46 protein-coding genes and 2 pseudogenes (2 of these 48 only partly in view) are annotated in these 57671 nt (G+C 38.4%); 37 read left to right on the forward strand and 11 right to left on the reverse strand.

The window, feature by feature from the left end:
* The 5 genes from NSQ84_RS08775 to NSQ84_RS08795 all read left to right on the forward strand — a co-directional run.
* Positions 1 to 856 carry the 3' portion of an ABC transporter ATP-binding protein gene (locus NSQ84_RS08775; protein ID WP_130157310.1) on the forward strand. Its footprint begins 20 nt before the window's first position, so the window shows 856 of its 876 coding nt (coding positions 21–876); the start codon falls outside the window, past its left edge; its stop codon occupies positions 854 to 856.
* A 13-nt stretch (positions 857 to 869) separates the two neighbouring features.
* A complete protein-coding gene (locus NSQ84_RS08780) occupies positions 870 to 1667 on the forward strand; it encodes an ABC transporter permease subunit (protein ID WP_327874043.1) in 798 nt (265 codons plus the stop codon).
* A 20-nt stretch (positions 1668 to 1687) separates the two neighbouring features.
* Entirely contained in the window at positions 1688 to 2341 is a 654-nt protein-coding gene (locus NSQ84_RS08785; protein WP_339212680.1) for a TetR/AcrR family transcriptional regulator, read from the forward strand.
* 729 nt (positions 2342 to 3070) lie between these two features.
* Positions 3071 to 4030, forward strand: coding sequence for a bile acid:sodium symporter family protein (locus NSQ84_RS08790; RefSeq protein WP_063389485.1), 960 nt, complete (start codon positions 3071 to 3073; stop codon positions 4028 to 4030).
* A gap of 1688 nt (positions 4031 to 5718) precedes the next feature.
* Positions 5719 to 6030, forward strand: a complete 312-nt coding sequence (locus NSQ84_RS08795; protein WP_327873793.1) for a nuclease-related domain-containing protein — start codon at positions 5719 to 5721, stop codon at positions 6028 to 6030.
* A 596-nt stretch (positions 6031 to 6626) separates the two neighbouring features.
* On the opposite strand, the gene NSQ84_RS08800 is transcribed toward NSQ84_RS08795, so the two are convergent.
* Positions 6627 to 6779 carry a hypothetical protein gene (locus NSQ84_RS08800; protein ID WP_158640213.1) on the reverse strand — a complete coding sequence of 51 codons (153 nt, stop codon included), beginning with the start codon at positions 6777 to 6779 and terminating at the stop codon, positions 6627 to 6629.
* A 38-nt stretch (positions 6780 to 6817) separates the two neighbouring features.
* Between NSQ84_RS08800 and NSQ84_RS08805 the strand changes: the two genes are divergently transcribed.
* The 11 genes from NSQ84_RS08805 (at position 6818) to NSQ84_RS08855 (ending at position 21419) form a co-directional block, all read left to right on the forward strand.
* Positions 6818 to 8392: a Vga family ABC-F type ribosomal protection protein gene (locus NSQ84_RS08805; RefSeq protein ID WP_117017485.1), complete on the forward strand. Its 1575-nt coding sequence runs from the start codon at positions 6818 to 6820 to the stop codon at positions 8390 to 8392.
* A gap of 903 nt (positions 8393 to 9295) precedes the next feature.
* Positions 9296 to 10216 (forward strand): putative RNA methyltransferase, encoded by a 921-nt coding sequence (locus NSQ84_RS08810; RefSeq protein ID WP_327873906.1) that lies wholly within the window; start codon positions 9296 to 9298, stop codon positions 10214 to 10216.
* Positions 10197 to 11660, forward strand: a complete 1464-nt coding sequence (gene abc-f, locus NSQ84_RS08815; protein ID WP_327873905.1) for an ABC-F type ribosomal protection protein — start codon at positions 10197 to 10199, stop codon at positions 11658 to 11660. The genes NSQ84_RS08810 and abc-f overlap by 20 nt, the downstream gene beginning before the upstream one ends.
* A 1222-nt stretch (positions 11661 to 12882) precedes the next feature.
* Complete coding sequence (locus tag NSQ84_RS08820) at positions 12883 to 13530, forward strand: TetR/AcrR family transcriptional regulator (RefSeq protein ID WP_063389479.1); 648 nt, start codon at positions 12883 to 12885, stop codon at positions 13528 to 13530.
* Between the two features lie 96 nt (positions 13531 to 13626).
* Positions 13627 to 14769: an acyl-CoA dehydrogenase gene (locus NSQ84_RS08825; RefSeq protein ID WP_327873904.1), complete on the forward strand. Its 1143-nt coding sequence runs from the start codon at positions 13627 to 13629 to the stop codon at positions 14767 to 14769.
* Between the two features lie 54 nt (positions 14770 to 14823).
* Positions 14824 to 16476, forward strand: a complete 1653-nt coding sequence (locus NSQ84_RS08830; RefSeq protein ID WP_311067297.1) for an AMP-binding protein — start codon at positions 14824 to 14826, stop codon at positions 16474 to 16476.
* A 10-nt stretch (positions 16477 to 16486) separates the two neighbouring features.
* Entirely contained in the window at positions 16487 to 17842 is a 1356-nt protein-coding gene (locus NSQ84_RS08835; RefSeq protein WP_327873903.1) for an acetyl-CoA carboxylase biotin carboxylase subunit, read from the forward strand.
* Positions 17843 to 17926: 84 nt separating this feature from the next.
* A complete protein-coding gene (locus tag NSQ84_RS08840; RefSeq protein ID WP_130157294.1) occupies positions 17927 to 18139 on the forward strand; it encodes an acetyl-CoA carboxylase biotin carboxyl carrier protein subunit in 213 nt (70 codons plus the stop codon).
* Positions 18140 to 18151: 12 nt separating this feature from the next.
* Positions 18152 to 19060, forward strand: coding sequence for a hydroxymethylglutaryl-CoA lyase (locus tag NSQ84_RS08845; protein WP_063389475.1), 909 nt, complete (start codon positions 18152 to 18154; stop codon positions 19058 to 19060).
* Between the two features lie 17 nt (positions 19061 to 19077).
* Positions 19078 to 19857 carry an enoyl-CoA hydratase gene (locus NSQ84_RS08850; RefSeq protein WP_327873902.1) on the forward strand — a complete coding sequence of 260 codons (780 nt, stop codon included), beginning with the start codon at positions 19078 to 19080 and terminating at the stop codon, positions 19855 to 19857.
* A 14-nt stretch (positions 19858 to 19871) separates the two neighbouring features.
* Positions 19872 to 21419: an acyl-CoA carboxylase subunit beta gene (locus NSQ84_RS08855; protein WP_327873901.1), complete on the forward strand. Its 1548-nt coding sequence runs from the start codon at positions 19872 to 19874 to the stop codon at positions 21417 to 21419.
* A gap of 909 nt (positions 21420 to 22328) precedes the next feature.
* On the opposite strand, the gene NSQ84_RS08860 is transcribed toward NSQ84_RS08855, so the two are convergent.
* Both NSQ84_RS08860 and modB read right to left on the reverse strand, forming a co-directional pair.
* Positions 22329 to 22979, reverse strand: coding sequence for an ATP-binding cassette domain-containing protein (locus NSQ84_RS08860; protein WP_327873900.1), 651 nt, complete (start codon positions 22977 to 22979; stop codon positions 22329 to 22331).
* A 39-nt stretch (positions 22980 to 23018) separates the two neighbouring features.
* Complete coding sequence (gene modB / locus NSQ84_RS08865) at positions 23019 to 23693, reverse strand: molybdate ABC transporter permease subunit (protein ID WP_063389471.1); 675 nt, start codon at positions 23691 to 23693, stop codon at positions 23019 to 23021.
* A gap of 303 nt (positions 23694 to 23996) precedes the next feature.
* Between modB and NSQ84_RS08870 the strand changes: the two genes are divergently transcribed.
* The 4 genes from NSQ84_RS08870 (at position 23997) to NSQ84_RS08885 (ending at position 27494) form a co-directional block, all read left to right on the forward strand.
* Positions 23997 to 24944 carry a helix-turn-helix transcriptional regulator gene (locus tag NSQ84_RS08870; RefSeq protein WP_327873899.1) on the forward strand — a complete coding sequence of 316 codons (948 nt, stop codon included), beginning with the start codon at positions 23997 to 23999 and terminating at the stop codon, positions 24942 to 24944.
* 208 nt (positions 24945 to 25152) lie between these two features.
* On the forward strand, positions 25153 to 25632 hold the full coding sequence (gene tsaA / locus NSQ84_RS08875) for a tRNA (N6-threonylcarbamoyladenosine(37)-N6)-methyltransferase TrmO (protein WP_339212688.1): 480 nt from the start codon (positions 25153 to 25155) through the stop codon (positions 25630 to 25632).
* A 227-nt stretch (positions 25633 to 25859) separates the two neighbouring features.
* On the forward strand, positions 25860 to 26654 hold the full coding sequence (gene modA, locus NSQ84_RS08880) for a molybdate ABC transporter substrate-binding protein (protein WP_261308786.1): 795 nt from the start codon (positions 25860 to 25862) through the stop codon (positions 26652 to 26654).
* Positions 26655 to 26981: 327 nt separating this feature from the next.
* Positions 26982 to 27494: a rubrerythrin gene (locus tag NSQ84_RS08885; protein WP_094245830.1), complete on the forward strand. Its 513-nt coding sequence runs from the start codon at positions 26982 to 26984 to the stop codon at positions 27492 to 27494.
* A gap of 327 nt (positions 27495 to 27821) precedes the next feature.
* On the opposite strand, the gene NSQ84_RS08890 is transcribed toward NSQ84_RS08885, so the two are convergent.
* Complete coding sequence (locus NSQ84_RS08890; protein ID WP_339212691.1) at positions 27822 to 28679, reverse strand: oxidoreductase; 858 nt, start codon at positions 28677 to 28679, stop codon at positions 27822 to 27824.
* A gap of 266 nt (positions 28680 to 28945) precedes the next feature.
* A complete protein-coding gene (locus NSQ84_RS08895; RefSeq protein ID WP_339212694.1) occupies positions 28946 to 29857 on the reverse strand; it encodes a DUF5655 domain-containing protein in 912 nt (303 codons plus the stop codon).
* Positions 29858 to 31543: 1686 nt separating this feature from the next.
* Here NSQ84_RS08895 and NSQ84_RS08900 point away from each other — a divergent pair.
* The 8 genes and pseudogenes from NSQ84_RS08900 (at position 31544) to arsC (ending at position 38873) form a co-directional block, all read left to right on the forward strand.
* Positions 31544 to 32887: an LLM class flavin-dependent oxidoreductase gene (locus NSQ84_RS08900; protein WP_339212697.1), complete on the forward strand. Its 1344-nt coding sequence runs from the start codon at positions 31544 to 31546 to the stop codon at positions 32885 to 32887.
* A gap of 94 nt (positions 32888 to 32981) precedes the next feature.
* Positions 32982 to 34160 (forward strand): acyl-CoA dehydrogenase family protein, encoded by a 1179-nt coding sequence (locus NSQ84_RS08905; protein ID WP_339212700.1) that lies wholly within the window; start codon positions 32982 to 32984, stop codon positions 34158 to 34160.
* A 15-nt stretch (positions 34161 to 34175) separates the two neighbouring features.
* On the forward strand, positions 34176 to 35051 hold the full coding sequence (locus NSQ84_RS08910) for a MetQ/NlpA family ABC transporter substrate-binding protein (protein WP_311066109.1): 876 nt from the start codon (positions 34176 to 34178) through the stop codon (positions 35049 to 35051).
* Between the two features lie 15 nt (positions 35052 to 35066).
* A complete protein-coding gene (locus NSQ84_RS08915) occupies positions 35067 to 35825 on the forward strand; it encodes a methionine ABC transporter ATP-binding protein (RefSeq protein ID WP_063388322.1) in 759 nt (252 codons plus the stop codon).
* Positions 35818 to 36479 (forward strand): annotated as a pseudogene (locus NSQ84_RS08920) (methionine ABC transporter permease). The gene NSQ84_RS08915 and the pseudogene NSQ84_RS08920 overlap by 8 nt, the downstream one beginning before the upstream one ends.
* 546 nt (positions 36480 to 37025) lie before the next feature.
* Positions 37026 to 37373, forward strand: a complete 348-nt coding sequence (locus tag NSQ84_RS08925) for a metalloregulator ArsR/SmtB family transcription factor (RefSeq protein ID WP_327848319.1) — start codon at positions 37026 to 37028, stop codon at positions 37371 to 37373.
* A 31-nt stretch (positions 37374 to 37404) separates the two neighbouring features.
* Positions 37405 to 38431: pseudogene (gene arsB / locus NSQ84_RS08930) on the forward strand (ACR3 family arsenite efflux transporter).
* A gap of 19 nt (positions 38432 to 38450) precedes the next feature.
* Complete coding sequence (gene arsC / locus NSQ84_RS08935; protein ID WP_130157712.1) at positions 38451 to 38873, forward strand: arsenate reductase (thioredoxin); 423 nt, start codon at positions 38451 to 38453, stop codon at positions 38871 to 38873.
* A gap of 466 nt (positions 38874 to 39339) precedes the next feature.
* Here arsC and NSQ84_RS08940 read toward each other — a convergent pair whose 3' ends face one another.
* Positions 39340 to 40791: a PLP-dependent aminotransferase family protein gene (locus NSQ84_RS08940; RefSeq protein ID WP_066250742.1), complete on the reverse strand. Its 1452-nt coding sequence runs from the start codon at positions 40789 to 40791 to the stop codon at positions 39340 to 39342.
* Positions 40792 to 40929: 138 nt separating this feature from the next.
* On the opposite strand from NSQ84_RS08940, the gene NSQ84_RS08945 reads away from it, so the two are divergent.
* The 3 genes from NSQ84_RS08945 to NSQ84_RS08955 all read left to right on the forward strand — a co-directional run bounded on the left by NSQ84_RS08945 (position 40930) and on the right by NSQ84_RS08955 (position 43828).
* A complete protein-coding gene (locus NSQ84_RS08945; protein ID WP_327874058.1) occupies positions 40930 to 41556 on the forward strand; it encodes a LysE/ArgO family amino acid transporter in 627 nt (208 codons plus the stop codon).
* Between the two features lie 170 nt (positions 41557 to 41726).
* On the forward strand, positions 41727 to 42869 hold the full coding sequence (locus NSQ84_RS08950; protein WP_327874057.1) for an aminotransferase class V-fold PLP-dependent enzyme: 1143 nt from the start codon (positions 41727 to 41729) through the stop codon (positions 42867 to 42869).
* Between the two features lie 572 nt (positions 42870 to 43441).
* Positions 43442 to 43828, forward strand: a complete 387-nt coding sequence (locus NSQ84_RS08955) for a hypothetical protein (RefSeq protein WP_130157704.1) — start codon at positions 43442 to 43444, stop codon at positions 43826 to 43828.
* Positions 43829 to 44408: 580 nt separating this feature from the next.
* Here the strand turns inward: NSQ84_RS08955 and NSQ84_RS08960 are convergent.
* The 3 genes from NSQ84_RS08960 to NSQ84_RS08970 all read right to left on the reverse strand — a co-directional run bounded on the left by NSQ84_RS08960 (position 44409) and on the right by NSQ84_RS08970 (position 47678).
* Positions 44409 to 46019, reverse strand: coding sequence for a sodium:solute symporter family protein (locus NSQ84_RS08960; RefSeq protein WP_130157702.1), 1611 nt, complete (start codon positions 46017 to 46019; stop codon positions 44409 to 44411).
* 14 nt (positions 46020 to 46033) lie between these two features.
* A complete protein-coding gene (locus NSQ84_RS08965) occupies positions 46034 to 46159 on the reverse strand; it encodes a hypothetical protein (protein WP_277986822.1) in 126 nt (41 codons plus the stop codon).
* A 79-nt stretch (positions 46160 to 46238) separates the two neighbouring features.
* On the reverse strand, positions 46239 to 47678 hold the full coding sequence (locus tag NSQ84_RS08970; RefSeq protein WP_165381936.1) for a sigma 54-interacting transcriptional regulator: 1440 nt from the start codon (positions 47676 to 47678) through the stop codon (positions 46239 to 46241).
* 273 nt (positions 47679 to 47951) lie between these two features.
* Here NSQ84_RS08970 and NSQ84_RS08975 point away from each other — a divergent pair, with 273 nt between their 5' ends.
* The 3 genes from NSQ84_RS08975 (at position 47952) to NSQ84_RS08985 (ending at position 52649) form a co-directional block, all read left to right on the forward strand.
* On the forward strand, positions 47952 to 49946 hold the full coding sequence (locus NSQ84_RS08975; RefSeq protein WP_339212706.1) for an FAD-dependent oxidoreductase: 1995 nt from the start codon (positions 47952 to 47954) through the stop codon (positions 49944 to 49946).
* A gap of 277 nt (positions 49947 to 50223) precedes the next feature.
* Positions 50224 to 51411 carry a CaiB/BaiF CoA-transferase family protein gene (locus NSQ84_RS08980; protein WP_339212769.1) on the forward strand — a complete coding sequence of 396 codons (1188 nt, stop codon included), beginning with the start codon at positions 50224 to 50226 and terminating at the stop codon, positions 51409 to 51411.
* 20 nt (positions 51412 to 51431) lie between these two features.
* Entirely contained in the window at positions 51432 to 52649 is a 1218-nt protein-coding gene (locus tag NSQ84_RS08985) for an acyl-CoA dehydrogenase family protein (protein WP_063388313.1), read from the forward strand.
* A gap of 53 nt (positions 52650 to 52702) precedes the next feature.
* On the opposite strand, the gene NSQ84_RS08990 is transcribed toward NSQ84_RS08985, so the two are convergent.
* Positions 52703 to 53011, reverse strand: a complete 309-nt coding sequence (locus tag NSQ84_RS08990) for a DUF3870 domain-containing protein (RefSeq protein ID WP_063388312.1) — start codon at positions 53009 to 53011, stop codon at positions 52703 to 52705.
* A gap of 575 nt (positions 53012 to 53586) precedes the next feature.
* Between NSQ84_RS08990 and NSQ84_RS08995 the strand changes: the two genes are divergently transcribed.
* Together NSQ84_RS08995 and NSQ84_RS09000 are read left to right on the forward strand one after the other, a co-directional pair.
* A complete protein-coding gene (locus tag NSQ84_RS08995) occupies positions 53587 to 54747 on the forward strand; it encodes a DUF4062 domain-containing protein (protein WP_130157694.1) in 1161 nt (386 codons plus the stop codon).
* On the forward strand, positions 54734 to 54892 hold the full coding sequence (locus NSQ84_RS09000; protein ID WP_165381934.1) for a hypothetical protein: 159 nt from the start codon (positions 54734 to 54736) through the stop codon (positions 54890 to 54892). The genes NSQ84_RS08995 and NSQ84_RS09000 overlap by 14 nt, the downstream gene beginning before the upstream one ends.
* Positions 54893 to 56280: 1388 nt before the next feature.
* Here NSQ84_RS09000 and NSQ84_RS09005 read toward each other — a convergent pair.
* Complete coding sequence (locus NSQ84_RS09005; protein ID WP_130157692.1) at positions 56281 to 56469, reverse strand: hypothetical protein; 189 nt, start codon at positions 56467 to 56469, stop codon at positions 56281 to 56283.
* 882 nt (positions 56470 to 57351) lie between these two features.
* Here NSQ84_RS09005 and NSQ84_RS09010 point away from each other — a divergent pair.
* A protein-coding gene (locus NSQ84_RS09010) for a hypothetical protein (RefSeq protein WP_339212711.1) crosses the window boundary here: on the forward strand, positions 57352 to 57671 show its beginning. Its footprint extends 1231 nt past the window's final position; 320 of the gene's 1551 nt are visible here — the first part of the coding sequence; it begins with the start codon at positions 57352 to 57354; its stop codon lies off the right edge, out of view.

The following is a 57671-nucleotide window of genomic DNA, read 5'->3' on the forward strand; positions in this document are numbered from 1 at the left end:
AAATTTGACCAAAACGTATAAGAAGAACAGGGGAATTGTGAACTTAACGTTTTCAGTTGAAGAAGGGGAAATTTTTGGATTTATCGGTCCGAATGGAGCAGGCAAGAGCACAACCATTCGAACGCTTTTAAATTTCCTCTATCCGACCAGCGGGAGCGCTACGATTTTCGGGAAAGATATCGTCAAACAGTCAAAGGAAATTAGACAAAATGTGGGCTACTTGCCGTCTGAAGTTCATTTTTACGATGATATGAAAGTGATTGACTTATTAAAATACTCGGCAGGCTTTTACAAAAAATTTAACCAAAAAAGAATGAAAGAGCTGGCAGAAAGACTTGATCTCGATCTCCATAAAAAAATTGAGGATCTCTCATTTGGCAATCGGAAAAAGGTTGGGATTGTCCAAGCGCTTTTGCATGAGCCAAAACTTCTAATCTTGGATGAACCGACAGGCGGACTCGACCCGCTTATGCAAAACACTTTTTTTGAAATTCTTACAGAGGAAAGAGAGAAGGGAACAACGATTATTTTCTCCTCTCATATTCTTTCTGAAGTGCAAAAGATGTGCGATCGGGTTGCCATTATTAAGGAAGGGGAGCTTGTTAAAGTAGAAACGATTGAAAATCTCACGAAAAACAATTTGAAAAATATTACCATTACGTTTGAACAAGCGAATGCAATTGACTTCGATCTGGAAGGAATAGTGAAAAAAGAAATAAACGGCAGCGAAATGACGCTGCTTTACAGCGGGGATATAAAGACGCTTCTAAATCAATTGAATACTATGCCGGTTCAAGATCTATTAATTGAAGAGCCGTCTCTCGAAGAAGTATTTATCCATTACTATGAGAAGTAAGGGAGGGAACTATATGATTTTTAAAAGAGAGTTGAAACGGAACTTAAAATCTTTGATTATTTGGAGCGTCGTACTCAGCGGTCTCATTTTATTGACGTTAAGTATTTATCCGCAGTTTGCTGAGCAGCAAAATGAAATGAACAAACTGCTTGAATCCTATCCGGAACCGATAAAAAAAGTGTTTGGAATGAATGAATTAAATCTTGGAGAGCTAATGGGTTTTTACGGAGTAGAAATATATATGATGACTACACTTTTAGGAAGCATCTACTCGGCCATTCTTGCATCCAATATACTGGCGAAGGAGGAAAATGAAAAGACGATTGAATTTTTGCTGTCAAAACCGGTCGGAAGAAGCCGAATCGTAACAGAAAAACTTTTGGGCGTTTTCGTAAATATATTGATCTTGAACGGAGTTTCAACGATAACAAGTATCATTGGATTTCAATTTGCAGATGACCCGGATGTACCGACAGACACATTTAGCTTACTAACCGTCGCAACCATTTTGCTTCATTTGACATTCGGTGCCATTGCGTTTATGTTGTCATCAATGTTGAAAAAAACAAGAAGCATCATGTCTGTCTCACTTGGGATTGTCTTAGCTGCCTATTTTATGAATGTGATGGCAGGGATTTCGGAAGACTTAGAAGTTCTAAAATATTTCAGCCCGTTTAAATATGTGGACGCCGCCCAAATTATTAATGATAATAAATTAGAGCCTCTTTATATGTTTATTATGGCTGCTGTCATTTTCATTAGTGTTATCACTTCATATATGGTATATAGAAAGAAGGATATTGCAGTTTAATGAAAATTGAGGTGTAAAAATTGTATTCAGCATTTGAAAAGCAGCCGCAGGAAAAGAAAGATTTGATTATCAAGGTGGCCATTGAGGAATTTGTAAAAAACGGTTATGAAAAAGCTTCTACAGATGTCATTACGAAGCGGGCGGGAATTTCTAAAGGAATTCTTTTTCATTATTTTAAGAGCAAGAAAAACTTATACCTTTATTTAGTCAATTATGTGAAAGATCTTCTAACGAAAGAAGTTATGGAAGCCATAAAACAAGTTAAAGCTGATGATTTCTTTGAAAGAATTAAAGAAATTGTCCTGATAAAACATAAAGTGACAGCGAAGTATCTGCTAGAAGCTCATTTTATTGCGGATGCTTTCGCCAATCCCCCTGTAGCAGTTAAGGAAATGAAAGAAATTATTAAGGAACACTACGAAACGTACCAGGACGATTTTATGCTGGAGTATGTTTATATTAAAGACTTAATCCAAACGGAAAAACTGAGAGATGATATTTCCGTTGATACCGTGATCAGAATGACGATGTTTATCTGTGAACAGCTGTCTAATAAGTACTTGACTCTATACAAAAATAAACAAATTGATATTGCTCATATTTTGGATTCTTCGATAAAGGAACTGAATGATTATCTTAAAATTGTGAAATATGGGATTTATAAGCCGGAATAAATGTTGCTCCATTTTCCCGCGGCGAGTAGCTGCGGGATTTTTGCATATTAGCAGCAGTTGAAATAGTTACTCCAAAACAAAGAAGATTTGATTAAACTTTTTAACAAAAATTGATCTAAAAAAGCAAACTAAGAAAAATTTAAGGGCAGTTATATACAGAAAAGATCTGTCTGCCAGCGGATGGAATCACGTAGGCTAAACACTCCAATTGTAAAGCATAAAGCGCTATGCTCGTAAAATGTCATGAATATATAGCTAATCAGTTATAGATACGGTCCATAAAATCAGCCGTTATCAAGTAAACTTTATCGAATTCATCGTTGCTAATAAGAGTCATCATCCTTTTTCATTAATTATTGGGAGAGGAAAACGATGCAAACAAACGTTGACCAGTGTACCCGTGTATATACGACGATCTATCCAATATTAATTGCTATCAGTATCGGTCAATCGACATGAAGCCATGCAGTCGGTTGTTCCTGAGTGTTTTCGATGTTGAAAACATCAATGCGTTTATCGTATTCGCAAATTGGTTGAATCGCCTTTAATTAAATATAGTATTTTCATTTTGCACGCTGATCGTCGGTTTACTTGCAGATTGCTTTCCTTGACTGTGAAAAATAAAAAACGGGAGAGACTATAGTAACCTATTATTTTTATAGTTGAAACTTTTCAAATATTAAAAGTATAATAGCTGTTGTATTCATAAAATTGGAAGGGGAAGAAATAATGGGAATTCTTGTAAAACTAAGCAATTTTGTCAGCAATACTTTTGCAATTTGGGTATTAATATTCGCAGCATTAGCTTTTTTTGAGCCAAAAGCATTTACATGGGTCGCCCCATATATTGTGCCGCTGCTAGGTATCGTCATGTTTGGAATGGGATTGACCTTGTCAGCCAATGATTTTAAGGAAGTCTTCGCACGTCCGATAGATGTGCTGATTGGGGTAATCGCCCAATTTTTTATTATGCCGCTTTTGGCCTTTTTGCTCGCTACCTTATTGCCTGTTTCACCTGAAGTAGCGATCGGCATCATTCTTGTTGGCTGCTGTCCTGGCGGAACGGCTTCCAATGTCATGACGTATTTGGCAAAAGGTGATACGGCGCTTTCAGTCGCTGTTACGTCCGTGTCAACCCTGCTTGCTCCCATTTTAACACCGTCCTTAATTTTGCTGCTTGCAGGGAAATGGCTGTCCGTTTCAGCCGGTGCTCTGTTTTGGTCAATCGTGAAAGTTGTACTTATTCCTATTATTCTCGGACTGATTGTACAAATGTTGTTTAAAAAACAAGTAAAAGCAACCGTTCAAATTCTTCCGCTCGTTTCCGTTATCGCTATTGTGGCTATCGTGGCTGCTGTCGTCGCTCAAAACCAGCAGGCTATCGCAAAAAGCGGGCTTCTTATTTTCCTTATCGTCGTTGCTCATAATGGGCTTGGATTGCTGCTCGGCTACTGGTTTGCGAAGCTGCTTAAAATGTCAGAACCGAAACAAAAAGCGATTTCGATTGAGGTCGGCATGCAAAATTCCGGACTTGGAGCTGCGCTGGCGACTGCTCATTTTTCGCCTCTTGCCGCTGTTCCAAGCGCAATTTTTAGCGTTTGGCATAACATCTCTGGACCGATTGTGGCGACCTATTTCCGTAAAAAAAGTGAAAAGAAGGAAAGCAATCAATCAACGATTACAACATGATCTATAAAGATTAGCAGCACAGACCAATGACAAAGGTCTGTGCTGTTATTTTTGTAGTAAAAAGTGGTACTTGAGTTACTTTAAGGGCTAAATCTGTTGCTGTTGTTCCGTTAGGCAGCTCGCCAACAAGTCTTACTCCGATGACCGTGACAGATCCAGAACTATGAGAGTTCGTACTAAAAACTGGCCAACTTCACTGTCCTTATCAGAATCTGTTTTAAAATATTGGATCCATGAGATCGTGTATAAGAAAAGTAATCGATAAGGTTATGTGAAGATTTCTACAAATCATTGAAGAGGAATGAATAATTGGCAAAGTGTAATGGCATTCGTAGTTAGAATGGAAAAAATTTTTGATCAATTCAGCTGTGAAATTTTCCATAATCACGCACAGTTTGAAATATGGGCGCAGTTTTATAAGGTGGCGTTTTCAATTTGCCGAATCATTCCACATGATTGTTCCAAAACGGCTTTGGCGAATTACAGCAGTGTGTAAAAGTCAATCCATTAAGACAGAAGTAGGTAAGTTTCTGCTTTTTTTAGTTTTATGACAATATTCGACAGCATTTTTTTGTCTATTATGTATATTTTGGACTAGAAAGAGTCAATAGAATAAGGGAGAAAAGTCCTACTTGATTTTAAGCTTTGAAATTCAAAATGCATTACTACAAATTTGAACGCATGAGAAAAGCTGGGAAAGCTAATGAAGAAACGTTTATAAACATTTAATCAGTAAATTTCTTGAGGGTGCAATTTAAAAATGTGCAGCTACAAAATTTTTTTCGAGCAGATCATTCAAAACTGTATTAGTAAATTGACTTATTATCTATTACATTAACGATCATCATGGATACAGTGTTCGTTTTCAAAAAAAGGGAGTGGGAAGTATTAAAAAAGATCTTTCATCGCTTAAGAAGGTTAACTTAAAATGATGAGAAAGCTTTTTGTTGCGATCACCGACGAATTACTAGTTGGCAAATTATAAGAATTAATGTTTCGGCTAAATGAATAAAGCTTGATTAGAGTATTATTTTTAACATTTGTCTTTTTGAGCTAAAACTAACATTATCATGAGTGTATTCGGCATTATCAGGACTTTTAGAAATAATTTTAGGTTTATATGAGTAAAAAAAGCGTTAATAGGTAAGACGATACCCTTTATAAATGTTTTTTGGCATTGGGAATCGCTTCAAGGTAACTGATTAAATATTCATTCGTATTTAGTGATTAATTGTGACAAAGATTAAAAATATAAATTTCAATAGCTTGGGAGGTTAATATGGGAGATGTTCAATCAAAAACAGTCAATGCTTTTTGTCTTTTCCTTGTAACGATTCACTTGCTTATTCTCTATTCGTTCGTTTTTATGACAGACAAATTAGATACTAGGCTTGGGCAAATGGGTTCTCTGATTACATTAGTTTTAGGAATAGTCTTTTGTTATCAGTCCTTTAAAATTAAATCCCCGTTTAGATATATTTTGCTAATAACAACGGCTTTTGTATCAATTTTAGCAGTACTAGTATTGCTGATATTCTTAATTGCTTGTTTTTAAAAGAAGGATTATTCACTCCTTTATATTGTTTCAACAATTTATGCTGAAAAAAAACAATACGATAAGAATTGAAAGAAATCAATAAAGCAGTCTGAAACAGTATACAGTAGATGCAGCAAGGAAGGGGAATACAATGAATACGAATCTTTTCTATACATTCCTTCTTTTATTCTTGTTTGCCTTGTTAGCAAGATGGTTCAAATCGAAAGAAGCGGAATGGCTTGGATCGCTTGGAGAATATAAAGTCCGAAAAGAAATAAATAAGATAGAAGAATCGTCTGAAAAATACAAATCTTTTCATGACTTGTATATTCCGAAACAAGATGGCTCCACTTCGCAAATAGATCATATTATTCTTTCTGATCATGGGTTGTATGTGATTGAAACCAAAAATTACAGCGGTTGGATTTTTGGTGATGAAACGTCAAAATATTGGACAATTTAAATGCTGCAGCACCTATCCCAAATGCAGGTTTACACAAAAGATTCGCTAATTTTCTCTGTTGTAGAATAATTGTGGGAGCAATTGTACTCCCATGAAATATGAGTTAAATTCCAACTTCTGTGTGTGAACTCGTTTTATGGTTGGCTAACGAAACAATTTTTTGCAAGGAGCAAAAAAGTTACATGTTATTAACATAAGAACTACCATTTAATCATTTACTCTCGTAAAGCTGCCCTTGCTGCATCCATATATTCAATCCTCTGCAGGCGCGATCATAAATCTTTTGTTGTTCATCAAATGCAGTTGGGACGTTTTCTAATCCCCAAAATACCTTGATACGCTTTATTATTGTTTCGTAATATTTAATTTTGTCAGGCTGTCGATGTGTAAACGTGACGAAACTCCTCGAATGCTATTTATGTATGAGTGGAATGTAAAAAATTTGTTCCATTAACAAAAATGTTTTTTATTTACAAATAACATTTGACAATTCTTAGTAAATCGTTTATAGTAAATTTAAACTTAAGATCGGAAGGGTGAACTGACCTAATGAAGTACTAATCCTATTTATGAAAGGTTACAATTGAAGGCTATGTTTAGCAGACAATCTCTGCTGTGTTTGCAATGACTTCAATTGTCGTTTTTTCAGAATAGGATTGGTCTTCTATAGGTGGATCTAAAAGAATAGTTTCTTTTTGGTGTGCCCCTAAATATTTATGCCTCCTATTCTGAATGTATATAGGAGGCATTTTTTTGTCTCCTAAGTTAGTACAAAGGAGATGTTCATATGCTCTTATTAGAAGCTCATCATATAAAGCACTATGTACAGGATCGTTTATTACTAGATGTGGATCGATTGGAAATCCATCAAAAAGATCGAATTGGATTAGTTGGTCGAAATGGAAGCGGGAAAACGACGTTACTTCATATTTTAGCTAAAAAAATTTCTTCAGAGGAAGGGAGCGTTATTCAACATACTCAATGTGAACTTTTGCCGCAGTTTAAACGAACTGATACAACAAAAAGCGGTGGTGAAGTGACGCAAGAATATATTCAAAAAGCTTTTGTGAAAGATCCAGAGCTTTTACTTGCAGACGAACCAACAACAAATCTCGATACAGACCATATTGAATGGTTAGAAAAGAAACTGAAAGAGTGGCAGGGGGCATTTATCATTGTTTCACATGATCGCGAATTTTTGGATGCTCTTTGTACGACCATATGGGAAATCAATGAAGGAAAGATTAAGGAATATACAGGCAATTACAGCGATTATGTAAAACAAAAAGAAGTAGAGAGACGTCAAGAACAGTTAGCGTATGAAAAATACGAGAAAAAGAGAAAGCAGTTAGAAGAAGCATTAAAATTAAAAGAGAAAAAAGCGGAAAGAGCAACAAAGACTCCTAAAAAGGTAAGTAAATCAGAGGCGAAAATTACTGGAGCGAAGCCGTACTTTGCCAAAAAGCAAAAGAAGCTGCAAAAAACAGCGAAAGCCATTGAAACGAGATTAGAAAAACTTGAAAAGGTAGAAAAAGTGAAAGAATTCCCGCCGCTTAAGATGAACTTGCCGAATGCAGAAGCGTTTAAAAATCGAATTATCTTGCGTGTAGAGGATGTAACAGGCAGGATTAGCGAACGTGTACTTTGGAGCAATGCAAGCTTCCATGTACGCGGTGGTGATAAATTAGCGATTATCGGTCCAAATGGAAGTGGAAAAACGACGCTTGTAAAAAAGATCATCAACGAAGAGCCTGGCATTACACTTTCCCCGGCTGTGAAAATGGGTTACTTTAGCCAAAATTTAAATATATTAGATGTGGAAAAATCTATTATTGAGAATGTCCAGTCTTCTTCTAAACAGAATGAAACACTTATTCGGACGGTTCTTGCGAGAATGCATTTCTTCAGAGATGATGTATATAAGCCAGTAGAGGTTTTGAGCGGCGGTGAGCGGGTAAAAGTTGCGCTGGCAAAACTATTTTTAAGTGATATCAATACGTTAATTTTAGATGAACCGACGAATTTTCTTGATACGGAATCTGTTGAAGCATTAGAGTCTCTTCTAAAAGAGTATGAAGGAAGCGTGATCTTCGTCTCCCACGATCGCCGATTCATTGAAAATATCGCTACACGAATTTTGGCAATACGTAATCAAAAGATTGCACTTTTTGAAGGAACCTATCAGCAATATAAACATGCTCAACTGCAAAAAACTCGAGACACTGCAAAAGAAAAACGTCTCTTACTCGAAACAAAAATATCAGAAGTACTAAGTCGCTTAAGTATCGAACCATCTAAAGAATTAGAAATGGAATTTCAAAAACTTTTACGAGAAAAAAGGGAATTGGACAAGTTTGAATAATTGCGAAGAATTCTTTTTTGAACCAAAGGTAATTTCGATGTATAGCTTTTATTTAAAGAGCAATACCAATATCGTCTTGGACAGTTGAGCAAAAAATACAGAAAAGATTTTATAGGAAGTGATGAAACTGCTTGGATCACGATCATTTAAAGCTTATAAAATGATCACGTGTATGTGTTAAGCACAAAATGCTGTCACAAACTTCAGGTATTATTGTTTTCTAAAGGGATCAGATGGTGGAGAATCAGGGAGATTAATGGACAGCTTCTTCAAGAAAATGTTGTATAAAAGCGGAATAATTGCTAGTTTTCTTTGACTTTTTCAGATAAGATCTCTATAATAATCGGTGTACTGAAAATTTAAAGGAGGATTATTAAAAAGTGTATTCTGTCAGATTGCGTTTCCCAGCTTTGAACTAAGTAATTAAATACGTTCAAAGGCTCTGCTTGTGAATGCAGAGTAATGGGAGCAGTCTGTCCTTTTTTAATAATCTTCATTTCATATAGAAAATATGTAATATGAAGACAGACGGGTTTCGTCTGTCTTTTTTATATATGTATAATTATCCTTCTTTTATTTAGCAAAAGGAAGGTTTATCCCGCTTTAACGGGCAATAAGTCCCCGCTTCAAGACTAAAGCTATAATAAGTCTAAGTGGGGAATAACTGCCCGTAAAAGCCCGATTGGTTTAGCTAACCATCAGTGGGGATGAAGGCCGATTAAAAACGCAGCGTCATCATTTCTTCATCGGCACTAGCACATGTCGCCCACTGATGGAAGTTTCACTTTATTTGGTGACGGCTTCAAATAGCCCCGTAATTTAAATAAGGATGGGTCTTCTTCCCTTTACTCTGAATCACAGGCAGATCGCCTGTGTTTTTTTATTTGGAAAGGGAGAGATCACATGACCAAAAAAATCAAAAGTGCAGAACTTGTTAGTGAATTTGTAGCGGCATTCAGATGTCCACTCTGTAAAAGTTCGATGAGGGTTGTTGATTTGAAAAGCCTAATATGCTCTAAAAATCATACTTTTGATTTCACTAAACAAGGATATGTAAACTTGATGACTCGTTCCTCTACTAGTCATTACAAGAAGGAATTGTTTGAAGCAAGACGCAAAATCATTATGGAAAGCGACTTATACACATTCGTGCATGAAGCGATTGCAAGGTCGATAAAGGAGTATATGGACGTTTCTTTTAAACCTTTAATGGTTGCAGATGTAGGGTGCGGAGAGGGCTCCCATTTACAAAGGATTTTGGACGAATGTAAGGTTTTGGCAATGACTGGGGTTGGTCTTGATATTTCAAAGGAAGGCATTGCCATGGCTGCGAAGAGATACGAAAACCAAATTTGGTTAGTAGGTGACTTGGCAACATCACCGCTTGCGGATCAATCGTTTCATGTAATTCTAAATATCTTATCTCCTGCCAATTACAAAGAATTCAAGAGGATATTAGTTGAAGATGGACTTGTCATTAAAGTTATTCCTCGTCCTCATTATTTGAAAGAGCTGAGAGATGAACTATTTGATCATAACGAAAAAAAGGTCTATAAAAATGATCAAACAGTGTCGCTTTTCAAAAAACATCTCCATCTACTGGATGTGCAGCATTTATGTTACACAAAGAACCTTAATAAAGCTGATCTTAAACACTTGGTGCAAATGACCCCGCTAGCATGGTCTGCGGATAAAGGGCGTATTGATGCGTTTATAAATCGGGATTCGGCTGAGATCATGGTGGATTTGGAAATTTTAGTAGGCGTAAAGAAAACATTTGCAACAAGAATGGGGGCTGCGAATCATGGAAAAAGTATTGATTGAGTTAAATAATATTGAAGTTTCATTTTCCGGCCAACTTGTATTAAATATTCCTCGACTGGCCGTACACCAATTTGATCGTATCGGGATTGTCGGAAAAAACGGGGCCGGAAAGAGTACGTTGTTGAAGCTTTTGGCAGGCCAAATTACGCCTGATAAAGGTCAAGTACATCGCTTTGTCGATTTTGCTTATTTTGATCAGCTGTCAAGACCGGTTAAACGTGAAATCGATTATAAATTGCTAGGAAGGTTGTCAATCCCGCAAACAGAAGTGAAAAATTTAAGCGGCGGAGAACAAACTCGTTTGAAATTAGCGGAAATTTTCTCCACCTATCATGAAGGTTTATTAATAGACGAGCCGACAACACACTTAGATGAGGACGGTGTGCAGTTTTTCATTGATGAGCTAAGTTATTACTATGGCGCGCTTGTTCTTGTAAGCCATGATCGTCATGTGCTGGATGAACTCGTTACAAAAATTTGGGAGGTAGAAGACGGGCGTGTAACGGAATATACGGGGAATTATTCAGACTACGCAGAACAAAAAAAGCTCACTCGGAATAGACAGCTTAAAGAGTACGAAAAATACGTGAAAGAAAAAACGCGTCTTTTAAAAGCAGCTGAGGAGAAAATGAAAAAGGCTGAAAAAATTACTCAGCCAAATAAACGTATGTCAAAAAAGGAAACAAAAGCAAAGGCAAATAAAATGTTTATGACGAAATCAAAGGATACAAGCCAAAAGGCGATTCAACGTGCAGCAAAAGCGATTGAGCAGCGTGCGGAGCAACTCGAAGCAGTAGAGGCGCCAAAAAAGGAACAAACCCTTTATTTTCCTCAGCCAGCTGCTCTCAAACTGCACAATAAGTTTCCCATTATGGCGGATCGATTGACGCTTAAGGCAGGAAATAAAATTCTGCTTAAAGAAGCCAGTTTCCAATTCCCATTAGGGAGCACGGTCGCTATCACGGGAAAAAATGGTTCAGGGAAAACAACACTCCTTCGTCATATCATCCAGCAAGGGGAAGGAATTATTCTTTCTCCGAAAGCTGTCATCGGATCATATAAACAAATGGGCTATCAATTTGAAAAGAACGAAACAGTAGTTTCATTTATGAAAGAACGAAGCGACTATCATGAAAGTAAGATTCGTGCAGTTCTGCACGCAATGAATTTTACAGGAAATGATTTAGAAAAGAACGTCCGCAATTTAAGCGGTGGCGAAGCTATCCGTCTAGTTTTGTGTCAACTATTTTTAGGAAGATACAATATACTGATTTTAGATGAACCGACCAATTTTTTGGATGTTTTTTGTATTGAAGCGTTAGAGCGTTTTTTAAAAGGATATGAAGGAACTGTTATCCTCGTATCGCATGATCGCATGTTTATTGATCGTGTCGCAGATCATATATATGTCATGGAAAACCAACAATTGAAGCTAAGAAACTGAAGCAGGGAAGACGTTCCTGCTTCTTTTTTATAAGAATCCTTTTTAGGCGGGTGATTTTTTAATAAGAAATTGTATAGTGTGAACGCTTATTTTTCAAAAATAGAACTATGTGCTAAATAAACATTGAAATAAAATAATGAAAATAATTAAACAAGAAGGTAAAGGAAAAATGGAAGTTTAAGGAGAAGAAAAAGGATTAAAAACAGAGAATTCTTTAAGGGGTATCAAACAGAAGCATAATGGATGCTTTTCACTCTAGATCAAACAATCAAAATAAATTTGCTATTTACTGATTGTTAAAGTTTTTAATAAAAATGTTATGTTAACTGTATGGTGAGTCGGGATACAACCAAAGATTCCAGCCCTTTGTTTCTTTGTGATACAGTTAGAAAAAAGAGGATGGGTGATTGGGAATCATTCATTTTTCCATTGGTCATGTTTGCTTTTCTTATTGCTTTTGCACGTGCAGTGTTCTTGTAGTCAAATCATTAGTCATGAGAAAAGTTCAGCACAAATTGATAAGAAGCTGGATAGAATCATTGAACTGTTAGAGAAACAAAGCAAAGGATAACCTATTCTTTTAGACGGTTTAAGGAGGCCGTTTTACAACATAGAATTAGACAAAAACTAACCTAAAAACATTGTGTCTGAGGGGGAACGATTGCCTTCAGGGAGATTTCAAGAAGTACCTATTTATCCAACTGCACTCAAATGTATGCCGATCCTGCGGCACGAACATTGTATCTGTACCAATGGATGAATTTGGAATGAGAATTTATGAAACATGCAAACTTAGATTAATACATACTATTCCGGAATTTTTTTAAGTCAGGAAAGAAGAAAAAAACAACTATTAACTCTTGTGCGAAGATATCAAACGATTGTTTTATAAGAGAGAACAAATCAAAGCAATATCTGTGTCTTCTTGATCAGTTCCTTACCTACAACATTCATCTGGCAACCCGATGTATCATGCCTTGATAGCGATGGTTAGATTTAAAAAATCCTAAACGGTACTGCACAAGCAAACTAAGGAGTTCAGTAAACGCTTTCAAAAAAATCCTTCTGTACAAAAAAGAAAATACCCACAAAATTTTGACTCAATCTTATTAAACGAGGATTGACATTTGGGGCATTTATTACGTATTTTATAGATAACAGCTATAAAATATTTAACTTTTCTGAAAATTGTGTTAATATAAGCTGATGAAGGAGATTTTCTATGGCAAATAAAACTTTAAAAGAAAGAATTATCGATACGGCTCTGCATCTTTTTGAACAATACGGCTATCATGGGGTTACTGTCGATCGGATTGTCACAGAAATCAACGCATCAAAAGGCGGCTTTTATCATAATTTTAAATCAAAAGATGAACTTCTTTATCACATTCACGACGTGTTTATCACCTATGTGCTCAACAAGGCACAGGCGGCCTATGAAAACTACAAAACCCCAACAGAGCGTTTATGTGCTATTATTCAATCATTTGTAAAAGTATTTCATTTATATAAGCCGCATATAACGGTGTTTTATCAAGAAAGCAATTATTTAAAGCCGGAGTATGCACAAAAAATTAATGAAAAACGTGATGAGTTTAAGCAGGTGATTTTTCGGGTCATTCGCGAAGGAATTGACGCAGGCGAGTTTCGCCCAGAGCTTTCAGTGGAAATTACAGGAATGACGATTATTGGCATGGTGAACTGGACGTATAAATGGTATAAGCCGGAAGGGCCGATGACAATCGAGCAAATTGCCGACTATTTTATTGATTTTATTTTGCATTCTGTCCTTACAGAAAAGGCTAAGCAAAAGGCGGAAAATATCATTTATTTCATCAAAAGCAAGCAGGCTTCGCTTCAATCATTTTAAAATTTAAAAAATGATTTTTAGTTAACGTAAATTTTTCACGAAAAACAAACCGACTAGTCGGTTTTATAATAATATATTAGAAATGGGGGAGAGAGCATGAATTTTGAACTTACAAAAGAGCAACAGATGATTAAAGAAATGGTAAGGGAGTTTGCTGAGAAGGAAATTGCACCAAACGCAGCGAAATGGGATGAAGAAGCCTATTTTTCCATCGAAATATTCAAAAAGATGGGGGAGCTAGGGCTATTGGGAATCCCGTTTCCAGAAGAATATGGCGGAGCTGGAGGCGATACGATTTCATATGCTGTTGCTGTAGAAGAAATTGGCCGCGCCTGTGGCGGAACAGGTCTTAGCTATGCTGCTGCTGTCTCATTAGGTGCAAGCCCTATTTACTATTTTGGTACAGAAGAGCAAAAGCAAAAGTGGCTTGTTCCGATGGCAAAAGGAGAGGCGTTGGGAGCGTTTGGGTTAACTGAACCGAATGCCGGTTCAGATGCTGGCGGAACCCGAACGAGAGCGGTGCTTGACGGAGATGAATATGTGATTAATGGAGAAAAATGCTGGATTACGAATGCAGGACATGCAAGACAAGTGATTGTCACCGCAGTGACCGGAAAGGATGACAAGGATAAAAACATCATCTCTGCTTTCATTGTTCCAACAGACGCTCCGGGATTTACGATTCAATGCAATTACGACAAAATGGGTGTCCGTGCCTCGAATACGTGCGAGCTTGTTCTTGAAAATGTACGCGTGCCGAAAGAGAACATATTAGGGGATCCGGCAAAGGGATTTAAGCAATTTTTATATACTCTAGATGGCGGTCGCATTTCGATTGCTGCTCTTGCCGTTGGCATCGCTCAAGCCGCGTTTGAGAAAGCGCTTCAATATGCGAAGGAACGGAAACAATTTGGTCAATCCATTTCTAAATTCCAAGCGATTCAATTTAAGCTTGCCGATATGGCGATGGAAATCGAATTAGCCCGCAGCATGGTGTATAAAGCGGCCTGGCTAAAAGATCAAGGGAAACCGTTTACAAAAGAAGCCTCTTTCGCTAAACTGTTCGCTTCTGAAGCTGGCTTCCGCATATGTAATCAGGCAATTCAAATTCATGGAGGATACGGGTATATGAAAGAATATGGGGTCGAGCGCCATTTGCGCGATATTAAGCTCATGGAAATTGGTGAAGGCACATCAGAAATTCAGCGGATCGTTATTGCCCGTCAGCTTGGATGTTAAAGGACAGAAAAATGGAGAGGATGAAAATTTATTTAAACAAAGGAGGCGCATGTTATGACGGAGATGTTAGAGGTTACGGTTGGCAAACTATTAGAAGAAAAAGCGAATGCTTATCCAGAGCATGAGGCTGTTGTGTATGCAGATCGCGGACTTAGAATGACATACAGGCAGTTTGATGAATATTGTCGTCTTGTTGCTCGAAGCTTAATGAAACTGGGCATTCAGTCAGGAGAGCATATTGCAATTTGGGCAACCAACACTCCTGAATGGCTGGCATGCCAGTTTGCTACAGGCAAAATGGGGGCTGTACTTGTGACGGTCAACACGAACTACCGTACAGCTGAATTAGAATACTTATTGAAGCAATCAGATTCCACGACCCTTCTTTTAATCGAACAATATCGCGATACCTCTTACATTGACACGATCTATGAGATTGCCCCGGAGCTGTACGAATGTCAGCCAGGACAGCTGAAGGCGAAGCGTCTTCCACGTCTAAAAAATGTCATCGTTCTTGGTGATAAGCGTTACCCTGGCACATATACATGGAATGATCTTTTGGCGATGGCTCAAGATACCGCTGAAGATGAACTCGATCAACGAATGAACTCCCTTGACCCGCATGATGTCATCAACATGCAATACACTTCAGGAACGACAGGATTTCCAAAAGGAGTTATGCTCAGCCACTACAACATTATCAACAACGCCTACAATATTGCTCAATGCATGAAACTCACGAAAGATGATCGATTATGTATTCCTGTGCCATTTTTTCACTGCTTTGGCTGCGTGCTTGGCGTCTTAGCATGCGTCTCTGTCGGCGCTACGATCGTACCAATACAAGAATTCAATGCTACCCAAGTGCTTCAAACGGTTCAAGACGAAAAATGCACCGCTTTACATGGTGTGCCGACCATGTTTATTGCTGAGTTGAACGATCCTGATTTCGAAAAATACGATCTGTCTTCATTGCGGACAGGAATTATGGCGGGATCAAATTGTCCAATTGAAGTAATGAAGGCGGTTATCGAAAAAATGGGAGCCAAAGAAATTACGATTGCTTATGGACAAACTGAATCTTCGCCTGTCATTACTCAGACGAGAACAGATGATCCTATTCATTTGCGCGTCGAGACAGTCGGGCGTGCTCTTCCAAACGTTGAAGTCAAAATAGTCGAACCAGGCACAAACAAGGAAGTACCGTACGGTGTGCAAGGAGAGCTATGTACGCGAGGGTATCATGTCATGAAAGGATATTATAACAATCCGGAAGCGACGAAAGAAGCGATTGATGAGGAAGGATGGCTCCGTACAGGCGACTTAGCAATAATGGATGAAAATGGATATTGCCGCATTACTGGAAGACTAAAGGATATGATCATCCGCGGCGGAGAAAACATTTATCCACGGGAAATTGAAGAATTTTTATATCAGCATCCGAAAATTCTAGATGTTCAAGTGGTCGGTGTACCTGATGAAAAATACGGAGAAGAAGTAATGGCGTGGATTATATTAAAACCAGGGCAAACTGCGACGGCTGAAGAAGTTCAAGAATTTTGCCGCGGAAAAATATCGCGTCATAAAATCCCCCGTTATATTGAATTTACCGATTCGTATCCGATGACAGCATCCGGAAAAATTCAAAAATTTAAATTGCGCGAGCAGGCAAAACAAATTCTTAGTACAAAGACAACACATGAATAGGAGGAGTTGCATGTTTAAAAAAGTGTTAGTGGCCAATCGGGGAGAAATTGCAACTCGAGTCATTCGAACGTGCCGGCGGTTAGGAATTCAGACAGTAGCCATATACTCAGAAGCAGATGCTGATTCGCTCCATGTAAAATGGGCAAACGAAGCTTATTTAATTGGAAAGCCGCATGTCAGTGAAAGTTATTTGAATATTGACAAAATCATTGACGTTGCAAAAGCGACGAAAGCGGAAGCGATTCATCCAGGATATGGTCTCTTGTCGGAAAACCCGACATTTGCGCACCGTTGTGAAGAGGAAGGAATTGTATTTATCGGACCGAATGCTGATGTTATTGCGAAAATGGGAAGTAAGATTGAGTCGCGGAAAACAATGTCAGAAGCAGGCGTGCCGATCGTCCCCGGCATCTCCTTTCCGCTTCAAAATGTTGAGGAAGCAGCAAGCACAGCAGCGACGATCGGTTATCCTATTATGTTAAAGGCGTCTTGCGGCGGTGGCGGTATCGGAATGCAAATCGTCCATAATGAAGAGGAATTGCACAAAGTGTTTGAAGGCAACCAAAAGCGGGCGACTTCCTTCTTCGGCGATGGGGCGATGTATTTGGAAAAGTATATTCAGAATCCGCGCCATATTGAAGTTCAGCTTCTTGCTGACCACTACGGGAATTATGTGTATTTATGGGAACGTGAATGTTCGATTCAGCGGCGTCACCAAAAGGTGATTGAAGAAGCTCCTTCTCTGTTTTTAGATGAGCAAACAAGAAAAAGAATGGGGGAGACAGCCATTCAAGCTGCCCAATATATCGGTTATACAAATGCAGGAACGATTGAATTTCTTGTTGATGAACAGAAAAACTTCTACTTTCTTGAAATGAATACGCGTCTTCAGGTAGAGCATCCAGTAACTGAGGAAATCACCGGTCTGGATCTTGTCGAAGAGCAGCTGCGCATCGCTGCTGGGGAAAAGCTGGGCTATAGCCAAGATCACATCCAGCGTCAAGGGCATGCCATCGAGGTGCGGATTTACGCAGAGGATCCAAAAACATTTTTTCCATCCCCCGGAACCATTACTGCGCTTCAATTACCGGAGGGAGAGCGTATTCGCAATGAAACAGCGGTTCAAAGCGGAATGGTCGTAACGCCGTTTTATGATCCAATGATTGCTAAATTAATTGTAAAAGGCGAAAACCGAAAGGAAGCGATTAATCGCATGCTGCAAGCGCTTGGCAGCTATCAAATTGAAGGAATTAAAACAAACATTCCAATGCTAAAAGAAGTGTTGGCACACCCAGAATTTCAAGCGGGACATACAACAACCGATTTTGTAAATCGGCATTTAAGCAGCGTTTCTATCAAAAAATAAGATGTTGATCAAGTCTTCCACTTTTCTTGATTAGAGAGTGGAAGACCTTCAATCTGCAAGTTCAGGAAATGGAGGAGTAAAAAGATGAATCAGATTGTTGCAATAATGGCAGGGAATGTATGGAAAATTGTTGTTTCTGTCGGAGAAAACATTGAGAAAGGGCAAGATGTCGTGATTTTAGAATCAATGAAAATGGAAATTCCTATTGCTGCAGAAGCAAGCGGAATCGTTAAAGAAATTCATGTGAAGGAAGGCGATTTTGTCAATGAAGGCGATATTTTGCTTGAATTTGAATAAGAGGTGAGGCGCGTGGGCAACTGGCCTAAACACGTTACGATTAAAGAGGTAGGGCCTCGTGATGGGCTGCAAAATGAAAAGACAGCCATTGCGACTGAAGATAAAATTGCTTGGATCAATCAGCTTTCCAAAACAGGGTTGACGTACATTGAAATAACATCATTTGTTCATCCAAAATGGATTCCGCAGCTAGCCGATGCGCTAGATGTTGCAGCAGGAATTGAACGAGCTCCTGGTGTTACTTATGCAGCGCTTGTTCCGAATCAAAAAGGGCTTGAAAATGCTTTGACGACTCAAGTTGATGAAATCTCTGTATTTATGTCTGCAAGCGAGACGCATAATCAAAAAAATATTAATAAATCAATCTCAGATACCTATCCTGTCTTAACAGCTGTTGTTCAGGAGGCAAAGCGTGCTAAGAAAACCGTTCGCGGCTATCTTTCAACGGTTTTTGGTTGCCCTTATGAGGGGGAAGTTTCCATTGAGCAGGTAGCTGCTATATCAGAGCGGTTGTTTGAAATGGGAGTGGATGAGCTTTCTTTAGGTGATACGATCGGTGTTGCTACCCCTCGCCAAGTGGAAGCTGTACTCAACTCGCTTCTAAAGAGATTCCCGAAAGAAAAGCTATCCATGCATTTTCACGATACAAGGGGAACAGCCTTAGCCAATGTGCTGCTTTCATTAGAAATGGGGATTACGACTTTTGACAGCTCGCTTGGTGGACTGGGCGGCTGTCCGTATGCACCGGGAGCTTCCGGAAACGTAGCGACTGATGATTTATTATATATGCTTCATGGCATGGATATTGCTACAGGCATTGATGCTGGGCGGTTAACGGAGGCAGCGCTATTTATTCAAAATAAAATCGGTCGAGCGCTCAATAGCCATTATTTGCAAACCGTTGATCCTTGTTTGTCCTAATAAAGGAGAGTGATTAAATGGAATCTTCTATTCTCTATGAGGCGGCGAATGGAGTGGCAGTGCTAACTTTGCATCGCCCGCAAGCAGTCAACGCTTTGTCTACAGCGCTGTTAATGGAGCTGAAGCAAAAGCTTGGGCAATTAACGTTTGATCGCTCGATCCGTTGTGTGATCGTAACAGGAAGTGGAAAAAAAGCATTTTGTGCTGGTGCTGACTTAAAAGAACGTGCCAGTATGACTGAAACAGAAGTGAGAAAAACGGTTGCGCTGATTCGCGAGACGATCAATGAATTTGAACAGCTTCCAGCACCAACTATTTGCGCGATTAATGGCGTTGCATTTGGCGGAGGCCTCGAATTGGCGTTAGCTTGCGATATCCGTATTGCCTCTGATCATGCTCAGATTGGATTAACCGAAACGGCGCTTGGGATTATTCCAGGTGCTGGCGGAACTCAGCGTCTCCCGCGTTTAATCGGAAAAGGCAAAGCAAAGGAGCTCATTTTTACGGCTAAACGGCTAACGGCAGCGGAAGCAGCCAGCATCGGAATAGTAGAATATGTTGTGCCGTATGAGCAGTTAATGGAAAAGGCCAACGAACTTGCCGGACAAATAATTCAAAATGCGCCGATTGCTGTTGCCCAAGCTAAAATAGCCATTAATCGAGGTCTGGAAGTCGATTTATATACAGGTTTGAAGCTGGAGCAGATGGCTTATGAGATGACAATTCCAACGAAGGATCGTTTAGAAGGGCTGCAAGCCTTTAAAGAAAAGCGGAAGCCTGTTTATAAAGGAGAGTAAAGGAGGAAGTGCAAGTGATCAACGAGCAAGCAAAAACATTGACCGAGAAATTGGCGGAACAAGTCGAAAAAATTGAACAAGGCGGCGCATTAAAGTACCATCAAAAAAATGCGGAGAAAGGCAAGCTATTCGTACGAGATCGTCTAAAGCTGTTATTTGATGAGGGAATGCAATTTGAGGATGCTTTATTTGCCAATTGTCTTGCTGACGGTCTGCCAGCTGATGGCGTGGTAACAGGGATCGGAAAAATCAACGGGCAAACCGTATGTGTAATGGCCAATGATTCAACGGTAAAGGCGGGATCGTGGGGATCACGAACCGTAGAAAAAATCATTCGTATCCAAGAAACCGCAGAAAAGCTTCGGTGTCCGATGCTTTATTTAGTAGACTCGGCTGGGGCTCGGATTACGGATCAAGTCGAAATGTTTCCTGGTCGCCGCGGGGCAGGGCGCATTTTTTACAATCAAGTAAAGCTTTCTGGAAAAGTGCCGCAAATATGCTTATTATTTGGACCATCGGCGGCCGGCGGTGCTTATATTCCAGCTTTTTGCGATATCGTCATTATGGTCGAAGGAAACGCTTCGATGTATTTAGGATCGCCGCGAATGGCGGAGATGGTGATTGGCGAAAAAGTGACGCTTGAAGAGATGGGTGGAGCGCAAATGCATTGCAGTGTCTCTGGATGTGGAGATGTACTTGTGAAAACAGAAGAAGAAGCCATTCAGTTTGCCCGCAAGTACTTATCTTATTTTCCAGCCAATTTCGCTGAAAAACCGCCGATTATCGAAGCAAAGCCAGCTAAGAGCTTTGAAAAAACGATTGAGGACATTTTACCCCTGAATCAAAATGCGCCGTTTAATATGTATGACTTGATCGAGCGTTTTATTGATGAAGGCTCTTTTTGCGAAATCAAAAAGCTGTTTGCACCTGAATTGATTACAGGACTTGCTCGCTTGAATGGACAGCCAATCGGTATACTCGCTAACCAGCCGCGCATCAAAGGCGGTGTCCTATTCCATGATTCGGCTGATAAAGCAGCCAAATTTATTACTTTATGTGATGCCTTCCATATTCCGCTTTTATTTTTAGCCGATATTCCAGGATTTATGATCGGCACAAAAGTGGAAAGGGCAGGAATTATCCGCCATGGAGCGAAAATGATTTCAGCGATGTCAGAAGCAACGGTTCCGAAAATTTCTATTATCGTGCGAAAAGCGTATGGGGCAGGTCTTTATGCGATGGCTGGCCCGGCCTTTGAACCGGATTGCTGCTTAGCGTTTCCTAATGCGCAAATTGCCGTGATGGGACCAGAAGCAGCGGTTAATGCAGTCTATGCCAATAAAATTGCTGAGCTTCCTAAAGAAGAACAGGCAGCCTTTATTGAACAAAAACGGGAGGAGTATCGCCGCGATATTGATATTTATCGTTTAGCCTCAGAGATGGTGATAGATGGAATTATCGCTCCAAACCAGCTTCGCGAAGAATTGATTCGTCGCTTTGATGCCTATATGTCGAAATATATCGTCTTTTCGGAAAGAAAGCATGGAGTATATCCGGTGTAATAAAAAAGGCTCTTTGTCAAATATTGGGGTTCAGGCTGCCGCGCTTCGCTTGGTGGCCTTTTCTTCTGGAAAGGGGGTACCTCCCTTTCTAAAAGAAAAGGTAGCGCTAGCCTATATGTCCCTCAATTCTTTTAAACTTGTGGATTCATAGTATTTTTGAACGAAAACGGGTAAAATTCTTATATCAATAGGCATTTCGCTTTCATACCTCCGTTAAATTGTTGATCACTTGCTTTGTCTTGTCGCATTTGATGAGGGAAGATACGCCTTTCTTCTATACGGACAACCATGTCGCAGGTATGTTGTGATTTTTGATTCAATCCAGCTTAAATAGCTTTGGATCCATTGCTTCTCGAAGAGGGCGTAACCGGGCCGCGCTGCTGAATTTAGAAAACGAACTAACGCCAGTGACGATATCCAATGGGTCGAGGGCGCTGCAGAATAATTTTTCCCCTGTGCCAAGCTCTCAACCTGAAAGCCAGTATTTTCCAGAAACGTCTGAGCTTAATTCTAATGCACCATAAGCTGCGCCCAATGCAACCACTGCCGGCGACAAATGAATGAGACGAGCGCTGTAATTTGTCCCCAGAATTCTTTGTTCAACTGTCCGTCATTGATCCTTTTGCATTAAAAATTAATAGATTTTATCAAAAAGCATCATAAGGGAAAATTTTATAAATTTCACGACCAAGTATTATGCCGTTTTGCAGAGGCACAATGTTACAAGCGAGAGACGTTTCCAGTAAAAAAAAAAGAGAACTATGTGCTAAATGAACAATATAAAAATAAATTTAATTTACTGTTTTTAAGGAAGTAAACACAAAATCTGAAAAAGGGGAATGCTATAAACCCCTTTTTTTCCTCATCATTTGCTATAATTGATGTTAACTTAAAGAGTAAGTCTGTCAATTAACTCTGTTGAATAAGATTCGCGTTCATTTCACTGTCACGAATTTTTCCTTCGTGTAAATATAAAATTCGATTCCCCAATTTTTTTGCTTCCTCAAGATGATGGGTGACTAATATAATGGGAATGCGCCAAAGCTTATGGATACGTAATAGCTCTTCATGACCTTTTACACGTGTTTGATTATCTAATGCAGAAAAAGGTTCATCTAAAAGCAAGGCATCCGGCTCGGTTGCAATGGCTCGTGCAATGGCGACCCGTTGTTTTTCGCCGCCTGAAATTTCAGACGGATATTTATCTCTAAGGTGTTCAATTCGCAGCTCTTTCATTAAATTTTTGACAAAGCTTTCATTTTGCATGCCATAAGCAATGTTTTTCCAAACAGTCATATGGGGAAAAAGCGCATAATCTTGAAATACATAGCCGATGTTTCTTTTTTGAATAGGAACAAATACTTTCTTATTTTCAAATAAAATGGTGTCGTTTAATCGGATGATGCCAGCAGCAGGTTTGCTTATCCCAGCAATACAATTTAAGATTGTCGTTTTTCCGGAGCCGGAGGGGCCAAAAAGGACAACAATCTCATTGGCCACTGAAAATTTTACATCTAATTCAAAATGGGATAGTCTTTTTTGGATTTCAACGATAAGCATAAGAAAAAACTCCTTTAAGTAAGCGACAATTTGAACTTACTATTTTTGTACATGTCTCATCATATTCCTTTTGCTCCACCAATTTAGCCATAAAATAGCGCTAAAGCCAAGGGCAACGATAATGATCACCCAAAATTTTGCCGCTTCCAAATTACCTGACTCCACCGCAAAATAAATGGCTAGAGGAATGGTGTCGGTGACATTCGGAATATAGCCGGCGAGCATGAGAGTGGCACCAAACTCTCCTAACGCTCGTGCAAAGGATAAAACTAAGCCAGCTAACAGTCCTGGCCATGCCAGTGGAAAAGATATCGTCCAAAACACTCTCCATTTCGATGCCCCCATTGTATATGCAGCATTTTCAATATTTGGGTCATACTGCCGAAACGCTGCAGATGCACTTTGATACATTAAAGGAAAAGACACGACGACTGCTGCGATCACAACAGCATACCAAGTGAAAACAATTTGGAAATCAAACCAATCAAGCAGTAATCGACCAATAAATCCGTTTTTACCAAATATATATAATAAACCAAAGCCCACAACTGTAGGCGGAAGCACGAGTGGCAGCAAAATAATCGCTTCTATAATACTTTTCCCTCGAAAGGAGTTACGACTAATCAATCGTGCCAACACAACCCCAGTAACAAATACAATAAACGTGGCGATTGTTGCCGTTTTTAAAGAGAGTATAAGCGGCGAGTAATTCATATTTGTCGTTCACCTTTTCATAAAGTTTCATCATTTTTCGTTATAAATGGTTATAATTATTTTGAACTTTGGAGTAAAGGAAATGGTAAAACAAGAAGTTGAGTCATTTCCATTGAAAAAGAGCGAAACAAAACATGATATAATCAAGATTAGATATAAACTACATAGCCATCTTCTTGTTAAGAAAATAATTAATTTTATTTATATTTAAATATAAATCATTGATACAGAAGTTATCAATACAATATATCAAATTACATTTAATTACTTATAACGAATTTTTTTATGAAGGAGCAAGTAGGTATGAAAAAAAATCTTTCTTATACAACCGAGGAAGTGGCAAACATATTAAAGGTTTCAAAATTAACCGTATATGATTTAGTGAAAAAAGGGTTATTACCTGCTTATCGTGTCGGACGACAAATGCGAATTGATCCTTCCGATCTAGAAGAGTATATAAAAAAGTCAAAAGAAGAACTGCAGCCAAGCTCCGTACAGTCATCAAAAAAAGAAACATCGATTGAAACTCAAGGGTATTTGCAACCTAGACAATTAATTATAAGCGGCCAGGATATGAGCTTAGATATTTTGGCGAACTACTTAGAAAAATCCTCGAAAAGGTTTCGGCCACTTCGTTCTTATGTTGGAAGCTTAGAAAGCCTAATTTCAATGTATCAAGGATATTCAGACATTGTCAGTACACACTTAATCGAAGGAATTTCAGGTGAATATAATGTTCCGTATATCAATAAGATACTAGTGAATTTTCAGTATATCGTGATTCATTTACTAACAAGGAAGGCAGGCTTTTACGTCAAAAAGGGAAACCCGTTGAATATTAAGCATTGGGAAGATTTAAGAAGAAAAAATATAAAAATTGTGAACCGGGAAAAAGGTGCGGGTGCTCGTGTTTTACTAGATGAATGTTTGAGAAAGTATCGCATACCTGTTTCTGAAATTAACGGCTATGACAATGAGGTAACCAATCACGTAAGTGTCGCAAGTGCTGTCGCTAAAGGGGATGCAGATGTCGGGGTAGGAATTGAAAGAGGGGCTAACCTAGTTAAAGATGTCGATTTCATTCCGTTAGTTAATGAAAAGTACGATTTGGTTATTTTAAAGAACGATGAGAATAGAGAGTTAATTAGTCAAGTCCTGCAAATTTTAAGATCGGTTCACTTTCAAAACGATTTAAAAGCACTAGGAGGCTATGATTTGTCACAAACCGGACAAGTCGTTTATGAAAGCTGAAATGGATCCAGCTAAAAGCCAGGGGTTCTCTTAAAAAACTCTGGCTTTGTTTTATCACTTTTTGGCACTGGAATATCTGGTTTTCTTGATTCGTGAGCACTGGAAATGAAAAACCAAAAAGAGAAACATAAGTATATCTTTTTCTATTATATTTATTTATAATTAAATATAATTAATTATAAATAAAAGAAAATAGGATGTTGTAAAGATGAACATTCATTTTAAAGCGATAGGAAAAATTCTAACCCCTTTTAACACCTTGGAAGGAATGCCGATTCAATCGGCGGCGGCGAAAAATGTAGAAGGAACAATAGAGTTTAACCCATTGTATGTAGAAGGGATGAAAGATCTGGACGGCTTTTCACATCTTATTCTTATTTATTATTTTCATAAGGTTCATGAATATTCATTGCAGGTAGTTCCTTTCTTAGATGATCAACCCCATGGTATTTTTGCAACAAGATTCCCGAAAAGACCGAACCCAATCGGCTTTTCAGTCGTTCGATTGAAAAGTATTGAGGGGAATCATATCCATGTCCTAGATGTCGATGTATTGAACGAAACACCTCTACTCGATATAAAGCCTTACGTTCCGATGTTTGATGCAATAGAAACATCTAAGATTGGATGGTTTGAAAAAAGAATCGAAAACGTAGATAAAGTAAAAGCTGATAAAAGCATTTATTGAAAAGGCGGTATTGGCAAGGCCGATTAAAAAAGCACCTTATGGTTTTTTCATTGCACTGAACAAATGTGTTTTTTCTATCCGTGAACGGAGACACTTTACTATTCTATATAATTATATTTTATATAAATTAATTATATACTATACAAAATAGTTATAAGAAATTATAATAAGTTTTATATTAGATTAAAAGTAGAAGGGGGAGAGAAAGCATGAAGCATTCTATTCGCATGATCATGATCATGTTTTTGTGTGCTTCAATCTTTTTTATTTTTGGTTGTACAAACGAGGGAGAAAAACAGGAATCAAAGAAGACAGAGGATAAACAGACAGTACAATTAACCATCTCAGCAGCCGCAAGCTTACAAGATGCCTTAACGGAAATTCAGAAAAAGTATGAAAAAGAACATGAAAATATAAAAATTACATTTAACTTTGGAAGTTCTGGTGCATTGCAACAGCAAATCGAACAAGGAGCGCCGGTAGACCTATTTTTCTCGGCTGCTGAAAATAAGTTTCGTCCACTCGTAGACAAAGGATTGATTAACAAAGAAGAGAGCAAAAACTTGCTAGGAAATGAAATCGTTTTAATCGTTCCGAAAGATAAAGCAGACACAGTAAAAGGATTTCAGTCTTTGGCAGACAGCGGTATTAAGCAATTTGCATTAGGAAATCCTGAAACTACTCCAGCAGGTCAATACGGGCAGCAAACTCTGACCAAGCTAAATCTTTGGCCAAAAGTAAAAGAGAAAGTCGTATACACAAAGGATGTGCGCCAAGTATTATCATATGTAGAAGCAAATACAGTGGACGCAGGAATTGTATTCAAAACTGATGCTCAAATATCTGATAAGGTAAAAATTGTCGACATCGCAGACGCAAATATGCATGATCCTATTATTTATCCAGTTGGCATCATTAAGGACACAAAGCATAAAAAAGAGGCTGCCGATTTCTATCAGTACCTACAGACAGAAGATTCGTTTCAAATTTTTGAAAAATTCGGATTTAAGATTTTGAAATAAGCGGGCTTCATTACTTTAAAAACAAAAAATCATAAACATCGATATATCAACGTTTCTAAAACATTAATGGGGGCGTCAATAAGCCGTATAAACGACTTATAAGACACCCCCAAAGCTCCTCAAGAACAACACTGTCATATTTTGGAGCACGAGGACTATGAGATGATAAGACCTTACATCGTTATTAGGTAATTGATTATGGTTTGTCAAAAACTTTTAGTAAAGGGCCCCTGCTAATCGACTTTCAAAAAAATAACCATGCACAACTCATGAAAGCAGCCCATAAAGTATATTATCATTCTAATGGATAATCGGGAGGAATCTATATTGAGTTATACATTTCCGGGAGGTCAACCGCAGGGGAAGCCCATCTTTATCACAAGTAAAATCAGGGAAGCGATGGTCGCTGAGTTAACCGCAATTAATGATTATAATTACCATATTGCAAATTCCAACATGGAAGAAGTCAATAGGGTTTGGAGAATGATCATGCTGGATGAAAAAAAACATTACGGAATGTTTCTAACCCTCTTGCGCAAATACGATCCTGTACAATATCAAACCTATCTCTACTATCAAAACACTCATTTGGATGTAAAGGAACCAATGCAGACCTATAGACCCAATTATGATAAACAATTGATATTAAATCTTGTCAGAAGTGATCTTAAAGGAGAACTAGAGACAGCCGTACTTTATGATCAATATGCAGCTGAAATCTCTATCCCGGATGTTAGTCATGTTTTCTCTGTCATTAGCCGTGATGAGAAATTCCATGCAGAACATTTAACGAAGCTCTTGATAAGTTATGATCCTGATCCCTACAATGGTCTGAAATAAAACTGAACTAAGCCCTTAAACGGTGAATTCCCTCCTTACTCAAGGGGAATGTGTCATCCTCATTCCCCTTGAGTAAGCAGTCTTCTCACCATAAATGATAAATCTAAAAGTCATGTCATTCATATAAGCTTCCCTAGCAATTTTTTATCTACAACTATTTCCACTTGTGATACGGTTCACCTTTAATTAATCTTAAACTGTTCAACAAATTCAATCCCTTTCCATTAGTGAAGTGACAAAAAATATCATCAAACTATAATTTTACTGAACCGTAAACTCTGACTCTTCACCTCTATATTTTTGAACTAATGTCCCAGCATCACGATTCTAACTCTCCCGCAGCCGCTTCATCACCATCCGCTCCCACCACTTCCACGGCAATATATTTTTCAAGACCATTCCTAATTTCACGCCTTTGCCAACCGGATACCGCAATTTCGGATAAGGAGACTTTGCCACGTGTACAATCTGTTGGATCACTTCATACGGAGAGGGTGCCGTGTCAGCAACATGGTTGACATATTTCAAAATTTTCTCCATCTCTTTAACATAAGGAGAATCCGGATTGACAGATACCGCATCCAGCCCTTTTGACCAGATTTCCGTTTTATAGGATCCCGGTTCAATTAAAACGACATGAACACCGTACGGCAGCATCTCTAAACGCAAAGACTCGCTGAATCCTTCCACCGCAAACTTTGATGCCACGTAAGGTCCCATAGAAGGGAATCCGATTCGTCCGCTAATACTGCTTATATTCACAACCTTGCCGCTTCTGCGTGCCCTCATCGACGGCAAAACAGCTTTTGTTACTGCCACCAAACCGAAAAAATTCGTTTCGAATTGCCTCTGCCATTCTTCAACAGCAAGCTCCTCCGTAAACCCTCCCGCTGCATACCCCGCGTTGTTTACCAACAGATCAATTTGGCCGTAATCTTCAATCACATTCTGAATTACAGTTTCCGCTGCGGAAAAATCGGTTACATCTAGTTGGATAATCTCAATCCGGTCTGTTACACCTGCTTCTTTGGCCGCCGCTTCCAGTCGTCCTCTCTTATCCAAATCTCTCATTGAAGCCAGCACGCGGTAGCCTTCGCGGGCAAGCGCTACACTTGTTAGCAATCCAAAGCCGCTTGAAGCTCCTGTAACAAACGCAACAGGTTGTTTCTTTAAAGTTTGATTCACAAGATTCCCTCCAGCTATTCATATTCTAACACTGCCTTTTTGCTAAATATATGTAGAGCATCATCACTGCTTTCGTCCGCAAATTCCTTCAAAAATCTGCTCCACCTATATGTTTTGACAATTCCTGTCTCTTCTTAATAAACACTTTTTATTGGAATTGTATCATGAAAATAATGAGATAAAATAAATCCTGCCTTCTTTACAGAGGATTGGTTAAAAATATTTAATTATTAAAAATCGCCAAGTATAATAATTACCGGCGATTTCTAACTTCTATCATAGCTCATATGAATAAGTCGCTTTGCCTTTTCAAAATCTTCATCGTTATAAATACTGACTTCTAAATCCCCTGTTCCGATATGACCGATATTTCGTACATCACGGCTAAATCCTGGCTCGAGTTCAATTTCATCTGGATTCACTTTTAAAAATAAGACGATTTTTTCTGTCTGAGGATGCACTTCTAAGCAGACAAAATTTTTAATGCGCTTAAAGGCTATGTAGTATTTTAATACAGCCATTTGTACATCATCGCCTAGTGCCATAATATATGCTTTTATTGCTTCAAACCGGTCTTTTAATTCTGTACTGGATTGTTCCAGATATTCGGAGACTGTCTTATATCCGGGCTTCGATGAGTTAATATGGTTTTCAACTTCCAGTAATGGTTGTGCAGTTGTTGTATTTACTAAATCGAGCAAAAGAAATCCATCTTTATAAAACTTATACTGGTACAACTCAATGTTCCGATTAATTTGTTGAACAGCATGTTCGTCATATTTTGTGAATCCACCCGCAATACATAATAAGCGCGGATTCGTCCAATCAATTGCGTCAGCCAAGTCATTACCGTATTTGCGCATTACCATAAGAGTTAATTCTGCTTTATGATCCAACAGCCAGTCCAGATAATATAATCCTTGGTTAATGACATTTTCATTGACAGCTCGTTTATATTCGATAATAACTGGGGAGTTATTTTCATCAATACCTAATGTATCGATTCTGCCGCCATGTGTCTTACCAGTAGAATATTCTGATGCTAAAAACCGTACACCTAAAAATGTTTCAAGATTACGCTCAATAAGGGTTTGCAGCGATTTTTCAATTGTCAGAGATGTGCCTTCCAATTCACTTACATGTTCTCCATTTATACGAAATAATTTAATATCACCCATGAAACTACTCCTTCTTTTATTGTGCATCTAAAACTACGATTACAATAAATGAATAATGATAGTATACAATAAGCGTTGATATTTATGAGACATATTAGTCAATCTATGTAAAGAATACGGAAGAACGTAACAAAAGACCCCAATTCAATTTTAATAATGTTCCACTCGTTCGGAAATATGTTTGCAAAATTATTTTGGCTCTTGGAAATACTAGAGAAACCAATCAATACATTCATTACAAAGACTGCTTGATTATTAACTACATGAAATGTTTATTACCCTTTGCAAGAAAGGAAATCATGTTGCAAACGATACAGATGATGAAACAACAGGAGAAGCAAAAGTGGTATTGTTAATTACTTTTCTCTCAAGCGCCCAGTTTACGAACTATATGATAACTTAAATTTTAAGTCAATAGAATATCTAGACATGTCGAGCATGAGGAATTTCAAAGAGACATCAAGAAAAGATAAAACAGTTTGAAGCGCATTTGAAAAAGCTTTGTGAAACTATATTATGTGAGGGGGATAATCGAGGAAGAAAAAATAAAAATCCAACTTGACACATATGTTTAATTTATTTAATATATTTACTAAAGATTTTTCGAAATATATAAATAGTTTCCTTTATTTCAAAAATAAACATGCCGACTGGATTACTAGAGGCTCTCAATTCAATGAAAATATTCATTTGAGTTGAGAGCCTCTTTTCGTTTTTCCGATGCTTGGTGCTCTAGACATGATCTATGGAGCATATACTGTTTGATTCGCAAATTAAATTACATATTTAAAATAAATCGTTCCGACCACAAAATGAGTTTGACTATATTGGGGGCTTAATCCCAATGGGAAATCAAGTGAAGATGCGAGGATTTTTGCCTTTAATTTATGGAAAAACTGAAATTTCTTGTTACAGTTCGGCCGGGGCTTGATCTTCTACCATAGCTGCATGAATGGTAGTGACGATTGACCGTTTCGCAACAGCAGATGGTTGAATAGGACGAGAGCCCGCAGCTTAGCGGGGATGGTTTATTTCTTGATCACAACGCACGATTTAAGCTAACGGATGATTTTTCAATAATGTTATCGAAATATTTTGCCTGATCATAAAGTTCACCAGTGTGTTGAAGAAGAAGTCGTCCAATTAATGGCTATCCTAACTCTTTAGCCAACGCTTATTTCGGTGGATCAGGTATGGCTGCTATAAATGTAGCATCTGAACATGAATATTTACTTAACGTAGGGAAAGCCGCCTTGATTGCAGCTAAAAGCAAAAGCTGTCTGAAAAAATGAGATTTAGAATTCGATGTACCCATTATCTTAGAGAGTAAAGCAACTGAATGGTATGGAGACAGTTGAGTTAATTCGGCATGTTGAGGAAAAAAACATCACAAATTTTTTTTCGCATGGATTCATAAGGAGAGTTGTATGAGCGAACTCCATAAAAAAGAGAGCAAATCAGCCTTACTTATGGGCGGGTAGGTCTTGAACGAGGAGGTGCTGAAAAATTCCGGATGATAATATCAAAATCTTTTTTCTTTTCAAAATAGTACAGAAATTATTTAATACAATATTCACGCTTTACCGAATAAAGAACTTCCTTGTTATCGGTACAGGTGGTCATGGCAATAAAAATTTTGGCCAGAACGCAATATGATTGGAATGAATTGTAGGGAGGAAACAGCTCATGAAAAAGAAGAAAATGCATTTGCTTCAATATATGATGCCGCCTGTAACTCATCACAGCAGCGCGACATGGAAGCATCCGCGGAATATGACGATGACGAATGCTTTTCAATGGAATCGTCCGGAAATTTGGCAAGAGGTTGCCCAAATCGCCGAAAGAGGCAAACTTGATGCAGTATTTTTTGCCGATACGGAAGGCATCTATTCCGAGTATGAGAACAGCTACAAAAGTGCCGTTCGCTATGCCTCGCAAGTGCCTTGTTATGAACCGTCAGTTTTAATGGCATTTATGGGTGCGGTAACAAAGCATATTGGACTGACCATGACGTTTTCGGTGGCAGGTTATCCACCATACATTTTAGCACGCAAACTGGCCACCTTGGATCACCTGTCACGTGGACGTGTCGGCTGGAATGTTGTCACTGCTTTTCATAAGAATGCATCTGAAAACCTTGGGTTGAGTGTTGAACAGTATCATTTATCCCACGATCAGCGCTATGATCGGTTGGAAGAGTATATGGAGGTTTGCTACAAATTATGGGACAGCTGGGAGCCGGATGCAATCGTTATGGATGCAGAAAATAACATATTTGCCGATCCGGAAAAAGTGCATCCGATCAATCACGAAGGAAAATGGTTCAAGTGCAAAGGCCCATTGAATATCGATCGTTCCCCGCAAGGGCGCCCGGTTATCCTTCAGGCTGGACAATCATCACGCGGAATCCAATTTGCCGCTAAACATGCCGAACTTATTTTTACTCTTCAGCCTGATCGCGAAGCAATGAATGTTTATTACAATCGTTTGAAAGAAGGAGCAGTGAAAGCTGGGCGCGATCCGGATGATGTCAGAGTCTGTTTTGGATTGCAAGTATTTGTTGGAGAAACAGAGGAAATTGCCCGTGCGAAAGCTGCACTCCACAATTCTCTCGTTCCGGCTGAAGCAGGGGTAACGATCTTGTCCGGTCACTTGGGCTACGATTTATCCAAACACGGACTGGACGAATTAATTGCTGATTTAAAAGTGCCTGGTATTCAAGGAATGATTGACGCTTATAAACATAGTAGTTCTAAAAATATAACCATTCGTGAGGCTGGGATGTTACATGGTCGCGGCGTCATGACTCCACAGTTAGTAGGTTCGCCAGAGCAAGTAGCCGATTGGATGGAAGAGACAATGAAGGAAGTAGGAGGAGACGGCTTTCTGTTAAGTCCAGCTTATTTGCCCGGCTCACTGGAAGAGTTTGTTGAGTTGGTGGTGCCAATTTTACAAAAACGCGGTTTGGCAAGGACAGAATATGTTGAAAACGGAACATTAAGGGATAATCTGAAGGCCCTGAACGCCTAAAAACTTGAGCAAATGCTGTAGTTTTCACCTTTCCTCGAGAAAAAGTGAGGATGGGCTGGAAAAACCATCATTTATATAGGGAGGATGAAAGCTTATGTCAAGAATTATTTCTGAAAATGAAAATCCTATCACGTTAACACTCGGTCAAGTACGTGAAAAAATTCGTGAAATTGTGGATAAAGTTATCCGTCCCAATGCAGATCGTATTGATCGAAGCAAAGAATTTCCAAGTGAAAATATCGCCGTTCTTGCAAAAGAGGGGTTTAACAGTATTTTACTTCCAGAAAAATTAGAGGGATTGGGATTGAACTATTCTGCCTTTGCAATTGTTGTTCAGGAAATAGCGAAGGCATGTCCCTCCACTGCACTTATTTACACTATGCATGTAGAGGCAGCCCGCACGATATACTCTCATGGAAATGAAGATCAATGGGAACGGTGGTTGAAACCGATTCGCAGTGGAAAGTTTGGTACAACTTCAACCAGCGAAGGAGCAACAGGAGGACATTACTGGTACAACATAAGTGAAGCTGTAAGAACGGATGACGGGTACATTATTAATGCTCAAAAATCTTTCACCACGAGCAGTGGATTTGCGGATTTTTATGTATTCCAAACAAAAACACCAAATGCTAAATCACCAGATGACATTACTTATTTTATTGTGGACGGTCATCAAGAAGGGATAGAAGCTGGAGAATGGGCAGCGCTGGGAGTGCGTGGAAATCACAGCTCTTCGCTTACCCTTCGTAATGTTTTTGTAGATAAAAAGGATCGTTTAGGTGAAGAAGGTGAGGGAAAAGAAATTGTTCAAAACGGTATCGCTTACCTGATTGGTCTAGGGGCAACATGGACAGGAACCGCTATCGGGATTTTGGATGAAACACTTGCATATGCTAAGCGGAAAGTTCATCAGGATGTCAATAAGGCATTAAGCGATTATCAAGTTATTCGCAGCCAGCTAGCAAAAGCGAAAATTTTAACGGACAGCCTGCAAGCCTGGCAGAAGGATTTAGCTTCTCAATTGGATGAATGGTTAGAAAGCGGAGAAAAATACGCTCCAGAAGAGCTGAAAAATTCTTTACTTGAATTCAAAGTCCTAGCTTCCGATGCAGCCAATGAGATTGCACAAATAGGACTTGATATCAGCGGCGGATTCGGTTACCGTGAAGGAACTTTGGAAAGATTATATCGAGATGCCAGAGCAGGCAGCGCCATGGGACCATCAAATCATATCGCGCGAGAAATGATCGGGAAAAATTTGTTGGATTAGGGATAAACTAAAAAGATGCATCATCCAGAAAAAATAAAAGAAATAACAATAATAAATGATTTTGGGGGAGAAGACAAAATGAAAAGACTTTCGTATTTGATTTACATAATTTGCTTAATGGTACTAATAAGCGGTTGTGGAAAAGCTACTAATGCCGGTGAAGATAAAGATACATTAGTAATAGCAACGAATCCTTCGTTTAATGGTTTTCCAGAAATACTTGAATTTATAAAACCTAAGTTGAAAGAGGAAGGTATAGATTTAAAAATTGAATATGTAAATGACATTATTCAGCCTAATGAGCTCGTTCATGACAAAAGTGTTGATGCGAACGCTTTTCAACATATTCCTTATATGGAAGCTTACAACAAGCAGCATGGAACTAATTTAGTTGCAGCGATTAAAGTACTTGCTTGGCCTTCCGGACTTTATTCAAAGCGTTATAAAGACATAAAAGACGTTCCTGACGGGGCAACCATCAGTATACCGCAGGATCCTTCCAATAACGGAAGAGCGCTTGATTTCTTAGCAAAACATGGATTCATTAAATTGAAAGAAGGGGTAGGATTACAAGCAACTAAAAAAGATATCATTGAAAACAAAAGAAATTTCAAAATTATCGAATTAGATCAAGGAATGTCAGCAAAATCTCTTGATGATGTAGATTTAGCTTTTATTTTAGGAGGATATCAAACAGCAGTTGGTCTTCACTTAAAAGATGCGCTGCTTGCGGAAGACTCTAGCTCTGAATTTATAGGCGTTATCACGACTAGACCAGACAACCAAAATGACGAAAAAATCCAAAAATTAAAAAAGGTTTTGCATACACCGGAGGTTAAAAAATTCATTGAGGAAACATTCCATGGGGACATAATCCCAGTATTTGAATAATGGGGGCTGTCACAAATGATACATTTAAAAAATATAAAGAAAACTTATCAAATTAAAAAAGATGAGAAATTGGAAGCAATTAAATCCGTATCATTAAAAGTGGAAAAAGGGGATATCTATGGGATTATCGGATTTAGCGGAGCAGGAAAGTCAACTCTGCTTCGTACAATCAATCTCCTTGAAAAGCCTGATGAAGGGGAGGTTCTTATTGAAGGAAGAAATATAATGGCTTTAAAGAAGAAAGAGCTGCGGCATATGAGACAATCGATTTCCATGATATTTCAACATTTTAACTTGATTCATAATAAAACGGTTTATGACAATGTATCTTTTCCATTAGAAATTGCCGGAATACCATCCGTTAAACGTAAAAGTATAATAGAAGAATGTCTTTCCATAGTTCAATTAGAAGATAAAGCAAATCAATACCCCTCTAATTTAAGCGGGGGACAAAAACAAAGAGTTGCCATCGCAAGAGCTTTGGCAACGAACCCGAAAATTTTGTTATGTGATGAGCCTACATCAGCTTTAGATCCACAAACAACGGATAATATTCTATCCTTTTTAAAGAAAATTAATCAAGAGCTAAATATAACGATGGTTATTGTTACACATGAAATGGATGTAGTGAGAAAAATTTGCAATAAAGTAGCCGTAATGGAAAAAGGAAGTATTTTAGAGGAATTTTCGTTATCAGACAATCAATATAATCCTAAGTCTGATATTGCTAAATTAATATTTAATAAGGACAAAAGGATGATCCTAAATGTTTGAAAACATCATTCAACAAATTCCTGATATAATAGAAGCCACTAAGCAAACAGCCATTATGGTAGGTATTTCAGTAACAGCTGGCATACTATTTGGAATTCCTTTAGGAACGATTCTGTTTTTAACAAGAAAAGGGCAATTATTAGAACAGCCGCATATTTTCAATATTTTAAATTCATTAGTGAATTTAATTAACGCATTTCCATTATTAATTTTAATCGTAGCTGTCATTCCGTTTACTCGGCTGTTGGTAGGAACATCCGTGGGAACGGTTCCTGCCTCTGTACCGCTTTCGATCGCTATTATTCCTTATTTCGCCAGACTAATAGAACAATCTTTAGTGGAAGTAAATAAAGGGGTCATCGAAGCAGCTATTTCAATGGGAGCTAATATATTTCAAATTATATGGAAAGTAATGTTTGTTGAAGCGAGAGCAGGAATGGTAGTCAGCTTATCTAATATTATTATTCTTTTAATATCTTATTCTACCATAGCGGGTGTTGTTGGCGCAGGCGGTCTCGGAGATTTTGCCGTTCGAAATGGCTATTATCGTTATCAACCGGATATTATGCTTGCTCAGTTGTTATCATGATCATTTTAGTTTCCATTATTCAAATTAGCGGCAGCCGTTTAGCCAGTTTTTTGGATAAACGATAAGCTAAACGGAGTCATTTATTGCGGGATTTTTGAACATAGTGTCTTAACAAAATAATGATTCGTTTCAAAGCATTGCTTGAATCGAGATCTTCTATAAAGTTTTAGTAAAATCCAGTCTCGCATAAGAAAATGCGATTAACAATTGTTCCCCCTCTTTTAATTTTATATAGATGAAGGAAGCTGTTGACATGGGTTATTGTTCAACAGCTTCTTGTTTTAAACATAGTATTGGCTTCTTAAAAAAGTAGGGAATTTTAACGTTTTATTTTTTTCCTCATAATCAATTGTGTAAATTATTTGCACTGATTTTAAAAATTTCTTTCATACTTTCGGGTCAATTATAAAGATTATGTTAAAAATCGTATTTTCCGTTGATTTATATAAGTATATTGTTATATGTTTATTGAAGATAAGGAAATGATAATACAAAACAGTATTCATGTCGTGGATATGAAAAGACATTTTTTAGTGTGCGATGAACCATAAAGTAGATTGATATATAAGTAAATATTTATATAACTATATATATGTATAGGGGTGTTCCAAATGCAAAAAGCAGTGGTGGAAATAGAAAAAGCAGCACACATTTTAAAGCTACTCGGTGATAAAACACGTTTAACGATTATGGCCATTTTAAAGAAACGCGAGTGTTGCGTCTGTGAGCTTCTAGAAGTATTTGATATGAGTCAGCCGGCTATTAGTCAGCATTTACGCAAGTTAAAAGATGCAGGATTAGTAAAAGAAGATAGAAGGGGGCAATGGATTTATTATTCTTTCAATCTAGAAAATGAGTTATATGATTTCATTCAAGAAATTCTGCAACACATTCCAGATCAAACAGAGAATATTCGTAAGATTGAGGAAACCAACCCTACACTCCGTTGTGGTTGTTAACCTATTAATTTTAATTTAATTGGGAGGGAAAATGAAAAATACGGGGAAAAAATGTCTATCTATACTTATCGCTTTGGATTTTCCTTGCTATGGCAGCAAAAATTGGCTTTGGATTTGTCTTTCTGGGCTTTGTAGACGCAATAAACAGTTTACAGGCAGGAACCACTTCGATTCCAATTGCCATTGGTTTAATTTTCATGATGTATCCTCCGTTGGCAAAAGTTCGCTACGAGGAGATGGGACGCGTCTTTAAAGACATAAAAGTATTGGTTTTGTCTCTTGGACAAAATTGATGTTTGTATTGGCGATTATATTCTTGCCAGATAAACCGAAATACATGGTCGGACTCATTCTAATCGGTCTGGCACGTTGTATTGTGATGGTGATCGTCTGGAATGATTTAGCGAAAGGAGATACAGAGTACGCAGCTGGGCTTGTAGCGTTTAACTCTGTATTCCAAGTGCTATTTTACTCTATGCGTATATGTTTGTAACAATCATTCCAGAATTGCTTGGACTAGAAGGTGCTGTCGTTCATATTACAATGATGGAAGTCGCCAAGTCGGTGTTCATTTACTTAGGCATTCCGTTTCTTGGCGGGATGGTGACGCGCTTTCTGCTGGTAAAAGCAAAGGGCAGACAATGGTATGAAAAAGTATTCATTCCAAAAATCAGCCCGATTACATTGATTTCTTTATTGTTTACGATTATCATTATTTCTCTTTAAAAGGAGACGCTATCGTAAGTTTGCCGTTGGATGTAGTGAGAGTCGCCATTCCATTGTTCATATACTTTGTATTGATGTTTTTCGTTTCCTTCTTCTTAGGGAAGAAAATTGGAGCGAGCTACCCTGTCACCACCACACTTGCCTTTACAGCCGGCAGCAATAACTTTGAGTTAGCGATTGCTCTAGCTGTTGGCGTGTTTGGGATCCATTCTGGTGCAGCATTTACAACTGTCATTGGACCACTTGTGGAAGTGTCTGTCATGATTGCATTGGTCAACGTAGCATTATGGTTTCAACGAAAATACTTTAAAACCGAATCAGTATCATACTAACAACAAAGGTGGAATGAACATGAAAGACAAAAAGACGATTTACTTCTTATGCACTGGCAACTCTTGCCGCAGCCAAATGGCAGAAGGATGGGCAAAAAAATATCTTGGCGACGAGTGGGAAGTGTACAGCGCCGGTATCGAAGCTCACGGATTAAATCCAAACGCGGTAAAAGTCATGAAAGAAGCAGGAATTGACATTTCTAATCAAACATCCGATGTGATTGATCCGGAAATTTTAAATAATGCTGATTTGGTCGTAACATTATGTGGTCACGCCGCAGACCATTGCCCGGTAACACCTCCGCACGTGAAACGCGTACATTGGGGATTCGATGATCCGGCAAAGGCAGAGGGGACAGAAGAAGAAAAATGGGCTGTGTTCATGCGTGTTCGCGATGCGATTGGTGAAAGAATTAAACGTTTTGCTGAGACTGGTGAATAATTTCCTTCAGTTCTCTATATCAATAACAAAAAGAGCCTGGAGAACTTTCTTGGGCTCTTCGTGTTTTTTGGAGAAGAATTAATTAATTAACGAAAAAGTCATATAGCATTGGCTGTTGCAAGACAATATCAAAATTAAGATTAATAGATTTGCTGCAATGGGGCAGATTTTAGGGAGAAAAATAGATATTTAATTTAGGTAAAAGTTTTAAGGGATTTATAGTACGATTTGAGGCTTCAATTATTACATTTTTGAAACACCGCCCGATTTCTAACATTATTTTATTTTGGTTATGTGTAGTTTAAGTGGGGCTTGAAAGAATAAAATCGAGAAAGCTTCCGATGCGAGCGTCGATTCACAATCGCCTGAATGTGGGACCTATTCAAGTTTCGATATTGGCTGTTTTATACGAGATGTTGATGTATGCGATGGATTCAACTACCGCTATGGAACGCACGTTAAAGAGTTAGGTGATTAGTTGTCGGATGACTTTCGAAAGACGGAACATTCCTTTCTCCAGGTCAGCTAAAGAAGCGTAGGAATAAGAAAGGCGAAGGTACTGGGCTGCATGCTTATCATAGACATTTCCTGGATTTAATAGAATTCCATGCTCTAATGATTTTTCAAAAAGTTCCCGTATGGAGATTGAAGGCAATATGCGCAGCCATATATAAAAACCACCTCTAGGAACAGTCCAGGTCGCAATATCGGAAAAATACCTCTGTAATAAATCAATCATGATCTCTCTTCGAACCTTCAATTCTTTTCTGACCTCTTCCAAATGTTGATGATAGAGCCCGCTTGCTAGCCATTCCGCAACTGCCCATTGAGACAAGGAACTGGATCCGTAATCGGTTTGCATTTTAATATCCGCCAATCGCTCAATAACAGGCTTCGGTCCGACTATCCAGCCGATTCTCAGACCGGGACTCAATGTTTTCGACATGCTCCCAAGATATAAAACAAGCCCATTTTTATCGATGGCTTTCAATGGTGGGGGAGGCGGTGAATCGAGCCAGAGTTCTCGGTATACGTCATCCTCAATAATCGGCAGCCGCTCCTTTTCGCATACATCGATCAGTTTTCTCCGTCTTTCTTCGGACATCAAAATTCCTGTTGGATTATGAAAGGACGGAATTGTATAAAGCAATGAAGCATTTTGCCGCTTTTTTTGTTCCGAAATCTTATTAGCTTGAATTCCATGCTCATCTAAAGGAAGTCCAAATAATCGCATTTCGGCAGATTGAAATACATGCAGGGAATACAGGTACGATGGTTTTTCCAGAAAGATCGTAGCACCTCGCCGCAATAGACCTATTGATATCAATTGCAATGCCTGCAGAGCTCCTGACACAATCAAAATGGAAGAAGGGGAAGCTTCAATCCCGATGGTTTTCAAATATCTACTGAGCTGTTCCCTGAGAAAAAGCAGCCCTTTCGGTTCCTCGTAGCCAAGTGAATCAATGTGCCCCGTCAGCTTTTCAAATACTTGTTTCATCATCTCACGTGGAAATAAATCTGGAGAAAGCTCTCCTGTTCCTAAACGGATGATATTTGAATCAAACTCTGCTTTATTGATTTCCTGTATCGTAGGCAAATTAGGATAATAACTCCCCGCTTGCACATAGGAATTCCAGTCTGGGAGAGGGGTAGAGGTCATCAAAGACCACGAATTGTTAATAATCTTGGTACCGCCTCCTCTTTTTCCTTCCAGCAATCCATCAGCAATCAATTCTTCCATAGCCGCCACGATCGTACTGCGGTTCACTCCGAATGCTTTGGCCAATGTGCGTTGAGGAGGGATTTTTGTCCCTAAAGTCCATTCTCCTGTTTCAATCTTTTCTTTAATATATTCTTTGATCTGGATATAAAGGGGAACTGGAGTCGATTTGTCTGGCTTCCAATCTAATTCATTCACGAAAAAATACTCTCCCTTTACAATCATATGAGTCGATTATACAACTTGGTTGGTATTGAATCCATCCAATTGGTTGGAGACAATAATCGATTTCCGAGTAAAATTGTATTCATATGCTATACAATAGGAGGGATTGGAATGGCGGAAGCCTTTATTCACGGACTTATTCTTGCATTTGGACTTATTCTTCCTCTTGGCGTCCAAAACGTTTTTATTTTTCATCAAGGAGCTCTTCAGAAACACTTTATTCATGCGCTCCCAGCCGTTTTAACTGCATCACTATGTGATACACTTTTAATCATCCTTGCTGTTTTCGGAGTATCTATTATGGTCTTGGGTTCTTTTTTGATCAAAACGATTATGCTGTGCTTAGGGATTTTATTTTTGTTATACATGGGGTGGAGCACTTGGAAAAGTACCCCTTCTGCTGTTAAAGAGAATAACGGAAAAACAGCTAAGGAAACTTTTACACCATTCAAACAAGTTGTGTTTTCAGCATCGGTCTCGCTGCTCAATCCACATGCGATCATGGATACGATTGGCGTGATCGGAACGAGTTCACTTCAATACAATGAAGGGGAAAAAGCAGCTTTTGCACTTGCCTGTATTCTAGTTTCCTGGATCTGGTTTGCGGGGCTGGCTTTGGCAGGGTGGAGAATAGGGGATCTAGATCAATCTGGACGTTTGATGAGTGCTTTCAACAAAATTTCCGCGCTCGTCATGTGGGGAGCAGCGATTTATATTGGATTCACACTGGCAAAATAAAAACAGGAGTTTACAGTAGAGGTTTCATTACTCCAAATAGTAAACTCTTGTAAGTCTATGAAACAGGATAATAAACTAAAAGAAAAAAACCAGTTGCTGATTACTATAATAATCGGGAGACCAATAACTAGGAGAAAATTTTTTTGCGGAGTTGAAGGGAGGAGATAGGATTGAAACACCCGTATGCTCATTATCGTTCTTTATTTCCTGTTTTAGCATCGAAAATCCATCTGGCGAGCTGTTCGCAAGGAGCCATTTCAAAAACTGTGTCCGAATCGATTGAAGCGTATATGAATAGTTTGCTAACGACGGGGGTTAATTGGAATCAAGCAATAAAAGTAGTTGAACAGGCAAAATACCGTTTTGCAAAATTAATCGGTGCTGAACCTAATGAAATTGCTGTATTATGCTCGGTCTCTGACATTTTTTCTGCTATCGCCTCTTCACTTTCTTTTGAAAAAGGGAAAAATATCATTGTGACGACAGATATGGACTTTCCAACCGCCGGTCATGTATGGCTCGCTCAGGAGAAATTTGGAGCAAAGGTCAGATTTATTCCTTCTCAACAAGGAGTCATTCCTTTAGAATATTATGAACGTTATGTAACGTCTGACACACTTGTCACATCCATTTCCCATGTCTGTTATTACAACGGTTTTAAACAAGATCTCAAAGCGATTGCAGACATTGTTCATCGTAAAGGTTCACTTCTTTTTGTTGATGCATATCAATCTGCTGGACAGGTGCCTATTGATGTAAAGAAAATGGATATCGACATATTGGCAGCAGGAACAAGGAAATACTTGTTAGGTATTCCGGGAATATCCTTCCTATACATAAAAGCTGAATTGGCAGAGAAATGGAAGCCGCGCGTCACAGGATGGTTTGGTCAGGAGGATCATTCGAAATTCAATGTTCATCAAATTATACCAGCAGCTGGAACACGTCGTTTTGAGACTGGAACGCCTTCTTTTATAAGCGCTTATGCAGCAGCTGCCGCTATTCGTTTACTTCTTGAAATAGGAGTGGAGAATATATCTTCTTATTTAAACCTATTAGCTCAATTCGCATTAGATTATGGACAAGAAAAAGGATTACACACTGTTACTCCTTTATCGGCTCACAAAAGAGGCGGCATAACTGCTTTTTATGTAAAAAATGCTGGGCAAATAGAATCGATCTTGAAAGAGAGAAATATCATTGTTTCTGCTAGAAACGACGTCATCCGAATCGCTCCTCATTTTTACAATACGCAGGATGATATTCGGCAAGCAATTGACGAGCTAACAACTGTTTTAACAGCGAATAAATAAGCAGCACAGGTCTAGGTACTGAAAGACTCGAAACTTTTTCATGGTTCCAATAACAATATATGAGTGGTTTAAAGCGGACAAAAGATTTGTGTGAATAGTCTATTTTTAACTCTGTAGTGCAAAATTCAGCTAGTTTCATAACTAATGTCTTAACAGTTTTTTTCGGCTCCATTCAACGATCTGATGGAGCTTCAGTTTATTATTAAAAATGAAAGGGTTTTTCTTATTTTCTCCTTTTACAGGGAAAAAAACTTCCTCAACAGGTAGTACAAAAATTGACTTGTGAATGATAATTATTATCAATCACTTGTAACAGTCTCCATAGGATAGATTCAGTTATACGTAAGTTAGGCATACCGTAAGTAATTTATTTTGATATATCTTGTGCATTTTGCTTGCAGGATTGTTCATTCTCTCATAGCAGTGAAAACAAGGAAGAGACGCGCAAGCGGTGTATAGGAATGATACATATAGTTGAAGGTGTCTCATGCATCTGGGTTTTATCGTTTCTCACGGCTGCTTTTTGGACATTAAGATCGAAATGGAAAACTAAAAAGAAAGGTTGAGAATCAATGAAAATCGAACAGATGTCTGATAAATTAATTAAATACGAAGTAGGTACTTCTGTTACAGTGGACCATATGCGAGAATTGGTTAAGATTCTTGAAGAAAAATTAAAGCAGCAACAGACATTCGGAATCATTATTATAAGAAACGGAGATCATCAGAAAAATCCTGAAGCAACCAAATGGTTTAATGGTTGGTTGAAGAAAAATAAACCTCTCCTAAAGCAATATTGCGTCGGTGTAGCAATGGCTACAAATTCTGATAGATTGCTGAAATTATATAAACCCTTAGCTGGAATGATAATATCAAAGATGTTTGGTTGTTCTGGAGAAATGTTTACTAACGAGTCTGATGCAATTACATGGATGTTGGGAAAAATGAGGAATAGGTAAATGAAAACACGATCGATAATGGAAAGATCCTCTTATGTATCTTGTTGTCGAGATAATTGTTTCTCCCGTTTGGATTTAGGCCTTTCTATTCGTTTATTTATATGCAAAAAAGAGAGGGATGAGCCCCTTAGCGAGTTTCACTTAAGCCATAGTTAAACTTTCATGACCGAGTAGTTCTTATACGGTACATAGATTAACATTTTCTTATTGTAACAAGGTAGCAAATGTATGCCGCAATGATGGAGTGAAAGACGTTGAGGGGGCAGCCCTTGTGTATATAAAAAGTGACAGAATTATTCTTGATTCAATAACAAAACGAAAATAATTCTGTCACAGCTAGATGGTCTAAGCGTCAACACTTCATTGCTTTTGATTGGTCCATCGTTTTTCCGCACCAAGTCGATTAAAAGGTGTGTTAAAAATGGGTCAGTCCACATCTGTTTAAACGCGTTAAAGCGGTAGGGAGCGGGCGGAACGCTTTCTAGAAGATGACTTTTACATTTTTCCTCTCACAACAATTGAAGATAATAAAAAGCTAGCCCAGCTTTACGTTGATGTTAGCTTATTGTTTAAACGATTATCAACCCTTCATGGCCAGTATCAGCGGCCAATAATAGAATATGAAAGTTATCACGATAATGAGAATACCACTAACGGCCAAGTACATTGGATATCTGCGAGTGATAGCCATTTCCTCTTTTTCGTTTTCTTCAATCGGACGTTGTAAAATGTTTTCTTGAAAGTCCCTTTCTTCGGCAGTGATTTCTCCGAATTTAGAGCCTATATATAAGGCGAGTGAGCTTAGGATAATACCGATAATCACGGGATTAAAATAAACTGGAAGTCCGACTCCAACCTTTTTCAAGCTTTCTCCAAATACAACACCTAAAAAGCCCATAATAATACTCCATAAAGCTCCGGTTTTTGTTACCTTTTTTGAATAAACACTGGCAAAAGCAACTGGACCCCAAGAAGCGGCGAATAGTGTTGCTGCAAAATAACCAATCCACATGATAGAAGGCGGCTGCCAAAGACCAATCAAAAGAATGACAAAACTAACGACAATCATCGAAATGCGGCTTGCTCTTAGCAATTGTTTGTCCGAATACGTTTTGTTTCTGGATTGCTCCATAATATCTCTCGTAACACTTGAGCCGATTAGCTGCAGGAAACTTGCACACGAGGAAAGGGCTGCAGCCATAATCCCGCTTATGATAATAACTCCCAACCATGTAGGGACCATGTTCATGGCTGACCAAATAAATACTTTTTCCGCAGGTTTAATATCCGGATTAACGGTTGTAATCGTTGAAATACTAATATGAAGGAATAGATAAATCGTAATAATGGAAATCGTCGCCCAGACACCGGAACGAATAGCAACATGTTCATTTTTAGCCATTAAGTAGCGGCTGCTTTGCCACGGGCTGATTGCAATAACGGCAGACCAAACTAATCCTAAAATAACAGCCCAAATCAAAGCCTCCCACGGTTCGCCCATATAAGCATTAGGACCGGTGATTCCGTGCCAGCTTAATAAATCTGGCCGTTCCGGATTGGTCGCTGCTTTAATAATAGCATCCGGAACTCCTCCTGACTTGCCTATAATAAAGGGGAATGAAATATATGTCGCGATGGAAAACAAGAAAAACATGATTGTATCATTCACCATTACACCCTTTGCTCCGGACAGAACCGTGAAGGATGCATATACAAGCCACATAATTAATAAGGCAACGAAGTAGGAGACGCCCGAAATTTCCGACAGCAGCACTGCTCCGCCTTGTGTAACCGCCACTAAATAAGCAGAAATTCCTAGGATCGTCGTAATGGCAGCGGCCATCCTTACTTTGTTTGATTGAAAGCGGTTACCAAAATATTCAGGAACAGTTAAAGCCTTACTTCTTCTTAAGTATCGCCCGAAAAAGAAGACACCAACCACATAACCTGTTGCATTAAAAATAACGAGAATTAATAAAAGAATAGGGTAACCTTCATAAGAAAATCCTGCTTCACCCATAAAGGACACTGTGCTTAAAAATGAAGCGACAAGTGTTCCTGTTACCATAAGCGTGGAACCTTTTCTGCCTGAAACATAGTATTCCTCAGAGCTTTTTACTTTCCTTGAAAGAACCAAACCGATAAGGACGTACAGAATAAAGGATGCCGCAATACCGATTGTATAAATCATGATATCCCCGCCTTTTAATCCGTATTTTCCGAACGTTTTGGAACCGTGCTGTGATCCATGTTACGGATAAATGCATGTGTAATAAGTCCAAGAATAATCAGTGAGCCTCCATAGCCTAAAGTAAAGAGAAACTCCCCCATTTCATTCACTCCTTTGCATTTGTTCAATTAAATACCATGCAAATTGTGTGCCATTTCTAAAATTCTGTTAATTTTAATGTTAACTAGTCCCATATAACTTCAGTTTATACTTACGAAGCTTTCTCATAATGGTCGTTTGATTCACCCCAAGGGCTTTTGCCATTTTTCTAGTCGTTTTATATTTCGATAATGCGTATAAAAGGACATGCTTCTCTGTTTCTTCAACGGCTTTTTTCAATGGTATTTCCTTAAATGAAAAGTCGTTTTGAATCCGATTGTCCATGGCAATTGGTAAATCTTCAATGCTTAGCAGGGGCTTGTGAGCAGTAACCACAAGATGTTCAATGAAATTTTCGAGCTCTCTGACATTTCCGCGCCATTCCTGCAGTTGGATGAATAATTTAGCATTTTCATCAATATTGATGCGTTGCGAATACTTCCTATTAAATTTTTCAAGAAAATAATCTGTCAAAACTAAAATATCCTGTTTGCGTTCTCTTAAAGGCGGAATTCTTAACGGCACAACATGCAGACGATAATATAAATCCTGGCGAAATGTTTTCTCTTCGATCATCTGCAGAAGGTTCTTATTCGTAGCCGAAATAATTCGGATATCGACTTGTTTTTCGGACGTACCTCCGACTTTTTTGAAGGATTTTTCTTGAACTAAATGCAAAATTTTGACCTGCAGCTCCAGCGGCATTTCACCAATTTCATCTAAAAACAATGTCCCACCGTCCGCCAATTCAACCAGTCCGAGCTTTCCATGTTTATTTGCGCCCGTAAATGCTCCTGCCTCATATCCAAATAATTCCGCCTCTAATAAAGTTACCGGAATGGCTCCGCAATTCACTTGAACAAAAGGTTTATTCTTCCTCGGACTGTGTTCGTGAATAATTCTCGCTAATACACCTTTGCCTACACCGGATTCACCATGAATAAAAATCGAGGAATCCATGGGCGCAACCTTTTGAGCCGTTTGCAGCGTGGAGATCATATTTGGGGATTGTGTAATGAATTTTTGCTTGCCTGCTGTAAGGATGATTTTATTTTCTTGTTGAAGGGAATGGATTTCTGAAAGTTTTCTTTTCATTTCAACCAGTTCGGAAATATCTCGAGTATTACAGACAATCCGGTATAATTTTCCTTCTTCATCAAAAACAGGTTTGGCCGTAGCCAGAACGGTTTTTCCGTTTGGGTAATACTGCTCAATGGATTGAACCGTTTGCGTTTTCATCGTTTTTAATGTGACCGATTCCTTAATAATACCTTTTTGTACCAATTCACGGATGTTTTTATTGATAAAAGCCTCAGGAGGAAGACCTGTAAAATATTTGCATGATTCACTTACAAATAACACATTGCCATTTGCGTCGGTAACAAAAATTTCATCATAACTGGAATTCAGGATTTGGGTAAGCTCTTTAATTTTTTTTAGGGAAATATCTAATTGTTCTTGAAGAGAGGCGTTCACATGTAATAGATCATGAATCTGTTGCTTGTATTTGTCAACACCCATCATATTTTCACTCCTTTTTGTAAAAATTGAACACATTTTGCATCAATAAAATCCGTTTGAATAGCCTGGAAGCAGAATTTTAAACTGTTTGCAAGTAATATTAGAGATTTGAACCCTTTTTGCAACGGGTGATGTAAAAAAGGTTCAATCTTACGAGAAATTATATAATTGTTTTTTCTAAATAATTTCAAAAAATTGAAATTTATATGAAATATAGTTGGCATGATTCTTGCTGGTAAAATTTATAAAAATATTTCTTGGGAGAGAGTGATCATGACACAATTTAAACATTTATTCAGTCCAACCATCATTGGTCGTACGAAATTAAAAAATAGGATTTTAAGTACAGCCCATCAAACAAATCATGTCATTGATGGGATTCCAACCCCGGATATGACGGCTTATCATGTTGAACGGGCAAAGGGCGGTGCAGGCTTAATCATCCTCGAGGCTGCAGCTGTTCATCCATCTGGGAAGCTGACGACAAATACCATTGCCGGGTATGATGAAAATGTAGTCCCTGCCTATTTGGAACTGGCAAATGAGGTGCATCAATACGGAACAAAAGTGTTCTCGCAATTATTTCACGGAGGCAGGGAGGTTGTTTCGAGCGATTACCGGAATGCCGCTTGGGCTCCGTCCGCTGTTCCCAGCCTGCGTTTCAGCACGATGCCAAAGGCGATGAGCATTGAGGAAATCAAAGAGGTGATTGAAGGATTTGCCGTTTCCGCAAAATTAGCGAAAGAAGGAGGTCTTGACGGGGTAGAAATCTGCTGCTCGCATGGTTATCTTCCCGCTCAATTTTGGTCGGAACAAACGAATTTCCGTACCGATGATTACGGGGGCTCGTTTGAAAATCGAATGCGATTTATTGTAGAAGTAATCGAACAGATATGGCAGAAAGTGGGAGAAGACTTTACGGTCGGAATTCGTATGAGTTCGGATGAAATGACCATGGATGGCACCACTATTAAAGACGCCGTGAAAATAGTTGAATATTTAGTAGAGCGGGTAAGGGTAGATTTTATCGATGTCACTGCTGGGGATTCCAGCACCTTTGCCGGCTCGACACATATCGTCCCGCCTTCACCAATAAAACATGGATACCTTACTCCCCAATCCTTTAAAATCCGTATGGCCGGGGCTGTGCCTGTATTTGTGGGCTCCCGGATTGTTGACCCAGCGGAGGCCGAACAGATCGTGGCAACCGGAAAAGCGGATGTAGTGGGCATGACCCGTGCATTGATTGTCGATCCCGAAATGCCTAATAAGGCGTATTCTGGGAATTTACAGCTGATTGATGCCTGTATTGGCTGCCTTCAGGCCTGCATCGGTCATTATCACAAAGGATTAACAATTGGTTGTGTGCAAAATCCATCTGCAGGGAAGGAAGTGCAGGTTACAGCATTAAAGAAAACTGCAAGAGAGAAAAAGAAAGTACTTGTAATCGGAGCGGGACCAGCAGGGATGCAAGCGGCCGTCACATTAGATGAACTAGGGCATGATGTCATTTTAGCTGATAAAACAGATAAGGTGGGAGGATTATTGCATACATTAAGACAGGCGCCCATGAGACAGGAGCTCGCTGAATCCATGCTCGATAATTACACACGAAAATTGTCCAATAGTCATGTAAAGCTTGAGCTAGGTTTTGATGTTCAGCCCGCCGATATTATACCAATTTCACCTGATGCCATCATCTGTGCTAACGGTTCGAGACCGTTTATCCCAAACATTCCCGGAATAAACAATTCTAGAGTGATGACGGTTGATGAACTGTTTAATAAGCGGGGGAAAGACATCGGAAAAAGAGTTTTGGTATTTGATTTTGCGGGGGATTGGCCGGCGATTGAAGCGTCAATTGATTTAGCCGGAAAAGGCCATATCGTTTTGTTGATTTCTGCTAGGCTCCATATTGGCGAAGAAGTTCATCAATATTTAAGGAATGAATATTTAAAAAAATTGTATCAGTTGAATGTTAAAATGAAACCGCATTATGATTTAGAAGAAATTAATGATGATCAGGTTGTCATCAGAAATCTATTTTCTTATGAAAAAGAAATGATAGAAAATTGGGACACGATCGTTCTTTCACTTGGTCGTGTACCAAATAGTGAATTATACGAACAAATCAAGCATTTGGCACCACAGGTATGGCAAATTGGAGACTGTTTGGCACCAAGAACATTAGAAGAGGCAACATACGAAGGTTTCATGACACCATTGCATCTAGGGGTTAAGCAAAAAATAACAGGTAATGAACGATAAGCAAAACAGGCGCGAAATGTTTATATATTTTTGGTAAAATCCTCTTGAAATATTCAGAAAATTCTTTTAAAATAAGTGTAAACTTCATCCTATCTTCCTTTTACAGGTGAAGGTAATGAAGATATCTCTTTTTAATTTAACAGTTGACTGATAAGATTCCATTTCCAGCCTTAGCCGGCTGGTTCAAATGGTTCGTAAAGCCAGTCCATATCACTAAAGTGTGTTTGGGCTGGCTTTTTTGTTTTTAAGAAACCTTTTTCAATAGGAGGCGGTGAACATCGGAGGCGCACTAGAGGGTGTAAAGGTATTAGATTTGACTAGGGTGCTTGCCGGCCCATATTGTACGATGATTTTGGCAGACCTCGGAGCAGATGTCATTAAGGTAGAAGCCCCGGGCGGCAGCGACGAAACGAGGTTCTGGGGACCGCCGTTTCAAAACGGTGTCAGTGCTTACTATTTATGTGCAAATCGCAATAAGCGAAGCATTACCGTGAATCTGAAATCGGAAGAGGGCAGGGAAATCATTCGAATTCTGGCAAAAGAAGCGGACGTGCTCATTCATAATTTTAAAACTGGATCGATAGAAAAATGGCAGCTCGACTACGACTCCTTACAAAAAATAAATTCACGGCTCGTCTATTGTTCCATCACGGGATTCGGGGAAACGGGCCCGTACCGGTATCTGCCGGGTTATGACTTTATTATTCAAGGGATGAGCGGCCTGATGAGTATAACCGGAAGTGAAGAGAGCGGTCCAATGAAAATCGGTGTTGCCATGGTGGATATTTTAACAGGATTATATTCGGTCATTTCCATTGAAGCGGCTTTGTTGGAAAGGGGAAGATCGGGCAAGGGGCAAAAAATTGATCTATCACTGATGGATACAGCGGTCAGCTCGCTTGCCAATGTCGCCAGCAATTATCTAATTTCCGGGAAGGTACCGCGTAGACTCGGGAATGACCATCCGAATATAGTCCCTTATTCGAAATTCAAAGCGTTAGATGGGGACATAATTATCGCAGTCGGGAATAACCGGCAGTTTGCCACACTATGTGAAGTAATGGGGCTGAGCGAAATGGCAATGGATGCTCGCTTCTGTACGAATGTGGCAAGAATGGAAAATAAGCTGGAGCTGACGAGGATTTTAGAATACCAGCTCCAGCTCAAAACGGTCAATGAGTGGATAAAACTGTTTTCAGAAAAAAATATTCCATGCGGTCCCATCCATACTATAGATCAAGTATTTGAACATCCACAAGTTTTGGCCCGTGATATGGTTGTCCAAGTCGAACACCCGGAAGCAGGAATGGTAAAACTCGTTGGTTCGCCTGTTAAACTATCAAGAACGAATACAAAGATAGAACGTCATCCGCCGATGGCCGGGGAGCATACATGGGAAATCCTGCAGGAAGCTGGATTTTCATTTGAGGAGATTACCTATTTTAAAGAGAATAACATTATTTAATCGCGGGAGGAGTTTTTAAGATGAATTTTGAATTCACAGAAGAACAACGGATGTTGAGAAAGATGGTCAGAAATTTTGTTGATAAGGAAATTATCCCGAATATGCGAGAGTGGGATGAACGGGGATATTTCGATCCGATCATTTGGAAGCGCTTAAAAGAATTAGGCTTGCTGGGTGTCTGCATCCCTGAAAAATACGGCGGCAGCGGAATGGATTATAATTCGCTGGCCATCGTTTGTGAAGAACTGGAAAGAGGTGACACAGCTTTCCGCACGGCGGTATCCGTTCATACCGGATTAAACAGTATGACGTTGTTACAGTGGGGGACCGAAGAACAAAAGCAAAAATATCTCGTTCCGCAAGCAAAAGGTGAAAAAATCGGCGCCTTTGGCTTAACAGAACCGGGAGCTGGATCTGACGTGGCATCACTTGGAACAACGGCTGTTAAAGACGGTGACCACTACATTTTAAACGGCTCCAAAACATGGATATCTTTATGCGATGTCGCCGATCATTTTATCGTGTTTGCGTATACAGATAAATCGAAAAAGCATCATGGAATTTCCGCCTTTATCGTCGAACGCACTATGCCTGGATTTTCATCCAAGTCCATTAAAGGAAAGCTCGGAATCCGATCCGGAAATACAGGAGAATTGTTCTTTGATCAGGTCCGTGTACCAAAAGAAAATTTACTTGGCCAAGAAGGAGAAGGATTCAAAATTGCGATGTCTGCGCTGGATAATGGACGTTTTACCGTTGCTGCAGGGGCAGTAGGCCTGATTATGGCATGCTTGGAAGAAAGTGTAAAATATTGTCACGAGCGTAAAACATTTGGCAAAGAAATTGGTAAACACCAGCTTGTCCAGCAAATGATTGCCAACATGGAAGCGGGATTGCAAATGAGCCGTTTATTGGTGTACCGTGCTGGAGAGCTCAAAAACAAAGGATTGCGCAATACGAGAGAAACATCTCTAGCCAAATGGCAGGCCTGTAATTTTGCCAATAAGGCCGCAGATGATGCGGTTCAAATTCACGGAGCCTACGGTTATTCCAATGAATATCCTGTTGAGCGCTTCCTAAGAAACTCCAAAGCTCCTGTTATTTACGAAGGAACAAGAGAAATCCACACCATTATGCAGGCAGAATATGTGCTTGGGTATCGTGAAGATAAGCCATTAAATAACATGCTGCCAGCCTGGCCCTTTGAATGTGATAAAGAGACAGTAACGGATAGTTAGGTACCAATCGATAGCAGGATCGGATTCCATTTTGCATCCGATCCTCCTATTGCTTATTGATTGATAGCTTCATACTGTTTATACAGATCTTTTAATGCGGCAATTAGGGCATTATTGGCCTTTCCTAAATAACCATTCTTTAACTCTTCCAACGGCTTTTCAATGCCGTTGCGCAAACTATGACCTTTCAAGAGCCTGGAAATATATTCTCTGCCGTGTTCGGTAGCAAGCGTACAGGAAGCATCCACAATCACACCATATAATTTATCAACCTCTGCTGTAATCGTTAAAGTTTCATAAACACTTCTGGCCGCCATCCCTGTCGGAAGTTTGGCGTGACCGGCAATAAAATAAGTATTCATCCATAATCTCTCCTAATCGTTTTATTTTTAGAATAATATGAAAATAATCAAATGATAAGACTATTGATAGATGAAATTTCCAATACATCCCTAACGAAAAAGTTATGAAAATGAAAATATGTGAAAGGCAGAATTAATAGCAAACTTATTTTATGTGGTACGCCATACTTGGTCATATACATTCGTATATGATTTGAATGTATTTTCTCCCCGTTGGAACAAGTGCGTTCGATATCTATGGATTAAAACAGGTAGTCGTTTGTTTAAAGTACCAAGGTACCCTAAAATTTACATCTTTAATGCTCGAATGAAGCGATATTTAGAGGTAAGCGTTCAGATTACGGAGCTCTTTCTCTCATTTGAAGTGATTTTTAATCGCTCTTGTGAAGAAAAACTTATCATTGAAGCGGAGGAATTTAGCAGCTTTTGTCGTAAGCTAAATACAGAAAGGAATCTTTGTTAAGAATCTCAACCATCCTGCCCTGCGAATAAGAAAAAGGGTTAAGACAACAATGTTCGATTAATCAAATAGATTCTAACGGGAGGTTGTTTAAAAAGTAAGGTGGTGTTGTAATATGGATAGAACTACTATTTTTATAAGTTCTGTTGCACAAGATACGCTTTCCTCTATCCGAAACGCTGTATTTGAAGAATTAAAAAATATGGGGCATGAACCTATTCGCTTTGAAGATAGTATGCGATATATTCATCAAGATGCCATCCGAACTTGTTTGGAGTACGTATCAAGAAGTGATATCTTTCTACTATTTATCGCGGATAAAGCAGGAACATTCTTAGAGGATGAAGGGAAAACTGTTACTCACCTTGAATTTTTACGTGCATATCACGAAAATAAACGTCTTATCGTGTATGTTCACGATATAGTTCTTGATACCTATTTTCGGACGATCAGACCTCAAATAAAACAATCGTTAGTACAGTATTTAAGGGAACACGGTAAAGAACCGGATTCAATGTTGAATTTTATAAGCGAAAATATTAAAGAGGAGCCTCATATTGCCGAAAATTATGTATGGTACTTTCTTTATGATGCAGAACAAAAAGGGATATATTTCGAAAAATGCTCATTAGGTGTCGAAATTCTTTCAAACATAAAAAGCTATCTTTCAGCTCTTTTCAAAGAAAGCCTTCAATACTTAAATATTCGTTCTGAAATAGAACGGAGCTTAGAACATGTAGAATTATACGGGGATTTTTATGAACTATCACTTGAATTCATAAGTTTATTGCGGAATGGGCAAATTACAAATTGGAGAAGGCTATTAGCGCTTTTACGATCTAAGATGGTCGGCTGCAATATTTACTCTACAAATACAAAGTACCAACAAGAAGCTATAGGAGCATTAATGGACTGTAAAGCCGTAACTCTTTACGAAAAAAGAGATGAACAGATGATTTGCAAAGAATATGATGGATTAACAACTCCTGAGAACTTTTCATTAGATGATGCTTCTTCTTACGTTGTGCAAACATATAATGATCATAATCATAATGAAAAGCTATACTATTCACTGGAAAAAAGAATATGCTATTTCTTGTTTAAGGTAAAGACTTATGTATTTTGCTTTCATCTGCCCCTGCTAGGAGAGTGGGATTATTATAAACTGAAGGCTTACCAAGAGAATATATTTAATGCTATACTTGAATCAAAAGGATATTCTTATTGTTACTTTATCAAAATGCTGTTAGGAGGTCTCTCAAATGAACAATTATAAAGAAAATGTAATATTAATCGCCTCCGCACCACATGGATATGGAAAAAAAGTTGTAACGAATCGTCTTAGTCAAATGAAACGTGATCACGCAAACTTACAAAATAAACTTTCCCAAATAAAAAGTTCATTTCGTCATTCAAAATAAACGCTCATGATGAAGGAGTAATATCCATTTCTTCGAATGTTTCAAATTTGCACGTTCTACATTTCAATATGTTCAAGATAGCAGTAGAAGCCCATCTATCACCAAAGTATTCAAGAAGAAGGTCATTTGATCTTCTTCTTTATTTATATAGGTTCAGACTGAAAAACCGACATAAGTAAGGTTAAGATTAGGCAAAGAACAGTCGGAATGCTTTATACAAAATGTTTGCAGATTATGATCGTATGATTCAAATCAGCAATGAGAGTAGAAGAGAAGAAACTCCCCAATTGTTTGATTATCTTTAAAAAGAAGCTTCTTGCATACAAGCTTCTCTTAGTGTTTCATCCGACTTTATTCCTCACCCGGGAAGTTCCACACGATGTCACCTCTTTGAACGATTTATTTGACTATTAATATATGAGCGTCTTTAATGATCAGTACTTGGCGAAATCACTTTTCTGTTCCTTTCTTTGAGTAATAAGGTTGAGCATTCCGATCAAGTAAAGAGCTACATAGTTAAATATGACTACAACTCATATTAAAGTAAATACCAAATGTTCCAGTTTTTTCTGGTATATTTTACCAGAACATATAGATTATTGTATAGATATAGAAATGGTATTTATTTGTAAAATGTTGCTTTATGTATCACATAGTGTAAGTCACTTTAACTGTTAAATTTAAATAAAGAATTTTTGTATGATTCATAGACCAAGAGCATTTGTGATAATCATGCAGGTAACAATCCCGAACAAACTGATGAAGAGGAAGGCTTGAAAGTAATCAAATGATGGCCGGCTCAAGAAATGAACAGTGGTAAGCATTTATCAAATGTCATTAAGTATCTATATGTAGATATTTAATATAAGTAAAATTCTGTTCCAAACTTTTCATGCATGTAAGAGAATGCAGAGACAGTGAAGGAAATAAAATCAATTGATTAAAAAGGGGAGGCATTTTTTTGAATATAATACCATTGTTACTATTAGTGAGCCTCCGTTCTTTTATTTATTTCTTCTGAAGGGTTTAATTTTTTTATTATTACTGTAGATGAGTAAATTTTATTACATTTATTACCATCTCCAAAAAGCAAACAAAGATACCCTCCTTGGAGCGATTGGATCATTTGGCGTGCGAGAGCGATTTTACTAATTCCTGATGCCCCCATACGAATTTGCCTTTGGTGTGTGAAAAATGATGATCACACCCTTCAATAGGAGACTTAGCCTGTAACGAGGGCTTTGTCTTTTGGCAAATCGTATCATCAATCATCAGTAAAACCGGCTCATTCGTTTGTTTCGCTACTCGATGAATCTGTTTACGAACGTATTGTTGTATGGCTTGAAGGAGTCGTATTTCGTCCCAAACGCCTTTGTGCAAAAAATTGTTTATGTTGTTCGGGCCTCGGATGATGACTCAACTCGTGAAGATCGGTCCGGTATACCAGAGAACCCTTTTGTCATCATTCTATCAATGACATGAACGAGATGGTTCATTACTGACTTCAAGTAATAAAAAAACAATCCAAGAGAAGATAACGTATTGTAAATGTCTTGATGATGTGCTAATTTATCCATACGAGAGACATGAACCTCCTTGTTTGGGTAGTTTGGTAGCAAATCTATTCTAACCAAGAATCGGTTCATGTCTCTTTTTATGTTTATTTGTAAATTTATGTTAGTAAATTTACTCAAGTACAGATTATTATTCCAATCGCTGCAAACGGGTATCGGTTTTTCATATTTAGCTCACAGTTAGAATAGTTTAGCTCATAAAAACTTAAAAAGGTCAATAAGCTAACGAACGACGATACTTCAGAACCGTATCGTCTTTCTTGTTTTTTTATGTCTATTTCTTTTTAAAATGGTATAATAAGTAAAAAGCTTATTAATTAAATAGGTGTAGGCTTTAATTTGGAAATGGATAAACATTCTGAAATTTTTTGGGAAATAGCTATCGAAATAAGCCGCTAACAATTAATAAGCGATAGTACCAATGTTGAGTATGACACCATATTTAAATCGAAAACCGATTAAAGTAGATAAACATTGGTAAAGTTAGAGTAATACATAATTTGTGACGATGAAGTACAACAAGCTTATCAAGAAAAAGATAACAATTACGGCAGTTATGGCAAGAGATCGATTTACTAGAACAAAAAGAACAGTATTATAAAACCCTTTTAGAAAATAGCTCTTCTATAGAAGAAACCGAACAAATTAGAAAAGAATTGCATACGTTACAGCTAGAGTATGAACAGAAGGAAAAAGAAATACAATCCTTAAACGCTTAGAATAATACTATCTGTTAAAGATAAATTTGCTGAAAATCGACTGTAGAGATGTCGTCTTTAGATTAAACGGAACTCCAAACACAGAGTTATTTGAGAGTTTCTAGTTTTAGTTTATGTTGATTTTTTGGGTTAAACTTGCTTATCAATAATCGTCTTGGAGGTAAATATGAGTGGACAGATATTAAGTCAAGCATTAGCAAAACTTTCAGGGCATGATTTGCGATTAGTTTATGCTTTACTTTGTAAAACAAATATTTTCAATCTTATTTCCACTAAGACTAAGGACTTACTATCATCTGATGAATCAAATCATTTTTCAAAACATCTCGAAGAAGAAGCGAAAAAGTTGCTATCTAAAACAGATGAAGAAATTCGTTTGTCATTATTTCTAGAATTAACAAAAATCGCACAGTTAAAAGGTGGGAGATACGATTTAAAAAAAGAAATAGAGGATAAGTGTCAAGAGATTGTGGATTGGGCTTTTAA

It is taken from the genome of Aeribacillus sp. FSL K6-3256, from assembly GCF_037965805.1.
GTDB lineage: Bacteria > Bacillota > Bacilli > Bacillales > Aeribacillaceae > Aeribacillus > Aeribacillus composti.

Excerpts from the sequence above, each read along its gene's own strand:
- NSQ84_RS08780 (WP_327874043.1), top strand. The coding sequence starts at position 870 with ATGATTTTTAAAAGAGAGTTGAAACGGAACTTAAAATCTTTGATTATT.
- NSQ84_RS08790 (WP_063389485.1), top strand. The coding sequence starts at position 3,071 with ATGGGAATTCTTGTAAAACTAAGCAATTTTGTCAGCAATACTTTTGCA.
- NSQ84_RS08795 (WP_327873793.1), top strand. The coding sequence starts at position 5,719 with ATGAATACGAATCTTTTCTATACATTCCTTCTTTTATTCTTGTTTGCC.
- NSQ84_RS08800 (WP_158640213.1), bottom strand. The coding sequence starts at position 6,779 with ATGCCTCCTATATACATTCAGAATAGGAGGCATAAATATTTAGGGGCA.
- NSQ84_RS08805 (WP_117017485.1), top strand. The coding sequence starts at position 6,818 with ATGCTCTTATTAGAAGCTCATCATATAAAGCACTATGTACAGGATCGT.
- NSQ84_RS08810 (WP_327873906.1), top strand. The coding sequence starts at position 9,296 with ATGACCAAAAAAATCAAAAGTGCAGAACTTGTTAGTGAATTTGTAGCG.
- abc-f (WP_327873905.1), top strand. The coding sequence starts at position 10,197 with ATGGAAAAAGTATTGATTGAGTTAAATAATATTGAAGTTTCATTTTCC.
- NSQ84_RS08820 (WP_063389479.1), top strand. The coding sequence starts at position 12,883 with ATGGCAAATAAAACTTTAAAAGAAAGAATTATCGATACGGCTCTGCAT.
- NSQ84_RS08825 (WP_327873904.1), top strand. The coding sequence starts at position 13,627 with ATGAATTTTGAACTTACAAAAGAGCAACAGATGATTAAAGAAATGGTA.
- NSQ84_RS08830 (WP_311067297.1), top strand. The coding sequence starts at position 14,824 with ATGACGGAGATGTTAGAGGTTACGGTTGGCAAACTATTAGAAGAAAAA.
- NSQ84_RS08835 (WP_327873903.1), top strand. The coding sequence starts at position 16,487 with ATGTTTAAAAAAGTGTTAGTGGCCAATCGGGGAGAAATTGCAACTCGA.
- NSQ84_RS08840 (WP_130157294.1), top strand. The coding sequence starts at position 17,927 with ATGAATCAGATTGTTGCAATAATGGCAGGGAATGTATGGAAAATTGTT.
- NSQ84_RS08850 (WP_327873902.1), top strand. The coding sequence starts at position 19,078 with ATGGAATCTTCTATTCTCTATGAGGCGGCGAATGGAGTGGCAGTGCTA.
- NSQ84_RS08860 (WP_327873900.1), bottom strand. The coding sequence starts at position 22,979 with ATGCTTATCGTTGAAATCCAAAAAAGACTATCCCATTTTGAATTAGAT.
- modB (WP_063389471.1), bottom strand. The coding sequence starts at position 23,693 with ATGAATTACTCGCCGCTTATACTCTCTTTAAAAACGGCAACAATCGCC.
- NSQ84_RS08870 (WP_327873899.1), top strand. The coding sequence starts at position 23,997 with ATGAAAAAAAATCTTTCTTATACAACCGAGGAAGTGGCAAACATATTA.
- tsaA (WP_339212688.1), top strand. The coding sequence starts at position 25,153 with ATGAACATTCATTTTAAAGCGATAGGAAAAATTCTAACCCCTTTTAAC.
- modA (WP_261308786.1), top strand. The coding sequence starts at position 25,860 with ATGATCATGATCATGTTTTTGTGTGCTTCAATCTTTTTTATTTTTGGT.
- NSQ84_RS08895 (WP_339212694.1), bottom strand. The coding sequence starts at position 29,857 with ATGGGTGATATTAAATTATTTCGTATAAATGGAGAACATGTAAGTGAA.
- NSQ84_RS08900 (WP_339212697.1), top strand. The coding sequence starts at position 31,544 with ATGAAAAAGAAGAAAATGCATTTGCTTCAATATATGATGCCGCCTGTA.
- NSQ84_RS08905 (WP_339212700.1), top strand. The coding sequence starts at position 32,982 with ATGTCAAGAATTATTTCTGAAAATGAAAATCCTATCACGTTAACACTC.
- NSQ84_RS08910 (WP_311066109.1), top strand. The coding sequence starts at position 34,176 with ATGCATCATCCAGAAAAAATAAAAGAAATAACAATAATAAATGATTTT.
- NSQ84_RS08915 (WP_063388322.1), top strand. The coding sequence starts at position 35,067 with ATGATACATTTAAAAAATATAAAGAAAACTTATCAAATTAAAAAAGAT.
- NSQ84_RS08925 (WP_327848319.1), top strand. The coding sequence starts at position 37,026 with ATGCAAAAAGCAGTGGTGGAAATAGAAAAAGCAGCACACATTTTAAAG.
- arsC (WP_130157712.1), top strand. The coding sequence starts at position 38,451 with ATGAAAGACAAAAAGACGATTTACTTCTTATGCACTGGCAACTCTTGC.
- NSQ84_RS08945 (WP_327874058.1), top strand. The coding sequence starts at position 40,930 with ATGGCGGAAGCCTTTATTCACGGACTTATTCTTGCATTTGGACTTATT.
- NSQ84_RS08955 (WP_130157704.1), top strand. The coding sequence starts at position 43,442 with ATGAAAATCGAACAGATGTCTGATAAATTAATTAAATACGAAGTAGGT.
- NSQ84_RS08960 (WP_130157702.1), bottom strand. The coding sequence starts at position 46,019 with ATGATTTATACAATCGGTATTGCGGCATCCTTTATTCTGTACGTCCTT.
- NSQ84_RS08965 (WP_277986822.1), bottom strand. The coding sequence starts at position 46,159 with ATGGGGGAGTTTCTCTTTACTTTAGGCTATGGAGGCTCACTGATTATT.
- NSQ84_RS08970 (WP_165381936.1), bottom strand. The coding sequence starts at position 47,678 with ATGGGTGTTGACAAATACAAGCAACAGATTCATGATCTATTACATGTG.
- NSQ84_RS08975 (WP_339212706.1), top strand. The coding sequence starts at position 47,952 with ATGACACAATTTAAACATTTATTCAGTCCAACCATCATTGGTCGTACG.
- NSQ84_RS08985 (WP_063388313.1), top strand. The coding sequence starts at position 51,432 with ATGAATTTTGAATTCACAGAAGAACAACGGATGTTGAGAAAGATGGTC.
- NSQ84_RS08990 (WP_063388312.1), bottom strand. The coding sequence starts at position 53,011 with ATGAATACTTATTTTATTGCCGGTCACGCCAAACTTCCGACAGGGATG.
- NSQ84_RS08995 (WP_130157694.1), top strand. The coding sequence starts at position 53,587 with ATGGATAGAACTACTATTTTTATAAGTTCTGTTGCACAAGATACGCTT.
- NSQ84_RS09000 (WP_165381934.1), top strand. The coding sequence starts at position 54,734 with ATGAACAATTATAAAGAAAATGTAATATTAATCGCCTCCGCACCACAT.
- NSQ84_RS09005 (WP_130157692.1), bottom strand. The coding sequence starts at position 56,469 with ATGGATAAATTAGCACATCATCAAGACATTTACAATACGTTATCTTCT.